The organism is Streptomyces vastus, from assembly GCF_039532825.1.
GTDB classification, from domain to species: Bacteria; Actinomycetota; Actinomycetes; order Streptomycetales; family Streptomycetaceae; genus Streptomyces; species Streptomyces vastus.
In genome coordinates, this window is sequence record NZ_BAAASJ010000026.1 from 54,004 (window position 1) to 108,652 (window position 54,649).

The 54,649-nt window shown below is 69.3% G+C and carries 58 protein-coding genes and 2 pseudogenes (2 of these 60 running past the window's edge); 34 read left to right on the plus strand and 26 right to left on the minus strand.

The window, feature by feature from the left end:
* The 10 genes from ABD357_RS11920 to ABD357_RS11965 all read left to right on the plus strand — a co-directional run.
* On the plus strand, positions 1-320 hold the 3' portion of the coding sequence (locus ABD357_RS11920; RefSeq protein WP_344389660.1) for a gas vesicle protein GvpO. 67 nt of this gene lie to the left of the window's left edge; 320 of the gene's 387 nt are visible here — the last part of the coding sequence; the start codon falls outside the window, past its left edge; it ends in the stop codon at positions 318-320.
* Between the two features lie 145 nt (positions 321-465).
* Positions 466-864 carry a gas vesicle protein GvpJ gene (gene gvpJ / locus ABD357_RS11925; RefSeq protein WP_344389662.1) on the plus strand — a complete coding sequence of 133 codons (399 nt, stop codon included), beginning with the start codon at positions 466-468 and terminating at the stop codon, positions 862-864.
* 25 nt (positions 865-889) lie between these two features.
* Entirely contained in the window at positions 890-1,666 is a 777-nt protein-coding gene (locus ABD357_RS11930) for a GvpL/GvpF family gas vesicle protein (protein ID WP_344389664.1), read from the plus strand.
* Between the two features lie 3 nt (positions 1,667-1,669).
* Entirely contained in the window at positions 1,670-1,921 is a 252-nt protein-coding gene (locus tag ABD357_RS11935) for a gas vesicle protein GvpG (protein WP_344389666.1), read from the plus strand.
* 10 nt (positions 1,922-1,931) lie between these two features.
* On the plus strand, positions 1,932-2,399 hold the full coding sequence (locus ABD357_RS11940; protein WP_344389668.1) for a gas vesicle protein: 468 nt from the start codon (positions 1,932-1,934) through the stop codon (positions 2,397-2,399).
* Complete coding sequence (locus ABD357_RS11945; RefSeq protein WP_344389670.1) at positions 2,396-3,424, plus strand: GvpL/GvpF family gas vesicle protein; 1,029 nt, start codon at positions 2,396-2,398, stop codon at positions 3,422-3,424. The genes ABD357_RS11940 and ABD357_RS11945 overlap by 4 nt, the downstream gene beginning before the upstream one ends.
* The gene (locus ABD357_RS11950; protein WP_344389672.1) at positions 3,421-3,618 is read left to right on the plus strand and encodes a gas vesicle protein; all 198 of its coding nucleotides are present in this window, start codon (positions 3,421-3,423) and stop codon (positions 3,616-3,618) included. Before ABD357_RS11945 ends, ABD357_RS11950 begins: the two co-directional genes overlap by 4 nt.
* Positions 3,578-3,937: a gas vesicle protein K gene (locus tag ABD357_RS11955; RefSeq protein WP_425584829.1), complete on the plus strand. Its 360-nt coding sequence runs from the start codon at positions 3,578-3,580 to the stop codon at positions 3,935-3,937. Before ABD357_RS11950 ends, ABD357_RS11955 begins: the two co-directional genes overlap by 41 nt.
* Before the next feature lie 139 nt (positions 3,938-4,076).
* Positions 4,077-4,586 (plus strand): GNAT family N-acetyltransferase, encoded by a 510-nt coding sequence (locus ABD357_RS11960; protein ID WP_344389674.1) that lies wholly within the window; start codon positions 4,077-4,079, stop codon positions 4,584-4,586.
* Between the two features lie 9 nt (positions 4,587-4,595).
* The gene (locus tag ABD357_RS11965; RefSeq protein ID WP_344389676.1) at positions 4,596-5,306 is read left to right on the plus strand and encodes a maleylpyruvate isomerase family mycothiol-dependent enzyme; all 711 of its coding nucleotides are present in this window, start codon (positions 4,596-4,598) and stop codon (positions 5,304-5,306) included.
* A 442-nt stretch (positions 5,307-5,748) separates the two neighbouring features.
* Here ABD357_RS11965 and sodN read toward each other — a convergent pair whose 3' ends face one another.
* Positions 5,749-6,144, minus strand: coding sequence for a superoxide dismutase, Ni (sodN, locus tag ABD357_RS11970; protein ID WP_189320739.1), 396 nt, complete (start codon positions 6,142-6,144; stop codon positions 5,749-5,751).
* A gap of 144 nt (positions 6,145-6,288) precedes the next feature.
* On the opposite strand from sodN, the gene sodX reads away from it, so the two are divergent.
* Complete coding sequence (gene sodX / locus ABD357_RS11975; protein WP_344389678.1) at positions 6,289-6,723, plus strand: nickel-type superoxide dismutase maturation protease; 435 nt, start codon at positions 6,289-6,291, stop codon at positions 6,721-6,723.
* On the opposite strand, the gene ABD357_RS11980 is transcribed toward sodX, so the two are convergent.
* Positions 6,627-7,256, minus strand: a complete 630-nt coding sequence (locus ABD357_RS11980; RefSeq protein WP_344389680.1) for a CGNR zinc finger domain-containing protein — start codon at positions 7,254-7,256, stop codon at positions 6,627-6,629. The two genes, sodX and ABD357_RS11980, sit on opposite strands and share 97 nt — an antisense overlap.
* Before the next feature lie 95 nt (positions 7,257-7,351).
* Here ABD357_RS11980 and ABD357_RS11985 point away from each other — a divergent pair.
* A pseudogene (locus tag ABD357_RS11985) lies at positions 7,352-8,001 on the plus strand (class I SAM-dependent methyltransferase).
* 59 nt (positions 8,002-8,060) lie between these two features.
* Here ABD357_RS11985 and ABD357_RS11990 read toward each other — a convergent pair.
* Genes ABD357_RS11990 through ABD357_RS12000 form a run of 3 tightly spaced genes read right to left on the minus strand, consistent with a single transcriptional unit; the run spans position 8,061 to position 10,760 of the window.
* Positions 8,061-8,822, minus strand: a complete 762-nt coding sequence (locus ABD357_RS11990; RefSeq protein WP_344389681.1) for an amino acid ABC transporter ATP-binding protein — start codon at positions 8,820-8,822, stop codon at positions 8,061-8,063.
* The gene (locus ABD357_RS11995) at positions 8,819-9,763 is read right to left on the minus strand and encodes an amino acid ABC transporter permease (RefSeq protein ID WP_344389682.1); all 945 of its coding nucleotides are present in this window, start codon (positions 9,761-9,763) and stop codon (positions 8,819-8,821) included. The genes ABD357_RS11990 and ABD357_RS11995 overlap by 4 nt, the downstream gene beginning before the upstream one ends.
* A gap of 34 nt (positions 9,764-9,797) precedes the next feature.
* Positions 9,798-10,760, minus strand: a complete 963-nt coding sequence (locus ABD357_RS12000; RefSeq protein ID WP_344389683.1) for an ABC transporter substrate-binding protein — start codon at positions 10,758-10,760, stop codon at positions 9,798-9,800.
* 551 nt (positions 10,761-11,311) lie between these two features.
* On the opposite strand from ABD357_RS12000, the gene ABD357_RS12005 reads away from it, so the two are divergent.
* The 4 genes from ABD357_RS12005 to ABD357_RS12020 all read left to right on the plus strand — a co-directional run bounded on the left by ABD357_RS12005 (position 11,312) and on the right by ABD357_RS12020 (position 14,748).
* Positions 11,312-12,535, plus strand: a complete 1,224-nt coding sequence (locus ABD357_RS12005) for an NAD(P)-dependent malic enzyme (protein WP_344389684.1) — start codon at positions 11,312-11,314, stop codon at positions 12,533-12,535.
* A 387-nt stretch (positions 12,536-12,922) separates the two neighbouring features.
* Complete coding sequence (locus ABD357_RS12010) at positions 12,923-13,888, plus strand: zinc-binding dehydrogenase (RefSeq protein ID WP_344389686.1); 966 nt, start codon at positions 12,923-12,925, stop codon at positions 13,886-13,888.
* 84 nt (positions 13,889-13,972) lie between these two features.
* Entirely contained in the window at positions 13,973-14,182 is a 210-nt protein-coding gene (locus ABD357_RS12015; protein WP_010984411.1) for a helix-turn-helix domain-containing protein, read from the plus strand.
* A complete protein-coding gene (locus ABD357_RS12020; protein WP_344389688.1) occupies positions 14,182-14,748 on the plus strand; it encodes a Clp protease N-terminal domain-containing protein in 567 nt (188 codons plus the stop codon). The genes ABD357_RS12015 and ABD357_RS12020 overlap by 1 nt, the downstream gene beginning before the upstream one ends.
* A 52-nt stretch (positions 14,749-14,800) precedes the next feature.
* Here the strand turns inward: ABD357_RS12020 and ABD357_RS12025 are convergent, their stop codons facing one another.
* The 9 genes from ABD357_RS12025 to ABD357_RS12065 form a co-directional block, all read right to left on the minus strand.
* Positions 14,801-15,862 (minus strand): PadR family transcriptional regulator, encoded by a 1,062-nt coding sequence (locus ABD357_RS12025; RefSeq protein ID WP_344389689.1) that lies wholly within the window; start codon positions 15,860-15,862, stop codon positions 14,801-14,803.
* Between the two features lies 1 nt (position 15,863).
* The gene (locus ABD357_RS12030; protein ID WP_344389691.1) at positions 15,864-16,796 is read right to left on the minus strand and encodes a DUF4097 family beta strand repeat-containing protein; all 933 of its coding nucleotides are present in this window, start codon (positions 16,794-16,796) and stop codon (positions 15,864-15,866) included.
* A 180-nt stretch (positions 16,797-16,976) separates the two neighbouring features.
* The gene (locus ABD357_RS12035) at positions 16,977-17,156 is read right to left on the minus strand and encodes a DUF6104 family protein (protein WP_236239996.1); all 180 of its coding nucleotides are present in this window, start codon (positions 17,154-17,156) and stop codon (positions 16,977-16,979) included.
* Positions 17,157-17,311: 155 nt separating this feature from the next.
* Positions 17,312-21,145, minus strand: coding sequence for a multifunctional oxoglutarate decarboxylase/oxoglutarate dehydrogenase thiamine pyrophosphate-binding subunit/dihydrolipoyllysine-residue succinyltransferase subunit (locus ABD357_RS12040; RefSeq protein WP_425584821.1), 3,834 nt, complete (start codon positions 21,143-21,145; stop codon positions 17,312-17,314).
* Positions 21,146-21,361: 216 nt separating this feature from the next.
* Positions 21,362-22,483: a HAMP domain-containing sensor histidine kinase gene (locus tag ABD357_RS12045; protein ID WP_344389692.1), complete on the minus strand. Its 1,122-nt coding sequence runs from the start codon at positions 22,481-22,483 to the stop codon at positions 21,362-21,364.
* Between the two features lie 95 nt (positions 22,484-22,578).
* Positions 22,579-23,316: a response regulator transcription factor gene (locus ABD357_RS12050; RefSeq protein WP_054236710.1), complete on the minus strand. Its 738-nt coding sequence runs from the start codon at positions 23,314-23,316 to the stop codon at positions 22,579-22,581.
* Between the two features lie 113 nt (positions 23,317-23,429).
* Entirely contained in the window at positions 23,430-24,107 is a 678-nt protein-coding gene (locus ABD357_RS12055; RefSeq protein WP_344389693.1) for a spermidine synthase family protein, read from the minus strand.
* A gap of 46 nt (positions 24,108-24,153) precedes the next feature.
* Positions 24,154-24,351, minus strand: a complete 198-nt coding sequence (locus ABD357_RS12060) for a DUF397 domain-containing protein (RefSeq protein WP_344389694.1) — start codon at positions 24,349-24,351, stop codon at positions 24,154-24,156.
* Between the two features lie 10 nt (positions 24,352-24,361).
* The gene (locus ABD357_RS12065; protein ID WP_344389695.1) at positions 24,362-25,213 is read right to left on the minus strand and encodes a helix-turn-helix domain-containing protein; all 852 of its coding nucleotides are present in this window, start codon (positions 25,211-25,213) and stop codon (positions 24,362-24,364) included.
* 166 nt (positions 25,214-25,379) lie between these two features.
* Between ABD357_RS12065 and ABD357_RS12070 the strand changes: the two genes are divergently transcribed.
* Positions 25,380-25,823, plus strand: a complete 444-nt coding sequence (locus ABD357_RS12070) for an ATP-binding protein (RefSeq protein WP_344389696.1) — start codon at positions 25,380-25,382, stop codon at positions 25,821-25,823.
* A 39-nt stretch (positions 25,824-25,862) separates the two neighbouring features.
* On the opposite strand, the gene ABD357_RS12075 is transcribed toward ABD357_RS12070, so the two are convergent.
* Complete coding sequence (locus tag ABD357_RS12075; RefSeq protein ID WP_344389698.1) at positions 25,863-26,318, minus strand: ASCH domain-containing protein; 456 nt, start codon at positions 26,316-26,318, stop codon at positions 25,863-25,865.
* A gap of 13 nt (positions 26,319-26,331) precedes the next feature.
* Positions 26,332-27,154 (minus strand): annotated as a pseudogene (locus tag ABD357_RS12080) (nucleotidyltransferase).
* 160 nt (positions 27,155-27,314) lie between these two features.
* Here ABD357_RS12080 and lon point away from each other — a divergent pair.
* Positions 27,315-29,732, plus strand: coding sequence for an endopeptidase La (lon, locus tag ABD357_RS12085; protein ID WP_344389699.1), 2,418 nt, complete (start codon positions 27,315-27,317; stop codon positions 29,730-29,732).
* Between the two features lie 325 nt (positions 29,733-30,057).
* Positions 30,058-30,594: a MarR family winged helix-turn-helix transcriptional regulator gene (locus tag ABD357_RS12090; RefSeq protein WP_344389701.1), complete on the plus strand. Its 537-nt coding sequence runs from the start codon at positions 30,058-30,060 to the stop codon at positions 30,592-30,594.
* A gap of 30 nt (positions 30,595-30,624) precedes the next feature.
* On the opposite strand, the gene ABD357_RS12095 is transcribed toward ABD357_RS12090, so the two are convergent.
* Complete coding sequence (locus ABD357_RS12095; protein WP_344389703.1) at positions 30,625-31,410, minus strand: protein phosphatase 2C domain-containing protein; 786 nt, start codon at positions 31,408-31,410, stop codon at positions 30,625-30,627.
* 432 nt (positions 31,411-31,842) lie between these two features.
* Between ABD357_RS12095 and ABD357_RS12100 the strand changes: the two genes are divergently transcribed.
* Genes ABD357_RS12100 through ABD357_RS12120 form a run of 5 tightly spaced genes read left to right on the plus strand, consistent with a single transcriptional unit; the run spans position 31,843 to position 37,577 of the window.
* Positions 31,843-34,701, plus strand: coding sequence for a sensor histidine kinase (locus ABD357_RS12100; protein ID WP_425584823.1), 2,859 nt, complete (start codon positions 31,843-31,845; stop codon positions 34,699-34,701).
* Positions 34,698-35,204 carry a roadblock/LC7 domain-containing protein gene (locus tag ABD357_RS12105; protein WP_344389707.1) on the plus strand — a complete coding sequence of 169 codons (507 nt, stop codon included), beginning with the start codon at positions 34,698-34,700 and terminating at the stop codon, positions 35,202-35,204. Before ABD357_RS12100 ends, ABD357_RS12105 begins: the two co-directional genes overlap by 4 nt.
* Positions 35,201-35,614, plus strand: coding sequence for a DUF742 domain-containing protein (locus ABD357_RS12110; RefSeq protein WP_344389708.1), 414 nt, complete (start codon positions 35,201-35,203; stop codon positions 35,612-35,614). The genes ABD357_RS12105 and ABD357_RS12110 overlap by 4 nt, the downstream gene beginning before the upstream one ends.
* Entirely contained in the window at positions 35,595-36,233 is a 639-nt protein-coding gene (locus ABD357_RS12115) for a GTP-binding protein (protein ID WP_344389709.1), read from the plus strand. The genes ABD357_RS12110 and ABD357_RS12115 overlap by 20 nt, the downstream gene beginning before the upstream one ends.
* A gap of 24 nt (positions 36,234-36,257) precedes the next feature.
* Positions 36,258-37,577 (plus strand): styrene monooxygenase/indole monooxygenase family protein, encoded by a 1,320-nt coding sequence (locus ABD357_RS12120; RefSeq protein WP_344389710.1) that lies wholly within the window; start codon positions 36,258-36,260, stop codon positions 37,575-37,577.
* On the opposite strand, the gene ABD357_RS12125 is transcribed toward ABD357_RS12120, so the two are convergent.
* The 4 genes from ABD357_RS12125 to ABD357_RS12140 all read right to left on the minus strand — a co-directional run bounded on the left by ABD357_RS12125 (position 37,526) and on the right by ABD357_RS12140 (position 40,925).
* Positions 37,526-38,725: a C40 family peptidase gene (locus ABD357_RS12125; protein WP_344389711.1), complete on the minus strand. Its 1,200-nt coding sequence runs from the start codon at positions 38,723-38,725 to the stop codon at positions 37,526-37,528. The two genes, ABD357_RS12120 and ABD357_RS12125, sit on opposite strands and share 52 nt — an antisense overlap.
* A gap of 101 nt (positions 38,726-38,826) precedes the next feature.
* Positions 38,827-39,153, minus strand: a complete 327-nt coding sequence (locus ABD357_RS12130) for a hypothetical protein (RefSeq protein WP_344389712.1) — start codon at positions 39,151-39,153, stop codon at positions 38,827-38,829.
* On the minus strand, positions 39,150-39,884 hold the full coding sequence (locus ABD357_RS12135) for a TetR/AcrR family transcriptional regulator (protein ID WP_344389714.1): 735 nt from the start codon (positions 39,882-39,884) through the stop codon (positions 39,150-39,152). The genes ABD357_RS12130 and ABD357_RS12135 overlap by 4 nt, the downstream gene beginning before the upstream one ends.
* 102 nt (positions 39,885-39,986) lie before the next feature.
* Entirely contained in the window at positions 39,987-40,925 is a 939-nt protein-coding gene (locus ABD357_RS12140; protein ID WP_344389715.1) for an AurF N-oxygenase family protein, read from the minus strand.
* Positions 40,926-41,068: 143 nt separating this feature from the next.
* Between ABD357_RS12140 and ABD357_RS12145 the strand changes: the two genes are divergently transcribed.
* Positions 41,069-42,175: a ferritin-like domain-containing protein gene (locus ABD357_RS12145; protein WP_344389716.1), complete on the plus strand. Its 1,107-nt coding sequence runs from the start codon at positions 41,069-41,071 to the stop codon at positions 42,173-42,175.
* A 106-nt stretch (positions 42,176-42,281) separates the two neighbouring features.
* On the plus strand, positions 42,282-42,881 hold the full coding sequence (locus tag ABD357_RS12150; RefSeq protein WP_344389717.1) for a Uma2 family endonuclease: 600 nt from the start codon (positions 42,282-42,284) through the stop codon (positions 42,879-42,881).
* Here ABD357_RS12150 and ABD357_RS12155 read toward each other — a convergent pair.
* Positions 42,878-43,384, minus strand: a complete 507-nt coding sequence (locus tag ABD357_RS12155) for a DUF3291 domain-containing protein (RefSeq protein ID WP_344389718.1) — start codon at positions 43,382-43,384, stop codon at positions 42,878-42,880. The two genes, ABD357_RS12150 and ABD357_RS12155, sit on opposite strands and share 4 nt — an antisense overlap.
* Positions 43,385-43,619: 235 nt before the next feature.
* On the opposite strand from ABD357_RS12155, the gene ABD357_RS12160 reads away from it, so the two are divergent.
* The gene (locus ABD357_RS12160) at positions 43,620-45,581 is read left to right on the plus strand and encodes a sensor histidine kinase (RefSeq protein ID WP_344389719.1); all 1,962 of its coding nucleotides are present in this window, start codon (positions 43,620-43,622) and stop codon (positions 45,579-45,581) included.
* Between the two features lie 71 nt (positions 45,582-45,652).
* Here the strand turns inward: ABD357_RS12160 and ABD357_RS12165 are convergent, their stop codons facing one another.
* Positions 45,653-46,198, minus strand: coding sequence for an SH3 domain-containing protein (locus ABD357_RS12165; protein WP_344389720.1), 546 nt, complete (start codon positions 46,196-46,198; stop codon positions 45,653-45,655).
* A 41-nt stretch (positions 46,199-46,239) separates the two neighbouring features.
* Positions 46,240-46,671 (minus strand): protein-tyrosine phosphatase family protein, encoded by a 432-nt coding sequence (locus tag ABD357_RS12170; protein ID WP_425584830.1) that lies wholly within the window; start codon positions 46,669-46,671, stop codon positions 46,240-46,242.
* A gap of 164 nt (positions 46,672-46,835) precedes the next feature.
* Between ABD357_RS12170 and ABD357_RS12175 the strand changes: the two genes are divergently transcribed.
* The gene (locus ABD357_RS12175) at positions 46,836-47,636 is read left to right on the plus strand and encodes a nuclease-related domain-containing protein (RefSeq protein ID WP_344389722.1); all 801 of its coding nucleotides are present in this window, start codon (positions 46,836-46,838) and stop codon (positions 47,634-47,636) included.
* 510 nt (positions 47,637-48,146) lie between these two features.
* Here the strand turns inward: ABD357_RS12175 and ligD are convergent.
* Complete coding sequence (ligD, locus tag ABD357_RS12180) at positions 48,147-49,028, minus strand: non-homologous end-joining DNA ligase (RefSeq protein WP_344389724.1); 882 nt, start codon at positions 49,026-49,028, stop codon at positions 48,147-48,149.
* Positions 49,029-49,078: 50 nt separating this feature from the next.
* On the opposite strand from ligD, the gene ku reads away from it, so the two are divergent.
* Entirely contained in the window at positions 49,079-50,092 is a 1,014-nt protein-coding gene (gene ku / locus ABD357_RS12185; protein WP_425584824.1) for a non-homologous end joining protein Ku, read from the plus strand.
* Positions 50,093-50,126: 34 nt separating this feature from the next.
* Here the strand turns inward: ku and ABD357_RS12190 are convergent, their stop codons facing one another.
* A complete protein-coding gene (locus ABD357_RS12190; RefSeq protein ID WP_344389726.1) occupies positions 50,127-51,065 on the minus strand; it encodes an AraC family transcriptional regulator in 939 nt (312 codons plus the stop codon).
* 278 nt (positions 51,066-51,343) lie between these two features.
* Here ABD357_RS12190 and ABD357_RS12195 point away from each other — a divergent pair, with 278 nt between their 5' ends.
* The 5 genes in view from ABD357_RS12195 to ABD357_RS12215 are tightly spaced (at most 47 nt apart) and all read left to right on the plus strand, a layout consistent with a single transcriptional unit that may run on beyond the window.
* Positions 51,344-52,840: an ATP-binding protein gene (locus tag ABD357_RS12195; RefSeq protein WP_344389727.1), complete on the plus strand. Its 1,497-nt coding sequence runs from the start codon at positions 51,344-51,346 to the stop codon at positions 52,838-52,840.
* Positions 52,837-53,250 carry a roadblock/LC7 domain-containing protein gene (locus tag ABD357_RS12200; protein ID WP_344389728.1) on the plus strand — a complete coding sequence of 138 codons (414 nt, stop codon included), beginning with the start codon at positions 52,837-52,839 and terminating at the stop codon, positions 53,248-53,250. The genes ABD357_RS12195 and ABD357_RS12200 overlap by 4 nt, the downstream gene beginning before the upstream one ends.
* On the plus strand, positions 53,247-53,606 hold the full coding sequence (locus ABD357_RS12205; protein ID WP_165268595.1) for a DUF742 domain-containing protein: 360 nt from the start codon (positions 53,247-53,249) through the stop codon (positions 53,604-53,606). Before ABD357_RS12200 ends, ABD357_RS12205 begins: the two co-directional genes overlap by 4 nt.
* Complete coding sequence (locus ABD357_RS12210) at positions 53,584-54,255, plus strand: GTP-binding protein (protein WP_344389730.1); 672 nt, start codon at positions 53,584-53,586, stop codon at positions 54,253-54,255. The genes ABD357_RS12205 and ABD357_RS12210 overlap by 23 nt, the downstream gene beginning before the upstream one ends.
* Positions 54,256-54,302: 47 nt before the next feature.
* On the plus strand, positions 54,303-54,649 hold the beginning of the coding sequence (locus tag ABD357_RS12215; RefSeq protein ID WP_344389764.1) for a cytochrome P450. The gene runs 958 nt beyond the window's last position; 347 of the gene's 1,305 nt are visible here — the first part of the coding sequence; it begins with the start codon at positions 54,303-54,305; its stop codon lies beyond the right edge, outside the window.

Genomic DNA, 54,649 nt, shown 5'->3' on the forward strand with positions numbered 1-54,649 from the left:
GCGCTACGACCGGCGCCACGACAGGGGGCTCAGCAGACGACACGGCAGGGGGTTCCGGCCGCGTGACGGCCGCTCAGGCCATGCGTGGCGCGGCGGTTCAGCTCGCCGAACTGCTCGGCAACAACCCGGATTCCGTCTCCGCCCTCCGGCCGACACAGGACGGCTGGACGGCCGACGTGGAGGTCGCGGAGCTGATACGGGTCCCCGACACCATGACCGTCATGGCCACCTACCGGGTCACGCTGGACGTGCGGGGCCAACTCCTCGGCTACGAACGGGTGCGCCGCTACGCCCGCGGCCAACTCGACCGGGAACGTTGAGCCGAAGATCGGTCGCCGCTTCAACTTCCGCTTCCGACGGCGGTTTTCGGTCTCCCCCGTGAACACGGCCGCTGTGCTCCCCGTACGTACCAGTGGAACGGCCCCGTGCGGAGCACAGTGAAGGGAACCCGAACCCGTGACCGTCATGACCACAGCAAGCGGAACGCAACCCGTTGCCGCCTCCAGTTCCAGCGGTTCGGGGACCGCCGGGCTCTACGACATTCTCGAACTCATCCTGGACCGCGGGCTCGTCATCGACGTGTTCGTCCGTGTCTCGATCGTCGGCATCGAACTCATCAAGATCGACATACGCATCGTCATCGCCAGCGTGGACACGTATCTGCGCTTCGCCGAAGCCTGCAACCGGCTCGACCTGGAGGCGGGCCGCAAGGCGCCCGCCCGGCTCACCGACATCGTCGGCGACATGGTCGAGAGCGGGGCCAGGGGCACGACCGGCGGCGCGATCAGCGGAGCCGTCGACGGCGTCGTCGACGCGGTCGGCGACTTCTTCGGCGGCGACGACGACGAGGAGAAGAAGCGGTGAGCAAGGAGGAGAAGGAGGGAGAGCGGTGAGCGACGTCCCTACGAACCCGCCGCCGTCGGCCGCAGCCTCGGAGCCGGCGCCGGACTCACCCCTGTACATCTACGCCATCACCGGCTCCGACCATCCCCTGCGGCTCGACGGCTTACGCACCGTCGGCGGCGTCGGCGGCTCCCTGAGCGCGGTGGTGCGCGGCGGGCTCGCCGCCGTCGTCAGCCTCGCACCCCCCGAACTGCGCCCCAAGCGCCGTGACCTCACCGCCCACCAGGAGCTGCAGGAACGGCTGATGGCGGACGGGGCGGTCCTGCCCATGCGGTTCGGGATGCTCGCTCCCGACAGTGCGACCGTCGGAAGGGCCCTGGAGGAGAAGAGCGAGGAGTACGAGCGCAGACTCGCCGAACTGCACGGCACCACCGAGTTCAACCTCAAGGCCGCACGAGCCCAGGACGACCTGCTGCGCGAAGTGCTGAGCGAATCCGAGGAGGCCCGCCGTCTCAACGCGCTCACCCGGGACGGCAACGGCACCCACGAGGATCGCGTAGCCCTCGGCGAGCTGCTGGCCAGGCAGGTCGACGCGCGGCAGCGGCTGCTGGCCGAACAGGTCGTGCAGCAGCTGTCCTCGCTGGCCCGCGCCAGGGTCGAGGGCGCCCCGGCGAAGGACGACTTCCTCAACGTCTCGTTCCTCGTCGCACGCGCCCAGGCCCATGAGTTCACCGAAGCGGGACAGCGGCTGGCGCGCGACTTCGGCGAGGGCTACGACTTCCGGCTGCGCGGCCCCTTGCCCCCGTACAGTTTCGCGGCCTGACCGATGGGCCTGCTGACCGGCATCCTCACCCTCCCGCTTGCGCCCCTGCGCACCACCATCTGGGTCGCCGAGCAGATACAGGACGCCGCCGAAGCGGAGTACTACGACCCGGCCCCCGTTCAGCAGGCCCTCACCGAACTGGAACGGGCCCTGCTGGACGGGCGGATCGACGAGGACGAGTACGACCGCCGCGAGGACGAACTGCTGGACCGACTCGACGAGATCACCGCTTGGAGACGAGCCTCCCGACCATGACGCAACGACCATGACGCAACCGGTAGCAGGCGCACTCGGCGGATCGCCCCGCCTTCCGTCCCCGTACGACCAGGGGCCGGGCGGCCAGGGCGCCAACCTCGCCGACATCCTTGAACGGGTCCTCGACAAGGGCGTGGTGATCGCGGGCGACATCCGGATCAACCTGCTCGACATCGAGCTGCTCACCATCAAGCTGCGGCTCATCGTCGCCTCCGTCGACAAGGCGAAGGAGATGGGCATCGACTGGTGGGAACACGACCCCACCCTCTCCTCCCGGGCGAGTTCCAGCACCGCGGACCGGCCCGTCGCCGAGCAGCGGGACGCGTCGCTCGCGGAGCAGCCGGACCGGCGGTCACTTGTTGAGGCGGAGGGTGCGGCTGAGGCTGCGGATCCCGTCCGGTCGCTCGCCGAGGAGAACGAACGCCTGCGCGCGGAGATCGCCGCGCTGCGGTCCGCCGACAGGAGCCCCGCCTCATGACCCACACCGACATGGCCACCGACACCGACGTGAAGACCGACTTCGGCACCGACATCAAGACCGATGTCAGAGCCGACAGCGACACCGAGACCAACGTCGACGTGACGACTGGCCTCGACACCGACGTCAGGGACCTCGAGGACCTCAAGGACGTCAAGGCTGACGTCGACGAGGACGTCAAGACCGACATCGTCTACGCCTACGCCGTGCTGCGCCGCACCCCGGAGGCCGCCCGTGCGGTCGCGGACCTGCGCGGGGTCGCCGGCGAGCGCATCCGTCTGCTGGAGTTCGGGGACGACGCACCGGACGGCGCCTCGGGCGGCCCGCCGGGCGACGCACCGGACCGCCCCCCGGCGCTCGCCGCGGTCGTCGGCCCCGTCCCCGCCGCGGACTTCGACGAAGCGTCCCTCAAGGCCGGACTGGAGGACCTGGACTGGCTGGAAGCCACGGCCCGGGCCCACCACGCCGTGGTCGCCGCGCTCACCGGGCGCGGCATCGCCGTGCTGCCGCTGCGCCTGGTCACCGTCTACCGCGACGAGGACCGCGTACGGCAGACCCTGGAGGCACGCCGCGACGACTTCCTGCCCCTGCTGGACCGCGTCACGGGCCACGTGGAACTCGGCGTCAAGATCTACGCGGCTCCCGACACCGAGTCACCCGACCCCGAGCCGGCCAAGGGCAAGGGCCTGGGCGTAGGCCGCGCCTATCTGGCCGGGCGCCGCCGCCGAAAGCGCTCGACCGAGGACGCCTGGCAGGCGGCCACCGACACGGCCGCCCGCCTCAGGGAACTCGCCGGCACCCTCGCCGTCGACCGCGTGGCCTTCCGCCCACAACGCGGCGAACTCGCAGGGCAGGTGCCCGGCCCAAACGTCAGTAACGACGCCTACCTCGTCCCCGAAGACCACGTCGAGGACTTCCGCACCCGCGTCCTGGCAGCGGCCGAGGGCCTCCCCGGCGTCCATGTGGAAGTGACGGGACCCTGGGCCCCGTACTCCTTCTCCCTCCCGGCGGAGCCCGTCTCGTGACCGTCGCCGCCCCCCACGCCGACCGTCCGGTCGCCCTGATCGACCTCCTCGACCGCCTGCTCCAGGGCGGCGTCGTCATCACGGGCGACCTGGTCCTGTCCATCGCCGACGTCGACCTCGTACGCATCGACCTGCGTGCCGTCATCGCTCCGGTTGCCGCCGCTGCCGTCGACGCCGTCACCCAGCCCTTGTGAGGCCGCCATGCCCCCGCCCCCACCTCCGGACACCCGCGCCGCCGCCCACCGCCTGTCCACCGACCCGGACACCGTCGAACGCGACCTGGTCAAACTCGTCCTGACCGTCGTCGAACTCCTCCGCCAGCTCATGGAACGCCAGGCCCTCCACCGAGTCGACAAAAACGACCTCACGGAGGACCAGGAAGAGCGCGTCGGCCTGACCCTGATGCTCCTCCACGACCGCATGCAGGACCTCTGCGCCCGCTACGACCTGCGGCTGGAGGACCTCAACCTGGACTTGGGCCCACTGGGGACGTTGCTGCCACCGGCCGACTGAAGGCGCCGGCACCCGACAGAAACTGACATCGCTTCGGCGGGTCATTCCCCAAGACCAAGCCCGGTCAGTTCACTTCACGCCGTTGGAAGGCGCGGAATTGCATGGACACGGTTCGGCACAGTGACCGATGATCTCCGGCATGATCCGTGCCGCCACAGTGAACGACGTCGCGGAGATCCGCGCGATGATCCGCGAACTAGCCGAGTACGAACGGGCTGTTGAGCAGGCCCGTGCGACCGAGGAGCAGCTCCGCGAGGGACTGTTCGGAGAACTTCCGGCTGCGTTCGCACTGATCGCCGAGGACGACGAGACGGGCAAGGCAGTTGGCTATGCCCTGTGGTTCCCCCGTTTCTCGACCTGGACCGGCACGCGCGGCATGCACCTGGAGGACCTCTACGTACGTCCGCACGCCCGAGGTGGCGGACACGGCAAGGCTCTGCTCGCCTCCCTGGCCGCGATCTGCGAGCGACACGGCTACGAGCGCTTCGAGTGGTGGGTGCTGGCCTGGAACGAACCGACGATCGACTTCTACAAGTCGCTCGGCGTGGAGTTCCTGGACGAGTGGACCGTATGCCGACTGAGCGGTGAACCCCTCCAGGACCTCGCTGCCCAGGCCCCGGCTGTCCGCAACCAGCGCCCGGCCCTGTAGGGCGGGAGCATGCAACCTCCTGTCGCGGCAGTGATCGAAGCCCACGGGACGCTGGAAAGGCTCCTCGCTGGACTGGACGACCAGCAGGTCGCCGAGGCATCCGCCCTTCCTGGATGGTCACGCGGCCATGTCCTGGCGCATCTCACCGACAACGCGAAGATGTTCGCCCGTCTCGCGGAGCATGCCCTGCGCGGTGACCCCGTGGCGGGCTACGACGGCGGGGTGGACGAGCGCAACGCGATCATCGAGGCCACGGCGGGTCGCAGCGCCGCCGAGCACCGAGCGGAACTCGCCACGCACACGGCCGCGCTGGAGGCAGTCTGGGCACGCGCCGACGACGCGGACTGGAGCCGGCCCGTCACTTTCCGAAACGCGGACCTCGCCGCCACGGTATTCGCGCGCTGGCGCGAGACATGGATCCACATGGTCGACCTGGAACTCGGTGTGCGGTCCGACGACTGGCCCGAGGACCTGGCCGCACACGCCATCGACTTCCTCCGGGGCCGCCTTCCGGCAGGCACACGCCTCCGCGCCGAGGACGTGCGTCGACAATGGTCCGTCGGCGATGGGCAGACGGGCACGGTGGTCACCGGACGGGTGCGCGACCTGGCGGCCTGGCTGGCCGGACGTACGCCCGCGATCTCACCGGTGGCGGCGGAGGGGCTGCCCGCTCTCGGGCCCTGGCCGCCCCACCCGCCGCAGCGACTCGACCGTGTGTGACGTCTTCGGCAAATCCGTCGCCGCGTTCTCCGCGGTGCCCGGGCTCCGCTTCAAGATGTGGCTCTCCGATCCGGACACCAACCGGTGGGGAGCCGTTCTGTTGTGGGAGTCGGACGAGGCGTCCCGGCAGGCACTGCCAAGTCGGGCGCTCGAACTCATCGGCTACCCCCCCGGCGGTCGCGCACGGCTTCGACGTCCACGACCGAGAGATCGCGGGCGTAGTCCGTGTTGCCGAGCGGAGGCCACGACCGAGGGCCGATACGAAACAGAACAACTCGCCCTTCAAGGGCTGGCCTTCGCCGAGATCGCCGACGCCTGTGTCCGGACGCAAAAGACCGCACCCGATCCATCACGGCCGCCGTGCTGGGCGCCCCGAGGACCGGGTGCGGAAAGAGAGACGCTGCGACCAACGTAATCGCAGGTCAGAGAGCATGATCGAAGATCAGGCCTTCTTGGTCTCCCAGAAGATCTTGTCGACCTGGGCGATGTAGTCGAGGGCCTTCTGGCCGGTCGCCGGGTCCGTGGAACCCTTGGCGGCGGAGAGGGACTTCAGGGTGTCGTTGATCAGCTGGTGGAGCTCCGGGTACTTCTCGAAGTGCGGCGGCTTGAAGTAGTCGCTCCACAGCACCGAGACGTGGTGCTTGGCGAGCTCGGCGCGCTGCTCCTTGATGGTCGTCGCCCGGGCCTGGAAGTGAGGGTCGTCGTTGCCGGCCATCTTTTCCTGGATGGCCTTCACCGACTCCGCCTCGATGCGGGCCTGGGCCGGGTCGTACACACCGCAGGGCAGGTCGCAGTGTGCGCTGACCTTGACCTTGGGGGCAAACAGGCGGGAGAGCATTGAGCTGTCCTTCCTCGTGATCGTCTTCTCAGGTGGGACATTACTCCGTGCTGGACGGGATTTCGCGAGTGCCCCCATGGGCTTAGGACAAAAGTCCGGGGTCAGACTGAGACTGTGGAGGATCGGACCGGGGAGGTGCCGGGGATGCCGGAGCTGTCGCAGGAGACCGAGCGCGGGAGGGCTGTCCTGCCTTTCGGGGTGGCCGAAGTGACCGGGCCGTCCATGGTGCCCACGCTGTATCACGGGGACCAGCTCGTGGTGCAGTACGGGGCGCGCATCAGGCCCGGTGACGTGGTCGTTCTGCGTCACCCGTTCCAGCAGGACCTGCTGGTCGTCAAGCGTGCCGTGGAGCGGCGCGAGGGCGGCTGGTGGGTGCTCGGGGACAACACGTACGCGGGCGGGGACAGCACGGACTACGGGACCGTGCCCGAGGAATTCGTCCTCGGGAAGGCGTGGTTCCGGTACCGGCCCCTGAAGGAGGGTCAGCGTTCGCCGCTCGCGGTCGCGCGCTGGGCGCTCTCGGCCGCGCGGCCGGTGTTCCCCGACCGGTCGGCCTCCAGGCGCTTGCGGGCGCGGTAGGCGGCGACGTTGGCGCGGGTCGCGCAGCGGTCCGAGCAGTAGCGCCGGGAACGGTTCGTCGAGGTGTCGAGGTAGGCGTTGCGGCACGGGGCTGCCTCGCACAGGCCGAGGCGGTCCACGCCGTACTCGGTGAGGTGGAAGGCCAGACCCATCGCGGCGATCGCGGCATAGCCGGCGGTCGCGTTCGAGGGATGGTCCGCCAGGTGCATGTGCCAAAGCGGGCGGCCGTCGTCGTCCCGGAAGTCGTGCCCGGAGATCTGCGGGCTGACCGGGAACTCCAGGAGCAGTGAGTTCAGCAGGTCCACGGCGAGCGTCTCGTCGCCGGTGTCCGCCGCCTCGAAGACCGCCCGCAGCCGCGCCCGTACGCCCCGGAAGCGGGTGACGTCCGCGTCCGTGGCCCGGCGGGCCGCCGACGCATTGACCCCGAAGAGGTCGCGGACGGCCTTGACCGAGGTGAGCGAGTCCTTGCCCCGGGCCGGTTCCTCGGTGTTGACGAGACGTACGGCGTAGTCCGAGTAATAGGCCAGTTCCACTTGTAGTCCTTACGAGGGCGCTCTATGGTCGTGCTGCGAGCGAGTAATGGCTGACTGTGATTCCAGGGTATTACTCCTGGAGGGGAGGGGCGTCCATGACCACCGTGACCGGAGCCGACTGGAGCGCATGGCAAGCGAGCTGGGACCGGCAGCAGGAGTGGTACCTCCCGGATCGTGAGGAACGCTTCCGGGTCATGCTCGACATGGTCGGGGCCCTGGTGGGCCCCGCACCGCGCGTACTCGACCTGGCATGCGGTACGGGAAGTATCACGGCCCGGCTCTTCGAAAGGTTCCCGGAGGCCGTCAGCACCGGGGTCGACCTCGACCCCGCGCTCCTGGCCATCGCCGAGGGCACCTTCACTGGCTGCACCTGGAACCCCTCGCGGCCCTCTACGGTCAGGTCGCGGAACTCGTCCGCGACGGCGGTGTGTTCATGAACGCGGACCACATGATCGACGAGTCCACCCCGCAGATCAATGCGGCGGAGCGCGCGCAGCGGCACGACCGCATGAACCGCGCCAAGGAGGCCGGCGTACTCGGCTGGACCGAATGGTGGCAGCTCGCCGCCCAGGAGCCGGTCCTCGCCGAGCCGACCGCCCGCCGTTTCGAGATCTACGGCGAGCACGCTGACGGCGACACCCCGTCCGCCGAGTGGCACGCGCGCGTGCTGCGCGAGAAGGGCTTCGCCGAGGCCCGGGCCGTGTGGCGTTCACCGTCGGACGCGCTGGTCCTCGCGCTCAAGTGACGACGGCATGAGGAAGGGGTGGTACGGAAAACCCGTACCACCCCTTCTCGTTCGTACCCTCAGAGAACCTTGGACAGGAACGACTTCGTCCGCTCATGCTGCGGATCCGTCAGTACGTCGCGGGGGTGGCCCGACTCGACGACCACGCCGCCGTCCATGAACACCAGGCTGTCGCCGACCTCGCGGGCGAAGCCCATCTCGTGGGTGACGACGATCATGGTCATGCCGGACTCGGCGAGGTCACGCATGACGTCGAGGACGTCGCCGACCAGCTCCGGGTCGAGGGCCGAGGTCGGCTCGTCGAAGAGCATCAGCTTCGGCTCCATGGCCAGCGCACGGGCGATCGCCACGCGCTGCTGCTGGCCGCCGGAGAGCTGCGAGGGGTAGGACCCGGCCTTGTCGGCCAGGCCGACGCGGTCGAGCAACTCGCCGGCGCGCTCCCGCGCCTGGGCCTTGCTGACGCCCTTGACCTGGACCGGGGCCTCGATGATGTTCTCGAGGGCCGTCATGTGCGGGAACAGGTTGAAACGCTGGAAGACCATGCCGATGTCCCGGCGCTTCAGGGCGACCTCGTTGTCCCTGAGCTCGTACAGCTTGTCGCCCTTCTGGCGATAGCCGACGAGCTCTCCGTCGACGTACAGACGGCCGGCGTTGATCTTCTCGAGGTGGTTGATGCACCTGAGGAACGTCGACTTGCCGGAACCGGAGGGGCCGATGAGGCAGAAGACCTCGCCGGACTGCACTTCCAGGTCGATGCCCTTGAGGACCTCGACGAGCCCGAAGGACTTGTGAACGCCTTCGGCCTTCACCATGGCGGTCATGCGGCACCTCCTGCCGACGGACGGTTCGACAGGGACAGCATGTTCGCCTTGATCTTCTGGAACGGCGTGTCCGGGAGCGTGCGGCTGGAACCGCGGGAGTAGTACCGCTCCAGGTAGTACTGGCCGACGCTGAAGACCGAGGTCAGCACCAGATACCAGGCCGCGGCGAGGAACAGCATCTCGGCCGGGGCGCCGGAGGTCTGGCCGATGTCCTGGGCGACGCGGAGCAGCTCCGAGTACTGGACCACGGACACCAGCGAGGTCGTCTTCAGCATGTTGATGACCTCGTTGCCCGTGGGCGGCACGATCACGCGCATCGCCTGCGGCACGACGATCCGTCGCAGCGTCTTGCCGTGGCTCATGCCCAGCGCGTGCGAGGCCTCGGTCTGTCCCTCGTCGACCGAGAGCAGACCGGCACGGCAGATCTCCGCCATGTAGGCCGCCTCGTTGAGGCCGAGGCCCAGCAGCGCCGTCAGGAACGGGGTCATGAACTGCGACCACTCGTCCTTGTAGATCGGCCCGAGGTTAATGGTCTCGAAGACCAGGCCCAGGTTGAACCAGACGATGAGCTGGACCAGGACCGGGGTACCGCGGAAGAACCAGATGTAGAACCACGCGACGGACGAGGTGACCGGGTTCTTCGACAGGCGCATCACCGCCAGCAGGATGCCGCCGACGACGCCGATCAGCATGCACAGCACCGTGAGCAGGAGCGTGTTGCCCACGCCGCTGAGAATGCGGTCGTTGAAGAAGTAGTCCGGGATCGCGCCCCAGTTGATCCTGCCCTGGGAGAACGCGTAGACGACCCCGCCCAGCAGAGCGAGAGCGATGACGGCGGAGACGTACCGCCCATAGTGACGGACCGGGATGGCCTTGATGGCCTCCGGGCCGGCCGGCGGGGTGTCCGCCGGCCCGTCCGTCTTGTCGATGTCAACAGTCACGGGTGTTGCCTTTCAGTGCCCGCCGGCCGTGCGGTCACTTGCCGCCGTTGATGGTGGCTTCCTTGACAGCGCCGTCCTCGACGCCCCACTTCTTGATGATCTTGTCGTACTCGCCGTTCGCGATGACCGCGTCCAGAGCCGCCTTCAGCGCGTCCCGGAGCTGGGTCTGGTCCTTGGCGACCGCGATGCCGTACGGCGCCGCCTCGACCTGCTCGCCGACCAGCTGGAAGTCGTTGCCGCCGCCGGAGGTCTTCACCGCGTACGCGGCGACCGGGAAGTCGGAGGAGCCGGCGTCGGCGCCGCCCGCGCGCAGGCGGGTCTGGGCCTGCTGGTCGTTGTCGAAGGCCTCGATGGTGATCGTCTTGCCGCCGGTGCACTTCTTCGCCTCGGCCTTGGCGAGGTCCTCGGAGACCGTGCCGCGCTGCAGCACGATCTTCTTGCCGCACAGGTCGGACCAGGTCTTGATGCCCTGGTCGTCGCCTTTCTTGGTGTAGATCGAGACACCGGCGGTGAAGTAGTCGACGAAGTCGACGCCCTCGCCGACCTTCTTGCCGGTCTCGGAGTCGACGCCCTCCTGGCGGTCCTTGGTGTCGGTCATCGCGGACATGGCGATGTCGTACCGGTCGGAGCGCAGACCCGTGATCAGCGTGTCGAAGGTGCCGTTCTCGAACTCGAACTTCACGCCGAGCTGCTTGCCCATCGCGGCCGCGAGGTCGGGGTCGATGCCGACCGTCTTGCCGGAGCTGTCCTTGAACTCGACCGGCGCGTACGCGATGTCGGAACCGACCTTGACGACGCCCGCGTCACGGATCTCCTTCGGCAGCTTGTCGGCCAGCGGGGCCGCACTCGCCGAAGGAGTGTCGGTGCTGTCCGAGCTGCTGCTCTCGGTCTGGTCACCGCAGCCCGTGAGCAGCAGGGCGCCGGCGACCGCGATCGCACCGACCGCGGCTATCCGGGAGTGCGCGGCGGTCGTACGACGGGTGGAGCTTGCGGTCATGGTGTTCCTCCGGCGGAAGGGTGGAGTGCCGATGGGTCGACGAGAACACACACCTTTGTGGGTGTCGCGACCTCGTGTGATGACGGCAATCTTGCCATTCGGACGGATGCCCTCAGGGCGCCCGCCATGTCAAAATCGGATAACGGGTGACCCCCGAACCGTGCCGGACCGGTCTATCTCGGCCGGATCTTGTACGGATTTTTCGCCTTCCTGCCGGAAGATCTTCGGTGCTTCGCGCGATGCGAGCAGCCGCCTCTGCGCACTTGCGGCGCCCTGCTGACCTGTCAGGATATGTCCGTGCAATCGGGCACAAGTCATGTCAGCGTCATGTGACCTTCGTGTTATGGACTCGTCGGCGATGCCGTCCGTCCGGTAAGAAGGTTCTTTACACCCCTCATCCGGGGCTCAGGGCGCGTGTGCGGCGCGCCCGTCGCGTATGTGCCCGTACGTACCCGTACGTAGCCGTCACATCAGGGGCATACGCGGTGCCCGCCCACCCCTCACCCGGAGTGGACACCCTCAACCGTTCAAGACTTAAGGGGTAAAACAAAGTGGCAGCGGAGATCGTCAATCCTCGCAGCGACAGCAGTACGGAGCAGGAGGCCGGGGCCGAGCCCCTCGATTCCTTCGATCCGGCGTTCGCGCTGCACCGCGGCGGCAAGATGGCCGTGCAGGCCACCGTTCCGGTCCGCGACAAGGACGACCTGTCCCTGGCGTACACGCCCGGCGTCGCGAAGGTGTGCAGCGCCATCGCCGAGCAGCCGGAGCTCGTCCACGACTACACGTGGAAGTCGTCCGTGGTGGCCGTGGTGACGGACGGTACGGCCGTGCTCGGGCTCGGCGACATCGGCCCCGAGGCCTCCCTCCCCGTGATGGAGGGCAAGGCGATCCTGTTCAAGCAGTTCGGCGGGGTCGACGCGGTGCCGATCGCTCTGGGCACGACGGACGCCGACGAGATCATCGAGACCGTTGTGCGGCTCGCGCCGTCCTTCGGCGGGGTCAACCTGGAGGACATCTCGGCGCCTCGGTGCTTCGAGATCGAGCGGCGTTTGCAGGAGCGGCTGGACATCCCGGTCTTCCACGACGACCAGCACGGAACCGCTGTGGTCACCCTGGCGGCCCTCCGGAACGCGGCCCGTCTGACGGGGCGGTCGCTGGGGGAGCTGCGTGCGGTGATCTCGGGCGCGGGGGCGGCCGGTGTCGCCATCGCCAAGTTCCTGCTCGAGGCCGGGATCGGGGATGTCGCTGTCGCGGACCGCAAGGGTGTCGTGTCCGAGGACCGGGACGATCTGACTCCGGTCAAGCGCGAGCTTGCCTCGCTGACCAACAAGGCGGGCCTGTCGGGGTCGTTGGAGGCCGCGCTCGCCGGCGCGGACGTCTTCATCGGAGTGTCCGGCGGTACGGTTCCGGAGCCGGCCGTCGCTTCCATGGCCGAGGGCGCGTTCGTGTTCGCCATGGCCAACCCGAATCCCGAGGTGCATCCCGACGTCGCGCACAAGTACGCGGCCGTTGTGGCTACCGGGCGGTCCGACTACCCCAACCAGATCAACAACGTGCTGGCGTTTCCCGGGATCTTCGCGGGGGCGCTTCAGGTGCGGGCGTCTCGGATCACCGAGGGGATGAAGATCGCTGCGGCTGAGGCGTTGGCTGCGGTCGTCGGGGACGACCTTGCCGCGGATTATGTGATTCCGTCGCCGTTCGATGAGCGGGTTGCTCCGGCGGTCACTGCGGCGGTTGCGGCGGCGGCTCGGACGGAAGGCGTCGCCCGGCGTTGACGGTTCGTTGTCGACTGGCGGTCCGTCGTTCGCGCCCCGCGGCGGAGCCGCTGATGTCACAGCCCCGCGCCCCTTGGGTGGGTGGTGGGTGCGGGGCCGTGGCCGGTGCGTCAGCCCGTCGCCAACAGGGCGTACTGCCCTTTGCTGATACAGGGCGCAGGTGGGCCGAGACAGAACCTACGCGACGGGCATACGACGCACCGGCCCACATCCCCTCCCGCCGGTGGGAGGGTGCGAGTGCGTAGTGGCTGACTTGCTCCAGGAGCGCCCCTTTAGGGGCGCGGGGAACTGCGCGACCAGCCACGATGCACCCGCACCCGCCCAGGAAACCGAGCCCACCACCCCCGTAGGCAGCCCGCTCAACCGCTGACGGCTAGGGTCAGGGGCATGTTCGCTGCATACGCCGCACGTATTGATCGGGATCAGCCGTTGAACGGGCTGGAGTTGGGGGAGCGGCCCGCTCCCGAGGCTCGGGACGGCTGGACAATCGTGGACGTCAGGGCCGCGTCCCTGAACCACCATGACCTGTGGTCGCTGCGAGGCGTGGGCCTCGCGGAGGACCGGTTGCCGATGATTCTGGGGTGCGACGCCGCCGGGGTCGACGAGGACGGCAACGAGGTCGTGCTGCACTCCGTGATCGGGCAGACGGGACACGGCGTCGGACCCAAGGAGCCGCGTTCCATCCTCACCGAGCGGTACCAGGGGACATTCGCTGAACAGGTCTCCGTACCCGTTTGGAACGTACTGCCGAAGCCCAAGGAGCTCTCCTTCGAGGAGGCTGCCTGTCTGCCCACCGCCTGGCTGACGGCGTATCGCATGCTCTTCACCAACGCCGGTGTACGCCCCGGTGACTCGGTTCTCGTGCAGGGCGCCGGCGGGGGTGTGGCCACCGCCGCGATCGTGCTGGGGAAGGCCGCGGGGCTACGGGTCTTCGCCACCAGCCGTGACGAGGCGAAGCGCAAGCGGGCGATGGATCTGGGCGCCGTGGAGGCCGTGGAGTCCGGCGCCAGGCTGCCGCAGCGCGTGGATGCCGTTATCGAGACCGTGGGTGCCGCTACCTGGTCCCACTCCGTGAAGTCCCTCAAGCCCGGGGGCACCCTCGTCATCTCGGGTGCCACAAGCGGTGACCGTCCCTCGCACGCAGAACTGACCCGCATCTTCTTCCTCGAACTCAAGGTCGTCGGCTCCACGATGGGAACGAAGGACGAGTTGGAGGACCTGCTGTCCTTCTGCGCCGCCACAGGCGTACGTCCCGTCATCGACGAAGTCCTCCCGCTGGATCGTGCTCGTGAGGGGTTCGAGCGGATGGAGTCGGGTGAGCAGTTCGGGAAGATCGTCCTCACCGCATCCTGACGCGCATGCCTCGCACCCGTCTCTCGCACCCCCTTGATGTCAACCTCGGTTGACATCAAGGGGGTGTCAACGTACGTTGACGTCATGACCGAAGCAACAGATCTCGCCGAGCGCGCGGGTGACCGCGATCCGCGGATCGGGCTGCGGGCCGTCTCCGCCTTGCGGCGGCTGCTGGAGCAGCTCGAAGCGGTGCAGGTGCGCAGTGCGCGCAATCAGGGTTGGTCGTGGCAGGAGATCGCCGCGGAACTGGGTGTCAGCAGGCAGGCCGTCCACAAGAAGTACGGGAGGCAGTGATGTTCGAACGGTTCACCAAGGACGCTCGCGCGGTGGTGCGGGGCGCGGTTGAACACTCCGAGCGGTTGGGCGCCGAGACGGTCGAAGAAGGGCACCTGCTGCTTGCCCTGCTCGACCGAGAGGGCAGTCGTGGGTCGTTCGCGCTGATGTCGCTGGGACTGACCGGCCGCGCGAGGGAGTCGGTGGAACGGATGCTCGCCGAGGTGCGGCGCCGCGGGGGTCTGTCGCGCGCCGACGCCGACGCGCTGTCCGGTCTCGGCATCGACGTCGCGGAGATCGTCTCCCGGGTTGAGCAGGCTCATGGCGTGGGCGCGCTGGGCGGCGACAGCAAGGACAAGGGGTGGTGGTCCGGCCGCCGCACCTTCACCCGCGGCGCCAAGGAGACCCTGGAGAAGTCCCTGCGCATCGCCTTGGGCCTGCGCGACCGGCACATCGGGGACGAACACATCCTCCTTGCTCTCACTGCCCGCCCCGGAGTTGCCGCCGAGGCCCTTGAGGACCACGGCGTGACGTACGAGACCGTCACGCGCGTGCTCTACGGCGGCGGCGAGGCGAAGGCGGGCTGAGTAGGCTGGGGGCCTGTCCGGCCTGATCCGCCGGACAGGCTCTGGGGCGGGCTCAGCCCTTGGGCCGCAGTACCACCCCTATGTGTGCCGCCGCCGTCGACAAGTGGCGGCGGCACTCCCGCAGTTGGTCCTCCGTCACCCCGTTGTCGCGGGCCGCGTCGCGGATGTCGTCGCGGAAGCGGTCCAGGAGGCGGTCGAGGTCGCGGGCGGGTTCGCCGGTCGAGTCGTCGTGTGCCCAGGCGGGTTCGTAGCCGGCGGGGAAGTCCTCGGGGGTGACCGTGTAGTCGGGCTCCGGAGCCCCCGGCTTTTCCTGTCGGCCAAAGCCGGCGTCCTTCCCGAACCCCTTGCCGAAGTCCTTTCCGAACTCGCCGAATTCCTTGGCGAGTTCGGAAAGCCCCTCTCGTACCCCGGTCGGCCAGTCACCCCGTGCGAAGTGGTCCTGCACCTGGTCCTGGACGCGCTTGGCGACCCGCTGGAGCTCCTGGGCCTGGGCCCGTGCCCTCTCCTGCGCCTCCTTGGCCTGGCGGCGCGCCCGCTGGGCCTCCTCGCGGGCCCGTCGGCTCTCGTCCTTCGCGCGCCGGGCCTGTTCCTTCCACTCCTGCTTGACGCGGCGCATCTCCTCCTTCGCGGTACGCCACGCCTCCTTCTCCACGTACTCCGTGGAGTCCCCGTAGGCGGTCTCGTGTTCCCCCCGCCACCCCTTGGCGCCGCCCGATGCGGGTCCCCGGCGCGCCTCGCTCGCCGCCGCCCGCATCTCGCGGCGCAGGTCGCCTGCCGCGCCCCGCACATCGGCCCGGATCTCGGCGGCCAGCTCCGCCACCGACTCGCGGATCTCCAGCTCCAGGTCGGCCAGTTCACCGCTGCGATCGGCCAGTTCGGCACGGCCCGCGTCCGTGATCGCGTACACCTTGCGGCCGCCTTCGGTGGTGTGGGTGACCAGGCCCTCGGCCTCCAGCTTGGCCAGGCGGGGGTACACGGTGCCGGCCGAGGGCGCGTACAGGCCCTGGAAGCGCTCCTCGAGGAGCCGGATCACCTCGTACCCGTGGCGCGGCGCCTCGTCCAGCAGTTTCAGGAGGTAGAGCCGCAGTCGTCCGTGGGCAAAGACGGGAGGCATGTCAGAGCCCCTTCTTGTCGTTCGTGCTGTCGGTCGCGCCGTCGGACGGGTGGTCGGACGGGTGGTCGGGGCTCTCGTCGGATGGGAGGCCGGCGGTGTCCTTCGGCTCGGCGTCCCATGGCTCGTCCTCCGACGGGGGCCTCCGCAGCAACGCGATCGAGCCTGAGACCGTTGTCGCCTTCAGCTTTCCGGTGCCCGAGCCCAGGCGGCCGGTGATCTTGTGGGCGCCCCACTGGCCGCTGACTCGGAGGTCGTCGAAGGCGTTGGAGACCGTGCCGCTCGCGGTGTCGACCTCGACCTCTGCGTCCGCGGGGTGCGGCAGCCGGACTGCGATCTCCCCCGAGACGTTGTTCAGCCTGACGTCGGTGGGGCTGTCCGTGTCGAGGTCGACGATCATCGAGCCGCTCACCGAGTCCGCCCGCACGCTGGAGCCCGAGCCCTCGACGACGGTGAGGTCACCGGAGACGGAGTTGAAACGCAGGTCGCCGGTGACGGCCTGGGCTTCCAGATTCCCCGAAACCGTGTCGGCGCGCACGGGGCCGGAGAGGCCGACGAGTGTCGTGTCTCCCGTGACGCCCTTCACCACCGTCGGCCCGTCCACCCCGGAGACCACGGCTGCGGCGCCGACCACGCCGACCTCCACGCGCGCATGTGCCGGAATCGCCAGAGAGACCACCGCCCCGCGGTGCCAGCCCTTGCGGTCGAGCCACTTGAGGAAGCCCTTCCAGGGCAAGTCCTCGTACGCCACCGTGAGTGTGCCGTCCTTGTGGGTCACCACGAGAGGCGGTCCCTTTATCTCGGTCACCTCGAGGCGGGTGGAACCCTCGTCCACCCCCACGACGTTCACCGTTCCGTTGACGAGTCGCACATGGAGTGCTGTCACGGGGTCATCGAAGGTGAGCTTCTTCGGCTCGGCGACGGACCACTCGGACATGGTGCTGACCTCCTCGACGCGAACGGACGTTGCGCAATAACGCGACAGGGGCGGCGGTCATCCCGGTCACGCCATATCGCGTCTTCCGTTATTCACGATATATCGCGGTCACGGAAAGTCAAGACACCCGATCCGGTGATCTCAGGGGTGAAAGCGCGGGTACGACGGGCGTCGCGCGCCCTACTCGTCGTCCTCGTCGTCCAGCCGCGCCAGCCAGGTCGCCAGCCGCTCCACCGGCACCTCGAAGTCCGGATTGAGATCGACGAACGTACGAAACTGCTCGGCGAGCCACTCGAAGGTGACCTCTTCCTCGCCGCGCCGCTTCTCCAGCTCCTCGATGCCACGGTCGGTGAAGTACACGGGTGCTCTCCTGGGGGCGTAGGTCTGACGTCTCCAGGTTATGCGGAGTCGGACCTTCGACTGCACGCGCCCGGATACGCCCGAGGGCCCGGCCCGAGACGAACTCGGTGCCGGGCCCTTCAGACGGCGCCCTTCAGGCGATGTACGCCCGAGGCCTACGCCTCGAACACCTCCCGAACCAGCTGCTCCTGCTCCTGCTCGTGGCGCTTCTTCGAGCCGACCGCCGGGGACGAGCCGTGCGGGCGCGAGATGCGGCGCAGGCGCTCGCCGTGCGGGATGTCCGCGCCGACCGCCAGGTCCAGGTGGTCGATCAGGTTGAGGGCGATGAACGGCCAGGCGCCCTGGTTTGCCGGCTCCTCCTGGGCCCAAAGGTACTTCTCGGCGTTCGGGTACTTGGAGATTTCCGCCTGGAGCTCGGCACCCGGCAGCGGGTACAGGCGCTCGATGCGGATGATCGCCGTGTCCGTCGCGCCGCGCTTCTGCCGCTCGGCCTCCAGCTCGTAGTAGAGCTTGCCTGCGCAGAAGACGACCCTGCGGACCGCGGCCGGGTCGGCCGACGCGTCGCCGATGACCGGGCGGAAGCCGCCCGTCGTGAACTCCTCCGCCTTGGAGGCCGCGGCCTTGAGGCGCAGCATCCACTTCGGGGTGAAGACCACCAGCGGCTTGTGGTGCGGGTTGTGGACCTGCCAGCGCAGCAGGTGGAAGTAGTTCGACGGGAGGGTCGGCATGGCGACCGTCATGTTGTTCTGGGCGCAGAGCTGGAGGAAGCGCTCCGGGCGAGCCGAGGAGTGGTCCGGGCCCTGGCCCTCGTAGCCGTGCGGGAGGAGCAGCGTCACACCGGACGTCTGGGCCCACTTCTGCTCCGCCGACGAGATGAACTCGTCCACCACCGTCTGGGCGCCGTTGACGAAGTCGCCGAACTGCGCCTCCCACAGGACCAGCGCCTCGGGGCGGGCCAGTGAGTAGCCGTACTCGAAGCCCATGACCGCGTACTCGGAGAGCAGCGAGTCGTAGACGTTGTAGCGCGCCTGGTCTTCCGAGAGGTACTGGAGCGGGGTGTAGTCCTCGCCCGTGTTCTGGTCCACCAGGACCGCGTGGCGCTGGCCGAACGTGCCGCGGCGGGAGTCCTGGCCCGACAGACGGACCGGGGTGCCCTCCATCAGCAGCGAGCCGATGGCCAGGGTCTCGCCCATGCCCCAGTCGATCGTGCCGTCCTCGATCATCGCCGCGCGGCGCTGCAGCTGCGGCATCAGACGCGGGTGGACGGTGACGTGGTCGGGGATGTTGACCTGCGACTCGGCGATCCGCTTCACGACCTCCTGGGAGACCGCGGTGTCCACGTGGACCGGGAACTCCGCCTCCGGCTGCGGAACGTGCACCTCGGCGGGGGCCTGGGCGGCCTCGCGGACCTCGGTGAACACCTTCTCCAGCTGGCCCTGGAAGTCCTGCAGCGCCTGCTCGGCCTCTTCCAGCGTGATGTCGCCGCGACCGATGAGGGACTCGGTGTAGAGCTTGCGCACCGAGCGCTTCTTGTCGATCAGGCTGTACATCTGCGGGTTCGTGAACGACGGGTTGTCGGTCTCGTTGTGACCGCGGCGGCGGTAGCAGATGAGGTCGATGACGACGTCCTTGTTGAACGCCTGCCGGAACTCGAAGGCCAGGCGCCCGACCCGGACGACGGCCTCGGGGTCGTCACCGTTCACGTGGAAGATCGGCGCCTCGATCATCCGGGCCACGTCGGTGGAGTACATCGACGAGCGCGCGGACTCCGGCGGAGCGGTGAAGCCGACCTGGTTGTTGATGACGATGTGGACCGAGCCGCCGGTGCGGTAGCCGCGCAGCTGCGACATGTTCAGGGTCTCGGCCACGACGCCCTGGCCGGCGAAGGCCGCGTCGCCGTGCAGGGCGATCGGCAGGACCGTGAAGTCCGTGCCGCCCTTGCCGATGATGTCCTGCTTGGCGCGCGCGACGCCCTCCAGGACCGGGTCCACCGCCTCCAGGTGCGAGGGGTTCGCGGTGAGCGACACCTTGATCTGCTCGCCGTCCAGGCCCGTGAAGGTGCCCTCGGCGCCCAGGTGGTACTTCACGTCACCGGAGCCGTGCATCGACTTCGGGTCGAGGTTGCCCTCGAACTCGCGGAAGATCTGCGCGTACGACTTGCCGACGATGTTGGCGAGGACGTTCAGCCGGCCGCGGTGGGCCATGCCGATGACGACCTCGTCCAGGCGGGACTCGGCGGCGCTGTCGATGACCGCGTCGAGGAGCGGGATGACGGACTCGCCGCCCTCCAGCGAGAAGCGCTTCTGGCCGACGTACTTCGTCTGCAGGAAGGTTTCGAAGGCCTCTGCCGCGTTCAGCCGGCGCAGGATGCGCAGCTGCTCCTCGCGCTCCGGCTTGGTGTGGCCGCGCTCCACGCGGTCCTGGATCCACTTGCGCTGCTTCGGGTCCTGGATGTGCATGAACTCGACGCCGGTGGTGCGGCAGTACGAGTCGCGCAGGACGCCGAGGATGTCGCGCAGCTTCATCATCGACTTGCCGGCGAAGCCGCCGACCGCGAACTCGCGCTCCAGGTCCCACAGGGTGAGCCCGTGCTCGGTGATGTCCAGGTCGGGGTGCTTGCGCTGCTTGTACTCCAGGGGGTCGGTGTCGGCCATGACATGGCCGCGGACCCGGTAGGAGTGGATCAGCTCGAAGACGCGGGCGGCCTTCGTGACGTCGTCGTCGTGCGAGGCGTCGATGTCCTTGAGCCAGCGGACCGGCTCGTACGGAATGCGCAGGGACTCGAAGATCTCGTCGTAGAAGCCGTTCTCACCGAGGAGGAGGTTCGCGACGATCCGGAGGAACTCGCCGGAGGCGGCGCCCTGGATGACCCGGTGGTCGTACGTCGACGTCAGGGTCATGACCTTGGAGATGCCCAGCTTGTTGAGCGTGTCCTGGGACGTGCCCTGGAACTCCGCCGGGTAGTCCATCGAGCCGACGCCCATGATGACCGACTGACCGGGCATCAGGCGGGGCACGGAGTGGACGGTGCCGAGGCCGCCGGGGTTCGTCAGGGAGACCGTGACACCGGAGAAGTCGTCCATCGTCAGCTTGCCGTCGCGGGCGCGGCGGACGATGTCCTCGTAGGCCTGCCAGAACTCGAAGAAGTTCAGCGTCTCGGCCTTCTTGATGCCGGCCACGACGAGTTGACGGTCGCCGTTCGGCTTCACCAGGTCGATCGCGAGGCCGAAGTTGACGTGCTCCGGCTTGACCAGGGTCGGCTTGCCGTCCTTCTCGGCGTAGTGGTAGTTCATCGACGGCATGGCCTTGAGGGCCTGCACCATCGCGTAGCCGATGAGGTGGGTGAAGGAGATCTTCCCGCCCCGGGCGCGCTTCAGATGGTTGTTGATGACGATGCGGTTGTCGAAGAGCAGCTTCACCGGGACCGCGCGCACGGACGTGGCCGTGGGCAGCTCCAGAGAGGCGTTCATGTTCTTCGCCACGGCCGCGGCGGGGCCGCGCAGCGGTACGTACTCCGGGCCGGCCGGTGCCTCGGTCGCGGGCGCGGCCTTGGTGGGCGCGGCCTTCGAGGCGGCCGGCTTGGCGGCGGCAGCGGGCTTGGCCGGAGCCGGGGCCGGAGCGGCGGCTGCGGGCTTCGGCGCCGCGGGGGCGGCCTGAGCCGGAGCGGCCTGAGCCTGGGCCTGACCATCGGAGGAGACCGGGGCGGCGGGAGCAGCCGGGGCGGTCGCGGCCTGAGCCGTCGTGGGGGTCCCTGCGGCCCCCGCGGCCGCAGTACGCGACGTGGCCGAGGCGGCGACGCCGCCCGGCTTGTAGTCGGCGAAGAAGTCCCACCAGGCGCGGTCTACCGAATTCGGGTCCTGGAGGTACTGCTGATAGATCTCGTCGACGAGCCACTCGTTCGGACCGAACGCGGCGGCAGGGTTCTTCCCGGCCTTCCCGGCTTGGTCGTCGGTGGAGATGCTCGAGTTACTGGGGGACTGTGGCGACACGGCGGCAACCGCCCTCTTCCGCTTCACAAGGTGATGGACAGCGGGAATTAAGGCTACGCCTCCATGGCCGATGGATGCAGGCCGGGCAGGTTGATCGTCGTGTAAGTCACATCGAATCGCGTGTTTCGACGCTGGAAATGGCGGGAAACAAGCGCGGTTGCCCTCGGGACGCCTCGCGGAATCCGTGGTTCTTGCGACTGTGGCTCGAACCTTAGGTCAACCTGCGAGCGGAGGCAGCCCCGGAAGAGTGACCTGGATTCGGCAGCCGCGCCGGGATTCGGCCACACCGATCCGGCCGCCGTGCAGATCGACCGCCCAGCGCGCGATCGCCAGCCCCAGACCCGTACCGCCGTCGCTGCCCGGACCGTGCGGTGCGACGACTCCGCCCCGGTTGAAACGCTCGAAGACCCGGTGCCACTCCGACTGCGGAATCCCGGGGCCCTCGTCCAGCACCTCCAGATCGAGCGACTCCGGATAGTCCCCGCGCCGCGCCCGCACCGTCACACGGCCGTGCGGCGGGCTGTGCTTGACCGCGTTGTCGATGAGGTTGGCGACGACCTGGTGGATCCGCTCCGGATCGGCGTGCGCGGTCAGCTCGGGCGGCGACACGTCCAGGTGCAGATGTACGTCCGTACGCGTGTGGGTGCCGGACCCCGAGGAGATGCCCCCGCGCGCGGAGACCACCATGTTGGCCTCCTTCAGTACGCCCGACAGGTACGGCCACACCTCGAAGCGGCGCTTGCGCAGCGGTACGACGCCGTTGTCCAGCCGGGACAGGTCGAGCAGCGTCTCCACCAGGCGCCCGAGGCGCTCGGTCTGCTTCAGGGCCGTACGCATCGTCTCGGGATCGGCGGCCGAGACGCCGTCCACGACGTTCTCCAGAACCGCGCGCAGGCCGGCGATCGGCGTACGCAGCTCGTGCGAGACGTTCGCGATCAGCTCCCTGCGCTGGCGGTCCTGTGCCTCGAGGTCGTCGGCCATGCGGTTGATCGTCTGGGCCAGGTCGCCCAGTTCGTCGCGGCGGTCGGCGCCCTTGACCCGGCTCGTGTAGTCGCCGTGCGCGATGTTCCGGGCCACCGTGTTCATCTCGTCCAGGGGAGCCGTCAGCGAGTGCGCCACGAACTGCGTGATCAGCAGCGTCGCGATCATCGAGAAGACGGTGATGAAGCGCAGCTCGGTCTCCGTGCGCACCGCGATCATCATCAGCACGGTGGTGATGAAGACCGAGACGACGACCAGCATGCCGAGCTTCGTCTTGATCGAGAAGGGGCGTACGCCCTCCCAGAGGCTCGCGCTCCAGCCGCCCGCGTTCTTGCGCGTCCCGTCGGCCTCGCTCATGACACGACACCGCGTATGGCATTGCGCATGCCGACACCGCTCATGAAACTGCTCATGACACCGCTCATGGCATCAGCCCCCTCGGGAGGTCGGGCTCAAGGAGTGGGGGTCTCCAGCGCGTAGCCGACGCCGTGCACCGTACGGATCCGTTCGGCGCCGATCTTCCGGCGCAGCGCCTTGATGTGGCTGTCCACGGTCCGGGTGCCGGAGGCGTCCGCCCAGTCCCACACCTCGGCGAGCAGCTGCTCGCGGGAGAGCACCGCACGCGGCGTATTGGCCAGGCAGACCAGCAGATCGAACTCGGTGGGCGTCAGATGGACGTCCTCGCTGCGCACCCGCACCCGCCGCTGGGCGTGGTCGATCTCCAGCTCGCCCAGGCGCAGGATGCCGGAGCGAGGAGTCGACGCGGCGACCACGGCGCGCTCCACGCGGCGCAGCAGTACGTGTACGCGCGCGGCCAGCTCGCGCATGGAGAAAGGCTTCGTCATGTAGTCGTCGGCGCCCACGCCGAGCCCGACGAGCATGTCTGTCTCGTCGTCGCGTGCGGTCAGCATCAGCACCGGCACCGGTCGCTGTGCCTGCACGCGGCGGCAGACCTCCAGGCCGTCGAAGCCCGGCAGCATGATGTCGAGGATCAGCAGATCGGGCTGCCAGGCCTCGGCCGTGTCGACGGCGGCCGGTCCGTCACCGGCGGTTTGCACGAGAAATCCCTCGGCCCGCAACCGGGCGGCGATGGCGTCCACGATCGTCGGATCGTCCTCGACCACCAGCACCCGGCGCTGTGCGCCCGGCGTGGCCGCCGTGCCGTTGTGGGAGGTGTGTGTCTGCTCCATCGCCCGCCCCTGAGGTGTGCTTTCCGGAATCGTGGGGGTGATTCCATGACTGCGCTTGACGCTTGAATGATCTGCGTCAGGTCAGCAGAGTACGGGCAGTTACCACCGCTCGGCTATCCAGGCCTGACAGCGAGATGCACGACGTCCGGAACGCCCCGGGCAACCGGGATCTCTTCGGTACGCACCTGCCGGAACCCGGCATTCCCCAAACTTCCCTCGAAATCAGACGAGGGCTGAGCGGACCACACGGCCAGCACCCCGCCCGGCCTCAACACCCGTGCGCACGCGGCGAGTCCGGCCGCCGAATAGAGGGTTTCGTTGCCGTCCGTCACGGTCCATCCGGGCCCGTTGTCGATGTCGAGGCACAGTGCGTCGTACGTGTCGGACGTCTCATTGACGTAAGCGACCAAATCGTCTTCGACAATCTCGGTACGCGGATCCGCGAGCGCCGCCGCCGAGATGTCCGACAGCGGCCCCTCCAGATGCCAGTCGATGACCGCCCGCTCCCGCTCGACCACCGCGATACGCCCCCATCGCGGATCGGCGGCCGCATGAGCAAGCGAGAACCCGACGCCCAGCCCGCCGATCAGCACGCTCGGCTCGCGGCGCCCGTCCAGGGCATCGCGAGCGGCATCGACGAGCAGCCGCTCCGAGCGCCCGTCCGACGTGTCCATCAGGAAGCACCCGTTGGCGATGATCTGCAGCAGCCCGCCGTGGCGACGCAGTACGACTTCGCCGTACGGGCCGTTGCGGCGGTCTATGACTACGGGGGTGTCGTACGCGGTGGTCATGGGGCCATTCTGGCCCGTTGCTCCGGGGAGCGGCGGCGGCCGGTGCTCAGGGGTGCGTGGCGGGGGCGTACGACTTGATGTGCTGGAGGAGAGCGGCGAGTTGGGGGCGGTGGGTGTGGAGTACGACGGTGGGGATGTCGCTTTCGCGGAGGGACAAGGTGTCTTGGGTGTCGGCGAGTTCGACGCAGTTCGTTCCGTCGCCCGATCCCGAGTACGACGACTTCTGCCAGACGATCTCGGACATGTCCCCACTTTCAGGTGCTCTGCGTCACGGAGTGGATGAACTGACGTGATTCCTTCACGGGAAGCGCGGCCTTCGTGATGCGCTCCATCAGCACACGGTAGTTCGAGAGCTGGGTTTGCGCATCGAGGAATTCCGAGTTGATGGCCGTATCGACCTGCACAGTGTCGAGTTGAGGGACGGGCCCGGATGCGTACATCACAGTGAGGCCCGGCAGAGGGAAACCGCCGGCGTTGAAGGGGATGACGCGTACGGTGACGTTCCGGCGGCGCGACGCCTCGATCAGCTCCGCCAGTTGCTTGCGCATCACCTCTGGGCCGCCGAACTGGAGCCGTAGTGCGGCCTCGTGGATGATGAAGGTGCAGGCTGGCGGATCATCCCGATCCATGATGTCGCGGCGCTTCATGCGGTGTGAGAGTCGCCGTCGTAGCTCCGGCGGGGGCCAAGCGGGCACTGTCTCGGCGATGACAGCACGGGCGTACTCCTCGGTCTGGAGCAGCCCAGGTACATGCATCGCTACGAAGACGCGCAGGCTGGTCGCGTGGTACTCCAGCTCGGCGAGATCGAGTCCGCCGGTCGCGATGAGGCCTCGGTACTCCTCCCACCAGCCGCGGTGGCGTTCGGCGCCCATATCCGCGAGCGCCTCGACGTACGGCGTGTCGGGGCAGGAGTAAATCGAGGCGAGTGTGCGCACGCGCTCGGCGCTCACGCCGAAGCGGGCCAGCTCCATGTTGGTGACGTGTGAGCGGTTCGTGCCGAGGCGGTCGGCGGCCTCCTGGATGGTGAGCCCGGCGTTCTCGCGCATGCGCCGCAGCTCGGTGCCGAGCCGTCGCTGTCGCTCGGTGATGAAAGTACGAGAGGCCATGGCTGCCCTTCTGTGGGTCTACGTACGGTTGCCTGCTCACTCAATCGGGTCAAGCACCCGCCAATGTCGGCAATCTAGTGGCACTTGTTAGGTGAGTAATCCTACGGTGGGTAGCGGGCCGATCACAGGGTATCGGTCAACATCCATGTGACCTGGGAGAGTTGCTATGGACGAACGCATGCCCGAACCGCCCACCGAGTGGGAGTACACCCTCCAGGTCCCCCACGACCCCTTGGCCCCCGCCATCGCCCGAGCCACCGTCAAGCTCGTACTCGATCGCCACGGTCTCCCCGAACTCGCCGACACCGCCGTCCTGTTGACTTCCGAACTCCTCACCAACTCCTGCCGCTACGCCCCAGGCCCCGCCTCCGTACGCCTCAAGTGGGCGGACAAACGGCTGCGCGGCAGCGTCTGGGACACCGGGCCTCTCCTGCCGCGCCCCGCGACGTACCCCGCTCCGGAGGCGGACGGAGGCCGAGGGCTCGTCCTCGTGGAGCTGTGCTCCAGCGCATGGGGGAGCTTCGCCCTGGGCCGCGAAACCGGCGGAGCCCACGGCAAGGTGGTGTGGTTCGAGTTGCTGGCGGACGTGCCCGCCGGCATGGCGGCGTGAGAGTGGCGTCGACCGGGTTCCGGCTCTTGACGCGGCAGGTCAGCCGACGGGGCGGAGGTCGGCGACGAGGCGGAAGCGTTCCAGGACCGTGGGCGTCGCATCGTCCACGGTGAACCCGGGGTCCTCCAGCGCCGCGCGCATCTCCTCGCTGTGCCAGAACCGTTCGTGGCCCGCCCGCCACTCGGCCACGCTGGTGTAGCCCTCACCCTCGTCCACCGCATGGGTGAGGGCCACCTGCGCCAGCGGAACGACGTGGACGCCGGTCATCTCGATGACCCCCACCGGCCGGTCGTCGGAGTCGACGACCACCGAACGGCTCCCCACCTCCGGCAAGGGCTCCCCCTCGTGCTCGTACTCGACGAGAAGCTCCGTCGTGGACGTCTTGGAGCCGTCCAGAATCGCCGCTACGAGCCGGTCACGCAGCGGTCCGGGAAAGGCGAACTCGGCTTTGGGTAACGATGCGAGGTCTGCGGGCGAGGCTGAGTCGGTCGTCATGCGGTCACCGTAATCACTTGTCCGTATTGCTTGTCCGTGGTGCTTTCTCGCCGTGCATGGCTGTGTATTCGGCTGCGAGCCAAGGCCCCAGGTCGTCGATGAGCATCCCGAGTACGGCCGGATCGGGCGAGGGCGCGCGGCCGATGGATGCGGCTGTGCGCATCTGATCGACGCGCTCGGGGTAGTAGCGGCCGAAGAGTTCGGCGGACTCGTAGAGGTCGCTGGTCCAGCCTTCCCAGCGGGGCATGATCAGGGTGAATCCTGTGCGGACGAGGCGGCGGGCGACGCCTCGGCTGAGGGTTTTGCGATCGGCGTCTGTGACGGCTTCGGCGGCTCGGGTGCGCCAGCGCGGGAGCAGGAGGGCGAGGTCGCCGTTCGTCTCGCGGGCGAGCAGGGCAGTGGGGCGATATCGGGGGAGCTGCTCCGCGAGATCGTTGCCGAGCAGCGGTGTGGCAGAGGCAGGCGACGAAGAATCCGGCATCGTGGCGTTCGAGGTCGCTGAGCAGCGTGCGCGTGCTGGTCAGCAGGATGCCTGCGCCATGGATCTGGGGAAACGTGTGGTCGAGCGCGGCCTCGATCGCTTCGGCGTCGGCGCGGTCGGCTTCGGTCGGCTCGTCGTGGAGTGCGAGCTGGAGGTCGAGGTCGGAGACTCCGGGCGAGGCGGTGCCGCGGGGGATGCTGCCGTAGAGGTAGGCGCTGTGCAGCCGCGCGCTGCCGAAAGTCTCGGCGATGTGAGTGCGGGCGGCGTCGACGACGGGGACGAACGCTGCCTGCACCCGGTCCAGGGCGCCTTCGCGTGCGATCGTCCCGTCGGGGTTTAGCCCAGTTCCGTTCATGGCGGCACTGTGCCTTGTGCCGAGGCGGGCTGCCCATGGATTTCCGAGGTGTCTCTCACCAAGTGATCGCTGACAGCGAACGGCCATCGGATACGGGAACATTCCCCAACCCCCGTGCATTGAGTCTGCATAACTCAACTTGACTGCCATAGGGGAGACCATGACTTCGACGTCCACACCGCTCACCCTGCCCGTGCTGCCGCTCGACGACGAGGTCGTGCTGCCCGGGATGGTGGTGCCCCTGGACCTGAACGATGCCGACGTACGAGCCGCGGTGGAGGCCGCGCAGGCCGCCGCGCGTTCCAGTGGGAGCAGCAAGCCGAAGGTGCTGCTTGTTCCACGGATCGACGGGACGTACGCGAGTACGGGTGTGCTCGGGACCGTCGAGCAGGTCGGCCGGCTGGCCGACGGTGACCCTGGTGCGCTGATCCGCGGGCGTGGGCGGGTGAAGATCGGGGCCGGGACCACCGGGCCCGGAGCCGCGCTGTGGGTCGAGGGGACCCGGGTGGACGAGAGCGTGCCCGACCCGCTGCCGGGTCAGGCCGTCGACCTCGTCAAGGAGTACAAGGCCCTCGCCACCAGCTGGCTGCGCAAGCGCGGTGCCTGGCAGGTGGTCGACCGGGTGCAGGCGATCGACGACGTGTCCGCCCTGGCCGACAACTCCGGGTACTCGCCCTTCCTGACCACCGCGCAGAAGGTCGAGCTCCTCGAGACCGCCGACCCCGTCGCCCGGCTGAAGCTCGCCACCGAGCAGCTCCGCGAGCACCTCGCCGAGCAGGACGTCGCCGAGTCCATCGCCAAGGACGTACAGGAAGGCGTCGACAAGCAGCAGCGCGAGTTCCTGCTGCGGCGCCAACTCGAGGCCGTACGCAAGGAATTGCGCGAGCTGAACGGCGAGCAGGACGGCGAGGAGTCCGACGACTACCGCGCCCGCGTCGAGGCCGCCGACCTTCCCGAGAAGGTCCGCGAGGCAGCCCTCAAGGAGGTCGACAAGCTGGAGCGGTCGAGCGACCAGTCGCCGGAAGGATCGTGGATCCGGACCTGGCTCGACACGGTGCTCGAACTCCCGTGGAGCGAGCGCACGGAGGACTCGTACGACATCCAGGGCGCCCAGGCCATCCTCGACGCCGAGCACGCCGGACTGGAAGACGTGAAGGAGCGCATCACCGAGTACCTGGCCGTGCGCAAGCGGCGCCTGGAGCGAGGGCTGGGAGTCGTCGGCGGGCGCCGTGGCGGTGCCGTGCTCGCGCTCGTCGGGCCGCCCGGTGTCGGCAAGACCAGCCTCGGCGAGTCCGTCGCGCACGCGATGGGGCGCAAGTTCGTACGGGTCGCCCTCGGCGGCGTACGCGACGAGGCCGAGATCCGCGGTCACCGGCGTACGTACGTGGGCGCGCTGCCCGGTCGTATCGTCCGCGCCATCAAGGAAGCCGGGTCCATGAACCCGGTCGTGCTCCTGGACGAGATCGACAAGGTCGGCTCCGACTTCCGGGGCGACCCCGCCGCCGCCCTGCTCGAAGTCCTGGACCCCGCCCAGAACCACACCTTCCGCGACCACTACCTGGAGGTCGAACTCGACCTGAGCGACGTGGTGTTCCTGGCCACGGCCAACGTCCTGGAAGCCATTCCGGAGGCGCTGCTCGACCGCATGGAGCTCGTACGGCTCGACGGCTACACCGAGGACGAGAAGGTCGTCATCGCCCGCGACCACCTGCTGCCGCGGCAGTTGGAGCGTGCCGGTCTTGAGAAGGCCGAAGTCACCCTCGACGAGAGCGCGTTGCGCAAGCTCGCCGGTGAGTACACGCGGGAAGCGGGCGTACGGAACCTGGAGCGGGCCATCGCACGGCTGCTCCGCAAGGTCGCCGCTCAGCACGAACTCGGCGAGCGGAAGCTGCCGTTCACGGTCGGCGAGGGCGATCTGCGCGAACTGATCGGCCGACCGCACCACGTGCCCGAGTCCGCCCAGGACCCGGCCGAGCGCCGCACGGCCGTCCCCGGTGTCGCCACCGGGCTCGCGGTCACTGGCGCGGGTGGCGATGTGCTCTACGTGGAGGCGTCGCTGGCCGATCCGGAGACGGGAGCCTCCGGTCTGACCCTCACGGGCCAGCTCGGCGACGTGATGAAGGAGTCCGCACAGATCGCGCTCTCCTTCCTCCGCTCGCGCGGCGCCGAACTCGAGCTGCCCGTGGGCGACTTGAAGGACCGGGGCGTGCACATCCACTTCCCGGCGGGCGCGGTCCCCAAGGACGGACCGAGCGCGGGCGTCACGATGACGACGGCTCTGGCCTCGCTGCTCAGTGGGCGGCTCGTGCGTACGGATGTGGCGATGACCGGTGAAGTCTCGCTGACCGGGCGGGTGTTGCCCATCGGTGGCGTCAAGCAGAAGCTGCTGGCCGCGCATCGGGCCGGTGTCACCACCGTCGTCATCCCCAAGCGGAACGAGGCCGACCTGGACGATGTGCCCGCCGAGGTTCTGGAGAAGCTCGACGTTCACGCCGTCACGGACGTTCGGCAGGTGCTGGAGCTGGCGTTGTCGCCGGCGACGAACGGGGCGGCGCCGGAGGTTCCGGTGGCGGCGTGACGGACGCCATCGGGGATGAAGACCCGGGCCCCCTCGCGGGGTCCGGGTCTTCGGCATACGGCCGGGCGGGGTGTGGGTGGGTTTTGGGCTCGTTGCCGGGTGCGGGTTCGTTGTGGCTGGTCGCGCCCACGCGGCGGAGCCGCAAATTGACACAGCCCCGCGCCCCTGAAATGCCTGCGGCTCCCCGCGCCCCGAAAAGCTGCGCCTCACCGCTCCCCTGAAAAGACTGCGGCTCCCCGCGCGCCAAAAGCCTGGGCCTCACCGCGCCGTGACGGAGCGCACCTGCCCTGGCCCACGCCCCGGAAATACCCCCGGAGCTGCGGGAATGACTAAGCTTCGGCAAGACTTTCAGGATCGCGGAGCTGAGTCAGGGGCCGATGTGGGCGAGGGCGGAAACGGTGAGGGGCAGCCGTTGCGGTCGGGGCAGGGTGTGGATCAGGAATTCCTGGCTCTGGAGCGGGAGTTGACCGTTCTTCTGCGGCGCGCGCGGGCCTCCTCCGGGGAGATGGCCCGGGAGGTTCATCCCGATCTGGAGTCCGCCGCGTACGGACTGCTCGTACGCCTCGACGAGCGAGGTGGTCAGCGTGCCACCGACCTCGCCGCCTATATCGGCGTCGGCAAGGCCACCATGTCCCGGCAGCTGAGGGCACTCGAAGAGCTGGGGCTCATCGCCCGCGAGCCCGACCCCGCCGACGGCCGCGCCTGGCTCGTCCACCTCACGGAGGAAGGCCGGGCCCGGTTCCGTACGGTGCGGGATGCGCGGCGGGCGCGGTACGTACGGCAGCTCGCGAACTGGGATCGCAAGGAAGTTGCCGAACTGGCCCGGCTGCTGCATCAGTTGAACCGGCGGAGCGAGGGCTGAGCTCTGGGGAATGCGGGCGGAAGGGCGCCGTCAAAACTCCACGTACACCACCGTCGCGTCATCATGCATCTTGCTCCGCCCCAAGAACTCCCGCTCCGAATCCGCCCGTTCCAGCCCCCGCACCCGCTCGACCAGCGCCTGAGCCCCCTCCTTCCGCACCAGCGCAACCAGATCGGCCCAGTCGCCCCGGCGGAACTTGTCCACCCAGCGCGTGGCGCCGTCCGTCAGGGCGGTGAGCGTGCGGACCTCGGTGCGCGGGAGCGTGCCGGTCACCGCGCGGGCGGCCACCGACGGGTCCGCGGCGGCTGTGAAGAAGCCGCCCTCCTTGTTGCGGATCGTCGCGTCGGTGATCGAGTGTGTGGCCAGGGAGGCGCGGGGGACGCAGGAGAGGCGGTCGTCGAGGAGGGGGGTGACCGTGCCGGATGGGGACTCGGCCAGGAGGGCGGAGTCGGAGAGGACCAGGTACTCGACCTCGTGTGCGGACCAGCGGGCGAGGACCACGGTTGCCTGTGGGGTTCGTGGGTGAGAAAGGTCACATGTGGTGCGATGGGCATCCGCGGTTCGTGAGATGGCCTGGCCCAGTACCTCGGTGAGGGGCAGATCTCGGCGTGAAGCGGACAGTTCACCCAGCGCTCCGCCGAGCCGCGCCGTGAACCAGGGGACCGAATGCCGACAGCCCACCTCCGTCGCCGGTGGAGTCACTCCGTCAAGCACGACAAGCGAACCGCCCTGACCGGAAGCCGGGAGTCCGGCTGCTGCGTAGTCCTCGTTCGGGCGGGCGGGATCACCGGGGACCGAGATCAGTTCCGTGCGCATTCGGCCAGTCTGCACGAGCTCTTCACAAGCTTCGTCAAAGGCTGCCAATCGTCGCCGAATTGGCGCGAAGTGGCAGGTCACCCGCCTGAAATGCGGCAGAATAATCGGCTCCGCCGGAGCATGGCGGCGCATCCTGCCACCGGATGCCGCGGGAGTCCAACAGGCCCACCGCGCAAGGTGGCTGCACCGGCCAGGGGAACTTGCCCACCTCTGCCCCACCGATGTTCACTCCTTTGGGTGGCGGGTCAGGCGATGCGCTGCCACTGTCCGCCGGCACTGGGAGGGTCGGGAACCGTAACAGTGGCGACACGTTTGATGACGGATCGTCACCCGGGCCCATGGGTACACGAGTCAAGAATGCGAGCATCGGTGCAGAAGATGCGGCCTCGGCGCAAAGGCAGTCAGACGGCCTCGGACGAGGCCTCCGGGCGCATGCCGAGCTCTCAGATCTCTCCGGCAGGACAGCCGAGTTACCCGGATCCCGCCGGAAAGAGCCGCCCCGCTCGCGTACGCACCCGGCTGATCGTCGCCGTCGCCGTCGTGGCCGCCGCGATCGCCGCAGCCGGTGCCCCCTCCGTGGTCGCCGCCTCGAGCGACCTGAACGACTCCCAGAACCTGGTCACGCTCGCCGACCAGACCAAGGACGCGCTGACCCTCGCCCATGCGCTCGCCGACGAACGCGACGAGGTCACCTCCTACATCGCGGCCGGCCGCCCCGACGGCGAAGGCCCCTCCGAGCGGCACAGCGCCCGCGTCGACCGGCAGGTCGACGAGCTGAGCACCGAGGAGGCGCCCGCCGAACTGCGCAAGGACCTCGACGAGATCTCTTCCGTACGCAGAGCGGCGCTCACCGGCAAGAGCACCGCTCTCGAAGCGCATCGGGCGTACTCCACCGCCATAGCCGGACTCCACGGCCTCGCCGAGGACCTGGCCGAGCGGCTGCCGCCCCGCGCGGGCGCCGGTGCGCACGCACTCGCCGACCTCGACACCGCCGTCCAGCAGGCCGCCGCCACCCGCGGACTGCTCCTCGCCGCGCTGAACGTGCCCACCAGGACCGAGACCGTCACCGACCCGGTCACCGGCGAGACCAGCAGGGAGACCACGTCTTCCGCGGCCGACACCAGGACGCGCAACGCCCTCAGCGCCGCCGCCCAGCAGGCGAACGTCCGCGAGCAGGCCGCGCTCGCCGAGTTCCACGACGCCGCGCCCACCACCGACAGCGCGTCGTACTACTCCACGGTGACCGGCCCCGACGTCACCTCCGCCGAGAGGTACCTCGCGACCCTCGTCGACCGGGCGACCCTCTCCGCGTCCGAACTCGGCACCAACACGGAGAAACTGGACGCCGCGCTCTCCGCCCGCGTCGAACAGATGCGTGGCATCGAGGCGTCCCTCAACAGCCGACGGGCCAAGGATCTCGCCCAGTTGCGCGACGACGACGTCACCGCGCTGGAGATCCGTATCGCACTCCTCGGTTTCCTGATGCTGGTCGCCGTCGGCGTCTCCACCGCCATGGCCCGTACGCTGACCCGCCCGCTGGCCGTGCTCCGCCTCGGCTCGGCCCGGCTCGCCGCCGACCCGGCAGCCCAGGAGCCGGTGAAGTTCACCGGCCGCAACGACGAGTTCGCCCAGGTCGTACGCTCCGTCAACACGCTGCACGCGCACGCCGTCGCGCTCCACGAGCGGCTGACGAGCCTGGAGAGCGACCGCAGACACCTCATCGGCCAGCGCCAGCTCATGGCCGACGAGGGCGACAAGCTGCGCAGTGAACTCGCCGAGGCCGCCGCCCACTTGGCGCAGGTACGGCAGAGCATCCACGGCACCTTCGTCAACCTCTCGCTGCGCACCCTCGGTCTCGTCGAGCGGCAGCTCTCCGTCATCGAGCAACTCGAGGAACGCGAGCAGGACCCCGACCGGCTCGGCACGCTCTTCCGCCTTGACCACTTCGCCACCGTCATGCGCCGCCACAGCGAGAATCTGCTGGTCCTCGCCGGCGCAGAACACGGCCACCAGCACCCCGAGCCGGTCCCGCTCATCGATGTCGTACGCGCCGCCGTCAGCGAGATCGAGCGCTACGAGCGGGTACGGATCGCCGCATTGCCGCCGCACGCGCACCTCGCCGGGTTCGCTGCGGACGACATCAGCCACCTGATGGCCGAACTCATGGAGAACGCCACGTCGTTCTCGCCACCCGACATCCCCGTCGAGGTCTCCGGCTGGCTCCTGGAAAGCGGCGAGGTCATGCTCTCCGTACACGACGAGGGCATCGGCATGACGACCGACCGCCTCGACCAACTCAACGCCCGCCTCTCGGACTTCGACCCCGAGGATGCGTACGACCAGGAGAGCGGCGAGGGTCTCGGGCTCGGCCTGTACGTGGTCGCGCGGCTCGCGCACCGGCACGGCGTACGGGTACGGCTGCGCGAGCAGAAGCAGGGCGGCATCGCGGCCGTCGTGGTCCTGCCCAAGTCGCTGCTCGCCGCCGCACCCGCCGTGGCGGTCCCCTCGTCGACCCACCAGGCACTCGGCAGCGCCGGCTCACTGTCGTTCCCCGGCGCCGACTCCGAGGTCAACTCCAATGTGCTGCCCGGCCGTCCGAGCCGGGATCCGCTGATCGCGGCGGCGGAAGAGGCGGTACGGGAGGAGACCGGCGCCGAAACCGACACCGGCGCCGAGGAAGTCGTACGGGATGAAGTGGCGTCCTCCGCGCCCGCCGCACCGGAAGCCGAGCCCGCGCCCGCAGAATCCGCTCAGCCCGCTCAGCCCGCTCAGCCCGCTCAGCCCGCCGAGGCTCCAGAGCCCGACGAGCCCCCGAAGCCACCCGAGCCGTCCGCGCCCGAGACCACCATGGCGCTCATCACCATCCCCGCTCAGGCCGGCAACCCCGACCCGTACGCCATCGGCCCCGACTCCCACGAGCGGGCCCACGACGACCGTTTCGTAGACGAACAGGCTGCAGACGATCGGGTTGCAGACGAGCAGGTCACGGACGAGCAGGTCGCAGACGAACCCGAGCGGGTCACCGACAAGGGCCTGCCCAAGCGGACGCCCAAGATCAACGCGCCCGCACCGGCCGCCAGGCCGCGCGCGGCGTCCGTGGACGCCGAGGCGCTGCGCCGCAGGCTGGGCGGGTTCCACCGAGGCGCGATCGAGGGCCGCCGCGACGTCGAGGCGGAACTCGCCGAGCGGACGCCCGAGCAGAATGCGCCCACAGCGGAACGCGCAACAGAAGTCGTGGAAAACGAGGGGGACACAGTCCAGGGGGACACAGTCGAGGAGGCAAGCAGTTGACCGCGCCGAGTACCTTCGGGCTGAGCAATGAGGCCCGCAATCTGCACTGGCTGCTGACGAACCTCGTCGAGGAGGTGCCGGGCATCCTGTCGGTCGCGGTGGTCTCCTCCGACGGTCTGCTGCTGCTCTCCTCCGACGCCGGGAGGAACGCGGAGGCCGTCGAGGCGGCGGGCACCGCCAGGCCCACCGGCCCCAGGGGCTCCTCCGCCGACCTCGCCACCGTCGTCTCCGGCATCGGCAGCCTCACCATCGGCGCCGCCAGACTGATGGACTCCGGCGGCGTCAAGCAGACCATGGTCGCGATGGAGGAGGGCAGCCTCTTCGTCATGTCGATCAGTGACGGCTCGCTGCTCGGCGTACACGGGGCGCCGGACTGCGACATGAGCGTCGTCGCGTACCACATGGCGCTCTTCGTGGGCCGCGCCGGGCACGTCCTGACCCCCGAACTCCGCAGCGAGCTGCGCCAGTCGATAGAGGACGCGTCGATAGGGAGCACCCAGTGAGCAGCCAGGCGCCCAAGCTGCCGATACGCGGCAGCGACCGCAAACCGGCCCGCGTACGCCCCTACTCGCTCACCGGCGGCCGTACGCGCTTCGGTCACGTACTGCTCGTCGAGACCTTCGTGGCGAGCACCGCCGCGCTCGAAGCCCCCGAGGAGCGGCGGGAGTTGACGAACGGCTCGCTGGGCACCCGTGTGATGCCCGAGATGCGGGCCATCGTCGAACTCTGCCGCCGGATGCGCACGGTGGCCGAGATCGCCGCGCTGCTGAAGATGCCGCTCGGCGTGGTCCGCGTACTCATCAGCGATCTGGCGGACCAGGGAAAGATCCGCGTGTACGGAACCGGTCACGGCACCGGACAGCCGGACCGCGCACTGCTCGAAAGGGTGCTGAATGGACTCCGCCGTCTCTGAGGCCGTCGCAGGCCCCGTCTCCGTCCCGGACGCGGACGAGAACCTTCAGGCCTGGCAGACAGACCCGACGCGCGCCCCGATCGCCACGAAGATCGTGGTGGCCGGGGGCTTCGGCGTCGGCAAGACCACGCTCGTCGGCGCCGTCTCCGAGATCACGCCCCTTGAGACCGAGGCGCTGATGACCGAGGCGAGCGAGGACACCGACGACCTCACCGCCACCCCCGAGAAGCTGACCACGACCGTGGCCATGGACTTCGGCCGCATCACGCTCGACGACGACCTGGTTCTCTACCTCTTCGGCACACCGGGCCAGCAGCGGTTCTGGTTCATGTGGGACGACCTCGTACGCGGGGCGATCGGTGCGGTCGTCCTCGCCGACACCCGCCGCCTGAAGGACTGCTTCCCCGCGCTCGACTACTTCGAGAGCTGCGGACTGCCGTACGTCGTCGCCGTCAACCACTTCGACGGCACCGAGCGGTACGAACCCGAAGATGTGCGCGAGGCCCTCACCGTGCCCGCACACATACCTGTCATGATCATGGACGCGCGCGGCCGGATCTCGGTGATCGAGACCCTGCTGGCCCTCGTCGGCCACGCGCTCGCCGTCAGCCCCGAGTAGTTGCAGGTAGGAGACAGGACCCGCATGCGGAAGATACTCGTCGTCGGAGCCGGTCAGTCCGGACTCCAGCTCGCCCTCGGACTCCAGTCGCACGGGTACGAGGTCACCCTGATGTCCAACCGGACGGCGGACGAGATCCGTGCCGGCCGCGTCATGTCCACGCAGTGCATGTTCCACACGGCTCTGCAGCACGAGCGCGATCTCCAGCTGAACTTCTGGGAGTCCCAGGCCCCGAAGATCGAAGGACTCGGCGTCTCGGTCGCCGCCCCCGGCTCGCACGACCCGGGCCCCACCCAGCGGGCGATCGACTGGGTCGGCAGGCTCGAGGGGTACGCGCAGTCCGTGGACCAGCGCGTGAAGATGGCCGGCTGGATGGAGACGTTCGCACAGCGTGGCGGCCAGCTCGTCATCCACGGCGCGGCGGTCTCCGACCTCGACTACTTCTCCCGCACGTACGACCTGGTGCTGGTCTCGGCGGGCAAGGGCGAGCTGGTCTCCATGTTCGGCCGGGACGCCGCCCGCTCCCCGTACACCGAGCCGCAGCGTGCGCTGGCCGTCGCGTACGTCCACGGCCTGGGCCCGCGCCCGGAGCACCCGGACATGGAGGCGGTCCGCTGTAACCTGGTCCCCGGCGTCGGCGAACTCTTCGTCATGCCCTGCCTCACCAACTCCGGCCGCGCCGACATCCTCTTCTGGGAGGGCATACCCGGCGGCCCGCTCGACGTCTTCCAGGGCATCAAGGACCCCGCCGAACACCTCTCCCTGACCCTGGAACTCATGGAGAAGTTCACGCCCTGGGAGTACGCGCGGGCCACCAAGGTCGAGCTGACCGACGCCAACGGCACGCTGTCCGGTCGCTACGCCCCCACCGTCCGCAACCCCGTTGGCCGCCTCCCCGGCGGCGGCCTGGTCCTGGGCGTCGCGGACGTGGTCGTGGCGAACGACCCGATCACCGGCCAGGGCTCCAACTCCGCCTCGAAATGCGCCGCTTCGTACCTGGACTCGATCCTCTCCCACGGTGATCAGCCCTTCGACGAGACCTGGATGCGGGCCACCTTCGAGCGCTACTGGGACACCGCCCAGTACGTCACCAAGTGGACCAACGCGATGCTCGGCGCACCGCCGGAGCACGTCCTCAACCTGATCGGCGCGGCGGGCCAGCTCCCGCCGGTCGCCGACCGCTTCGCCAACGGCTTCAACGACCCGGCGGACTACGAGAACTTCTTCTACGAGCCGGAGAAGACCGAGGCGTATCTGGCGTCAGTGATGGGTGCGGCAGCCGCCGAAGGGGCTCAGCCCTCGGAGCCTTCGCCGTCGGAGGTCTCGCCGCCCTCGCCCTCGTAACCCTCGTCTGATCCGTCCGTCGCGCCCGGGGGGAGCTTCGGTGGTGTGTACTGCCGCAGGGGCTTCCCGGCCGGGTCCGGGCGGACCGCGCCCAGGACGGGGTTGGCCGCGAGGGGTGAGACCTTGACCGTCGCGCCGGGCCGGGGGGCGTGGATGACCTTGCCGTTGCCCAGATAGAGAGCGACGTGGGTGGCCTCGGGGAAGTAGACGACGAGGTCGCCGGGACGCAGCTCGCTCAGCGGCACCCTGTCGAGCTGGTCCCACTGCTCCTGGCTGGTACGCGGGACGGTCTGCCCCGCGTATGCCCAGGCCTCGGACGTCAGCCCCGAGCAGTCGTACGTGTCCGGTCCCTCGGCGCCCCACTCGTACGGCTTGCCGATCTGCTCCACGGCGTACCGCAGCGCCGCCTCGCCCTTCCGCGAGGGAGGGCGCGCGCTGCTGCCGAGTGCGCCGGAGGCCACGAGTTCCTCCTGCGCCTCGGCCTCCGAGGCCTTCTCCAGCTCGGCCAGTTCGGCGAGCTGGTCCGCACTGAGGGAGGCGAGCAGTTCCTCGACGTCCTCGAGGCGCTTCCGTACGGCGTCACGGGCCTTCTTCTGCCGTTCGGCGAGGGCGAGTTGGCCGTCGAGGGCCTTGCGGGCGGCGCGGGCGAGTTCGTCGGTCTTCTTCTCGCTCCCGGTCAGCCGGTGCACCGTCTCGGCCCGCCGCTTGGAGAGCTGCCGGATCACATGCGCCTGGTCGAGGGCGTGCTGCGGGTCGCGGGCGAGGAGCAGGCGTACGTACGGGGAGATCTCGGTGCTGCTCTGGTACTGCTGCCGGGCGAGCCGTGCGGCGGCGCTGCGGCTGTCGTGCAGGGAGAGGCGGGCCCTGGCGAGCCGCCGGTTCAGCTTCGCTACCTCGGCGCGTTGGTTGTTCAGCTTCTCCTCGGTGGCGTTGTAGGTCTCGGTGGCCTTCTCGGCTTCCCGGTAGAGGCGCTGAAGGCCTGTCAGCAGCTCGGCGACGGGCCTCTCGGCGACGGGCCGTTCGCCGGATTCGCGGGACTCGCCGGGCGGCGCCGTTGCTGCCGCGGGTGCCGGTCCCGGTGGTGGTGAGATGACTGCGCCGGTCGCGATCGCCGCCGTACACACCAGACGGAGAAGCCTTCCTGACACGTCACCACCTCCGGTACGGGGTGGCCTCTCCACCCCGTACCGCGAGCATCAGACGGCTGCGTCGCGCTCGCGCGGGCAGTGGTCGGTTCGGCTCAAGGGGGTCACTCGTCGGCGTCGTCGGGCCTGCCGTGCGGCGTGGCGTCTGGCTTGGTGTCCGGTGTGGTCTCCGGTTTGGACCACGGCCATTTGAGCTTGCCGCCCTTGTCGCCACCGGGGTCGAACTCGTACTTCCAACCCGGGTGAAGGGCGAGCTTTCTGCCCTGCGCCGCCGGTACGCGCCGGTAGACGAGAACCGTCGGCGGACCGCCCGCCGCGTCCGGGACCGGAACCCGGTACACCTTCGGCGGGTGCCCGGTCATGCCGAGCAGCACCGGCAGTACGCGGCCGTCGAGAGGGCCGCCCACGAAGGGAGTGTCTTCGCTCTTCACGGGGCCAGTCTGACAAACGGGGCGTCGCCCACCACGGGGAGCACCCGGCGGATCAGCGAGCCGAGCGGTCCCTCGGCGCTCTCCAGCGCGAGCGCGGCCCGTACGACACCGGCGGTCTGCGGGTCGCGTCCCGCGGTCGCCACGAGACAGGCCACGAACTGCTCGACCAGCCAGTCGCGCAACTCGTCCAGCGGCGGTTCCTTCTCCTCGTCCAGCCAGATGAGCGAGGCGGCCTCGACGGCGGTGATCCACATCCGCACGGTCATCCGGAGCCGTGGCCCCGGCTCCTTCACGTCCAGGTGACTCAGGATGTGGTCGGCGGCGGCTCGTCGTACGCCGTCCACGATGGCCGTGGTCCGGGACGTTTCGATGACGCTGCCGCCCTGGAGGAGCGCGCTGAATCCCGCGTCGTGCTCGTCCACGAAGGCGAGATACCGGTCGAGCGCGCGAGCGAGCCGCTTCGTCAGCGCGCCCTCCGGGGGCTCGGCGAAGCAGTGTTCCAGCTCTTCGGCGGCGGACCGCAGAGCGGCCTCGTACAGTTGCTGCTTCCCACCGGGGAAATACCGGTACACGAGCGGCCGCGACACCCCGGCGGCCTCGGCCACATCATCCAGGGACACGTCCTCCGGGACCCGCCGGGCGAAGAGCTCCAACGCCGCGTTGAGTAGCTGGCCGCGTCGTTCTTCTACTGTGAGGCGCCGGTATGCGGGGGTGGGGGCCTCGGAGGTCATGTCCGTCAGCGTAGCCCTCCGGGGGTTGAGCAGGGGGTTCGTTCTCGGGTGCGGGTGGTTGGTCGCGGGGAGTCGCACACCTGCCCCAACCCATCCGCAGGGTCAGGCGAGCAGGCCCGACGACCGCCACAGGCGCCGCCCGGCACCCCGCAGCACCCCGATGTCGTCGAGGAAGTCCGTCAAACGCTTGGCTCCGGTTTGCATGACCTCGCGCCGATGCGCGCTGGCCCGGACCTGGGCCAGCGCCTCGCGCCGGTCGAGCCCGACGTTCGCGTAGACGTCAGGGTTGATGAAGGCGACGGAGAAGACGCGAGCGAACTCCCCGGAGGAGATGCGGGTGAACTCCTGGGACCAGCGCGGAGCGGTCACCATCTGCCGGCGGAGTTCCTCACGGGCGTACCGGACATGACGGGACTCCTCGACGACGTGGATCCGCGTCACGCCACGGATCAGCGGCTGGACGCGCTCGTCCGGAAACGTGAGGCGCTGCATCCAGTCGAGGACCTCCTCACCGAGCAGCGTCGCCGTGAAGGAACCAGGGGTCGTGGAGATCGTCTTGAAGAGGCGCCCGAGGTTCTGGTGGAGGCGGCTCACCGGGTAGTACGGGGTGTCGCCCCGGCTGATGAGACGGGCGAACATCTTCGAGTGCCGGCACTCGTCCTCGATCTCGGTCAGCGCATAGCGCACGTGCGCACTCGTCGCCGCCTTGTCGTAGATGTGCCGCACGAGCAACTGCATCAGGATGATCTCGAACCAGATTCCCAGCGAGGCCAGCGCCGCGGCCTCGTGCCGGGAGAGCAGGATGCGCTGTTCCTCGGACATCCGCCGCCACAGAGGCGTGCCGTACAGCGACACCAGCTCCGGCGGCCAGAACCACTTGCCCTCCTCGAAGGGCGCGTCCCAGTCCAGCTCCTTGTCGGGGTCGAAGGAGTGCTTCGCGGACGCGTCGAGCAGCCGTGCGGCCACCTGTTCCCGGTCCTTGAGCAGGCCGAGCGCATCGCGGGCACCCGCGAGCGCTTCGGCTTCCGTCACGGTCGTCATGGCCGAGCCACCTCTTCGAAGGTCCTGACAGGTCAAGGGAGTTACCGGTGGTCAACGCTTATGAGACCGCCTGTCAGCAAGCTCGTCAATCCCTTGCGTGAGACTTGTTGACACTTCGTCTAGCACGCGAGAGCCTGCGCACCATGCCGACCTATGAGCTCTACGCCCAGGACCCCGGGGACCCCCTCTGGCAGGTGCCCGCGAGCGGTGCGGCACGGTTCAGCTGGGAGTACGACGACGGACGCGACCGGCTGCTGGCCCTGTACCAGAAGGGCAAGGACAAGCAGTGGGACGGACAGCGACGTATCGACTGGGACCTGGAGGTTGACCCGTACGATCCGCTCGGCATCCCCGACGAGTCGCTCACCCTCTACGGCACCCGGCACTGGGCGAGGATGACGGAGCGGGACAAGGGCGAGCTGCGCAAGCACTACGCCTCCTGGCAGTTCAGCCAGTTTCTGCACGGCGAGCAGGGCGCGATGGTCTGCGCGGCCCGGATCGTCGAGTCCGTTCCAGACCTGGACGCCAAGTTCTACTCCGCGACCCAGACGATGGACGAGGCCCGGCACGCGGAGATCTACGGACGCTTCCTGCACGAGAAGATCGGGATGCTCTACCCGGTCAACGACAACCTCCAGTCGCTGCTCGGTGACACACTGCGCGACTCGCGCTGGGACATGCCGTACCTCGGAATGCAGGTCCTGATCGAGGGCCTCGCCCTTGCTGCCTTCGGCATGATCAGGGACACGACCATCAAGCCGCTGCCGCGGCAGATCCTCGCGTACGTCATGCAGGACGAGGCCCGTCACGTGGCCTTCGGCCGCATGGCGTTGCGCGACTACTACAAGCAGCTCTCCGACGCCGAACTGCGCGAACGCGAGGAATTCGTCATCGAGGGCTGCTATTTGATGCGCGACCGGCTGCGCGGCGTCGAAGTCCTGGAGAACTTCGGCATCCCCAGGGCGGAGGCCGAGGAGTACAGCGAGCAGTCCGAATTCCTGGCTCTCTTCCGCCAGTTGCTCTTCAGCCGCATCGTCCCCTGCGTCAAGGACATCGGCCTGTGGGGCAAGCGCCTCCAGCAGGCGTACGTCGACATGGGCGTCTTCGAGATGGGCAACTCCAACCTGGACCTCCTCATGGCCCAGGACGAGGAGATCGCGGAGAAACTGGACGCGGAGCGCTTCGCGGCGGAGGAGCGGGAGCGGGTGGCGGAGGTGGAGGAGGCGATCGAGGCGGGGGTGGAGGGCTGAGGCGGGTCAACGCCGCGACGGCTGATCACTCGGTCGTCGGGCGATTCGGCATATTCCCCTGGGTACGCTGACTGTGCCAGGCAGACTCCGTCACATGGGAGCAACCATGAGCGCCGCACGCGACTACGGACTGGACGACGACTACGAGTGGGCTCGTCCGCCGCAGGGTGGCTGGACGGCGGACGACCTCGACGAGCTTCCCAACCTTCCTCCGCACACGGAGCTGATCGACGGGAGCCTGGTCTTCGTGAGTCCGCAGACTCGTTTCCACTCGCTTGCCATGCGCTTGCTGGAGAACAGCCTGCTGGATCAGGTGCCGGACGAGCTGGACGTCATGCGGGAGATGACCATCAAGCTCAACAAGCGCAATCGTCCGGAGCCCGATGTCCTGGTCATCCGCACGGACGCCGACGCCGGTCCGAAGCAGACGTGGTTCCGGCCCGAAGACGTCATCGTCGCCGTCGAGGTCGTCTCGGAGGACTCTGAAGACCGAGATCGGGAGGTGAAACCACAGAAGTACGCGCGGGCGGGCATTCAGCACTACTGGCGCGTCGAGGAGAACGAGGGTCTTCCGGTGGTTTACGTCTACGAACTCGACCCTGCGACCAAGGTCTACGGTCTGACCGGCATCTTCCACGACAAGCTGGAGCTGACCGTCCCCTTTCCCATCGACATCGACCTCACCGCCATCAACCGTCGCCGCTAGACCGAGCAGCCGAGCCCCTCCGGCACCTCGCCAAGCACCGGCTCCGCCCCCTGAGGCGGGAACGATGTCCGCAGGCTGAAGGCGTACGGCGTCGGGCCGTGGGCGCGCAGATGCAGCAGCCGCTCCTCCGCCTCCGCCACAGTCGGCCGGTGTCCCGCCGGGACCCACCACAGGGCCGTCACCGCCTCCTGGAGCTTCTCGAACCACTCGCGGCGGCGGGACAGCAACTCACGGTGCCGGCCCTGGTACATGAAGGCCGTGAGGGCGTTGGTGTCGCGCCATACCGTCATGTTGACGATGAGCCAGTCGTCGCCGAAGACGGGGACGTCCGTCGCGTTGCCCGAGTCGCTCTGCAGGCGCCAGACGAAGCCGTCCGAGGCGTCGGCGACCGCGTTCACCGGGTCGAGGGCGTCGACGAAGTCCTTCAACTGAGGGGAATCCAGTGGGGCCTTGAGGCGGGCGATGTTGATCTGGGCGAGTTCGTACGCGGTGGGTTGCGTCATGAACCGAACGATAGGTCGGTTCCGCGGCATGCCCAAGGGCTTTCTCAATCCTTGAGCACGGACCCGACTCGCCGGTCGGGGTATGCGATGTGGTCGCCGACGCGCTCTCCGTCCCTGTACTTCCCCTTCCCTCCCCTTCTCACAACTGCCTCTGCCGCAGGGTGAGTTCCTGTGCATCGACGTCTTACGGGCGGGAAACCGCCGCCTCACCGGCCCGCCCGTAGCCTCGCGGGGCATGACGGGGAACGTGCTGACCAAACTTCCCACCCTTCCTGCCCTTCCCGGCTGGAACTCCATCCGTGGGCGCATGGCCATCGTGCTGGCCGTGCCGACCTGCCTTCTGCTCGTGCTGACGGGGCTGGGCGTCGCCGACCGTGCCGCCGACTGGTCCGCCGCGCGGGGGACCGAGGCTCAGGTGGGCGTGCTGCTGCAGGTGCAGGGTCTCGTACGGGAACTGCAACGCGAACGCGGGCTCACCAACGGACTGTTGGGCGGTGCCGAGGAGTACCGGGACGACGTGCGGAAGCAGCGGGACCGTACCGACGACGCCCGCTCCGCATTGAGAGCGGTGCTCTCGGAGGAGAGCGGTGATCTGCCGGACGCCTCCGCTTCCGCCCTCGACGATGCCCAGATCCCCCTCGCCGACCTTCCCGTCACCCGTGCCGAGGTCGACACCGGCACCGCCGACCGGGCCGGCACACTGGCCTACTACACGAAGGCCGTCACCGCCCTCGTCGACGCCGAGTCCGCGGGCGCGGCCCATGGCGAGCGCCGTATCACCGAGGGCGTCCAGGCCCTGCAGGCCCTGGCCCGCGCCACCGAGGCCGTGGCCCTCGAACGCGGCTCGCTCAACGGGGTGTTCGCGGCCGGACGCTTCCGCGGCGGCGAGTACCTCGACTTCACCGGGATCCGCGCCACCCGCCTCGCCGCGCTCGGCCAGTTCCGCCAACTCGCCACCCCCGCCCAGCAGTCCGACCTCGACGCCGCCTTCAAGACGGCTGCCGCCCGGCGCGTCGGCGGCTACGAGACGCAGGCCGAGCGCGGTGCCGACGGTTCATCTCTGAACGTCGCCCCGGCCCGCTGGTGGCGGGACATGACGACCCTCGTCGACGACCTGCACGACGTACAGCGCACCGTCGGCGACGATGTACGCGCCGTCGCGGAGGACAGCGGCTCCGCAGCCACCCGTGAGCTCGCCGGCTTCCTCGGGCTCGGCGCGCTGATCGTCGCCGTGGCCACCGCGCTCGCCGTCATCTCCGCGCGCTCCATCACCCGACCGCTCGGCGCCCTCGCCGACGAGGCCGACGCGGTCGCGGGCACCCGACTGCCGACCGCCGTCAAACGCATCCAGGAAGCCAACCCGGACACGCCCCACCCGAGCGGCCCGAACGATCCAGATGGGCCCCAACTCCCGGGCACCGCACGGGAGATCACCCGGCTGGCAGCCGCCCTGCGCAACGTCGAGCACACCGCCGTGGGCCTTGCCGCCGAACAGGCCGTCCTGCGCCGTAACAGCACCGAGTCACTGGCCAGCCTCGGCCGCCGCAACCAGACGCTGCTCAGGCGCCAGCTCGGCCTGATCACCACCCTGGAGAACCAGGAACTCGACCCGAACGCCCTCGCCGAGCTCTTCGAGCTCGACCATCTGGCCACGCGCATGCGCCGCAACGCCGAGTCCCTTCTCGTCCTCGCCGGCGAGGAGGCTCCCGCCCGCTCCTGGCCGGGCATGGTCACCGTCACCGAGGTGGTGCAGTCGGCCGTCGCGGAGGTCGAGCAGTACCGCCGGGTCGCGGCCGTCGACGTCGAGGCCTGCCGCATCCGCGGCCATGCCGTCGCCGAGCTGTCCCATCTGCTGGCCGAACTCGTCGAGAACGCCCTGATGTTCAGCCCGCCGCAACAGCAGGTCGAGGTCTACGGCTGGCGGGACGGCGCCGAGTACTGCCTGGCGGTCGTCGACCGCGGCATCGGCATGACCTTGGAACGCATGGCCGAAGCCAACGCCCTGCTGTCCGGCAGCGGCTCCTTCCTCACGGCCCCCACACGCTTCCTCGGCCACCACGTCGTGGGCGCGCTCGCCTCCCGCCTCGGCGCCCATGTGGAGCTGCGCCCCACCGCCGGTTCGGGCGTCACGGCGTACGTGGCCCTGCCTGCCGCACTCGTCCGGGAGCCGTCGTCACCGGCCGTGGTGAGCGGGTGAGCCGAGCGCCGCGAGTTCGCCGGGACCCGGCGCTGTGACCGGCGGCGCCGGGGACCTCGTCAGTACTGGCTTCAGCACCAGCGGGGCTCGTGGCCGAAGATGTCGATGTAGCGGGCCGAGCCCCAGGCCCAGACGCCGTCCGCGAGGAGGTACCAGAGATGGTTGCCGTCGACGGTGGCGCCCGGCGTCCGGCAGAAGATGCGGACGGTCGAGCCCTGGGGTGCGAGGCCGATCGCTCTGCTGTCGGGGGTGGGCCTGTCGCGGAGGGTGAGTCCGCCGACGGCGGTTACACGGCCCTCGGTGAACTCTTGGTTGTTGTCCTGGCGGCTGTGCTGGCCGCCCCAGTCGTTGCCGTCGTCGTCGCCGTTCGCGAGGGCGGGGCTGGGGGGGCGGCGAGCGCGAGAGTGACGGCGGCGGTGGCTATACCGAGGCGGGTGACAGCGGAACGCAGGGACATGAGTGGGCCTCCTGAAGGGTGTGCAGGGATGACTGCCAGTGACTGATCGCCACGCTAGGAGTCGACCTTGGGGGTCGCCTCTCCTGCTGCGCCATCGGGGTGCGTTCCGGTTCTGAGCCTCCCAGTACGGAGCCCAGTCAGTGATCCGGCGGAAGCCCATTCCGCTACGTGGCTGGAGTTCACACTCCGTGACTCAGCTGATCACTCGGCCAGTTCCTCGAGGAGCCGGACCGTGTCGAGGCCGGTTTCCAGGTACTCCACGAAGAGATCGTTGTGCAGGGCCCACCGGGAGCGGCGGCCACGGATCAGGCGGATCGCCTCGTCGGCGGTGCGGCCCGCGCTGATCAGGGCGTGGGCGACGACCAGACCCGAGCGGTTGTAGCCGTGGTAGCAGCGGACCAGGACCCGGCGGCCCTGTGTCAGCCCTTCGCCCGCGGTCCGCGCGAGCCGCAGGACGCCGGCGAGCTGCGTACCGTCCAGAGGGCCGTCCGGGATCGGCCACACATGGTGTTCCACGTGGTCGTCGGGGCCGTGACCGGGTAGTCGGAGCAACGTCAGGACCAGGTCGAACTCGTCGCGTACGACGGCGAACTCCAGCCCGCCGGACCGGCCCGTGTACTCGTGCCCGCCCATCCACAGGCCGGGCACGATCTCGCTCCACGGGGTGTCCGGAGCCGGCGCACCGGGTCGCTTGCTACTGGGCTGCAACGGCGCCTCCCGCTCACGTCGTGACAAAGGTAACTGGGTTCTTGCCCCTGGAGTACCCCGCCTGTTCCCATGGTCTGGGGTGATGGTGCATGAGCGGACTGCGCGTTGTACCGACCTGGCGGCACGGTCAGGAACGGCTGTACGTCTGTCTCACCGACGGCAGGAACGTCGCCTGGTACGACAGGGAGGCCGGCCGGGTCAACCTGCTCAGCGAAGACCGGCGCGAGGATGTTCTCGACGCGCTCGGCCCGTTTCTGACCGGTCCTGTGACCGTCGGGCCGCCGCCGGTCCCGACCCCCGCGGAGCTCGCCCGGCTCACCCTGCACCCGGACGACGACCTTGCCCCCAACCGCCCCGGTGAGGCCCTCCAGATCGCCCTGGACCGTGATCCGTCGTCTCCGCACCGGCTACGGCCCGATCCTCGGCGGCGGGCGCTTGCGGCGGAGCTGACGGTGGGGGCGGCGCTTGATGAGCTGGAGGGAGCGGGGTGGCATGCGCTGCATTCCATTCCGCTTCCTGGTGGCGACCGTCTTCATCACCTGGTGATCGGGCCGGGTGGGCTTTTCGCCGTCCATTCGCTGTACGCCCGTAAGCAGCGGGTGCTGGTCGCTGATCCCATGGTGAGGGTGGGGCGTCGGGAGCCGTCGCCGTTGCTGCGGAGGGTCCGGTCTGCTGCGGACCGGGCGTCGTACGCGCTGACGGCTGAGGTGCATCCGGTGCTGGCGCTTTTCGCACCGTCTCACGTCTCGGTGGTGACGCCGTTGCGTGAGGTCCGCGTTCTTTCGGACGATGTCGCTGCGCTGGCTCGTGCTGGGGGTGTGCTTAAGCCGGCGGATGTCGAGGCGCTGCATGCGATGGCTCGGGACCGGGGGACTTGGGTTCGGGTCTGAGTGCCGGCTGCGGGTGCCTCCGGCGGTTGTGCGGGTGGGTTCGTTTTCGGGTGCGGCGCCGTCGTGGCTTGTCGCGCAGTTCCTCGCGCCCCTTGGGTGGGTGGTGGGTGCGGGGCCGTGGGCCGGTGCGTCAGCCCGTCGCAGGCCGGGCGTACGACCCGGTACTGGTACAGGGTGCGGGTGGCCTGAGACAGAACCTGAGCGACGGGCATACGACGCACCGGCCCACGTCCCCTTCCGCCGGTGGGAGAGCTGCGGGTGGTCGGGGGTACAGGCTTTCCCGGGGCGCGTGCCTTCTCCGGGCGCGGGGGGTCGCAGGCTTTGGTTTTTCAGGGCCGCGGGGCTGTGACATCAGCGGCTCCGCCGCGGGGCGCGACCAGCCACAACGCACCCGCAGCCGCGACACGCAGTGTCACTCCCACCCCCTGGCGGGGGGCCTGGGGGCGCAGCCCCCAGTTTCGGGAAGGGGCGGGCTTGGGGAAGAGACCCCCGCGCCCCACCCGCCGGTCGCTACGGAAGCGACGCAGCCCGCGCCGTGTCGAACAGCGGGGACAACAGGTCGCCGTGGGCGCGCAGGCGCGCGGCGACGTCCGGGGCGTGGAACGTCAGGTCGCCGGGGCGGCCGCAGCTCGTGATCTCCGGCCACGTCACCGGCATGGAGACCGTAGGGGCTGGACGAGCCCGGAGGGTGTAGGGCGTCGCCGTGGTCTTGCGGGCGGCGTTCTGGCTGAAGTCGACGAAGACTTTCGTGGGCCGAAGGCTCCTGGTCATGCGATGCGTGACCAGGGAGGGAAGCTCCGCCTCGGCCTCCATCGCCAGCGACTTGGCGTATGACGTGACCTCGGAGGACGGCGTCGGCTCCAGCGCGGCGAGGAGATGCAGCCCTTTGGAGCCGGAGGTCTTCGCGTAGGCCTGCAAGCCGTCCGCGGCCAGGCGGTCCCGGAGCCACAACGCCACCCGGCAGCACTCGACGATCGTGGCGGGCGCGCCGGGGTCCAGGTCGAAGACCAGACGGTCGGCGAGGTGGGGGGTGTCCGCACGCCACTGGGGGGTGTGGAATTCCGTGACCAGGTTCGCCGCCCACATCAGCGAGGCGAGGTCCTGGATCAGGACCATACGGGCCGCCCCCTCCGACCGCGGAACCTCCGTCGTGCTGACCCACTCGGGCGTACCCGGCGGAACGTTCTTGGCGAAGAAGACCTGGCCTTCGGGCCCGTCGGGGTAGCGCAGGAAGGAGAGCGGGCGGTCGCGGAGGTGGGCGAGCAGCGGGTCCGCCACCGTCGCGTAGTAGTGCAGCACCTCGCCCTTGGTGAAACCGGTCTCCGGATAGAGGACCTTCCCCAGGTTGCTCAGCGCGAGCTTTCGCCCCTCCACCTCCGTGATCGGCGTCATACGATGAGAATCCCATGGAATCGGGAGAAAACACCTGAAAGGTGTCGAACGTGAGATCCATCTGGAACGGCGCCATCTCTTTCGGCCTGGTCAGCATCCCGATCAAGCTCGTGAACGCCACGGAGCACCACTCGGTCTCCTTCCGGCAGATCCACACCGAGGACGGCGGCCGTATCCGCTACCGCAAGGTGTGCGAGCTGGAGGAACGGGAGGTCACGTCCGACGAGATCGGCAAGGGGTACGAGGAGCCGGACGGCACGATCATCCCGATCACCGACGACGATCTGGCCGAGCTGCCCCTGCCGACCGCGAAGACGATCGACATCGTGGGGTTCATCCCGGCCGAGCGCATCGATCCGCTCCAGATGGACGCCGCGTACTACCTGATGGCGAACGGAGTTCCCGCCGCCAAGCCGTACACCCTGCTGCGCGAGGCGCTGAAGCGGAGCGGGCGGGTCGCCATCGCCAAGTTCGCGCTGCGGGGGAGGGAGCGGCTCGGGATGCTACGGGTCGTCGAGGACGTCATCGCCATGCACGGCCTGCTGTGGCCTGACGAGGTCCGCGCCCCCGAGTCCGCGACCCCGGACGCGAGCGTCACCGTCCGCGACAAGGAACTCGACCTCGCGGACGCCCTGATGGACACCCTCGGCGAGGTCGACCTCGAGGACCTCCACGACGACTATCGCGAGGCCGTCGAGGAACTCATCGCCGCGAAGGCCTCCGGCGAGAAGGTCCCCGCCCCTCCCGCCGCCGACCGCGGCGGCAAGGTCATCGACCTCATGTCCGCCCTGGAGTCCAGCGTCCGCCAGGCCCGCGCCTCCCGCGGCGAGGAGGAAGAGGGGGGCGAGGTCGAGCGTGTTCCCGCCCGCAAGAGGGCTGCCGGCAAGACGTCCCGCGCGGCGCCCAAGGAGGCCACCGGCAAGAAGTCGACTTCCACGGCCAAGAAGACGGCGGGGAAGAAAACAGCGGCCAAGAAGTCCACCGCAGACAAGACCAAGACCGAGTCCACGACCAAGAAGCAGGCGGCGAAGAAAACCTCGCCCCGCAAGCGGGCCTCGGCTTGATCGCGCTCAGCCGCGCATCCGCCGGAGGCAACCGTCAGCGAGCGGAGCGCATCGCGCGAGGGCTCACCCCGAACCGCTGCCGGAACGCCGTACTGAGCGCGCTCGCAGACGAGAATCCCGACGAATGCGCCAGGTCCGTGATCGTCAGGTGGTCGCATTCGCGGCAGCGGAGGCGGTCGCGGACCAGGCGGAGGCGTTCCTCGCGTATGAGTTCGCGGGGCGTCGTGCCGACGCGCTGGAGGGCCAGCTGGATCTGGCGTAACGACCAGCCGAGGGCTCGGGCCATGGAGGTGCCGGTCAGTCCGGGATCGGCGGCGTGCTCACGTACGTAGCGGCGGACCATCGCCTCGACCTCCGGCAGATGCCCCGAGGCGTCCGGACGGTCGTCGTCGACGGTGAGCATGCACAGCAGCTCGACGACGCGGTCGGAGACGGCGTCGAACTCCGTCGCCGTGAGGTGGTCGCGCTCCTCGGACAGGCTCCGCAGCATGGTGTGGACGACGCGCCCGAGCCCCGTGGTCAGATCGAGGCCGGTGGCCAGCGGCGACTTCCGGTTCAGCGGGCCCTCGATCTCCCGCGCGGGGATGGAGAAGATGATCCCCCGCAGGGACGCGTCGTGCAGCAACTGAAAGGGCTCGCCCAAGGTCATCAGGCTGCCCATGCCCGGCGTCAGCCGCGCCTCCTTCTCGCCCTGGCGCAGCACCGCCTCCCCGGACAGCGGCAGCAGGAAGCGGTAGTCCGGGTCGGGCTCCTGGCGCACCAGGCGCGGCGTACGGCTGTACTCGATCTGGTCGCACTGCCACTGAACGAGCTGGTAGGCGTCGGTGCGCTGCCGGGTGGAGCGGCCGCGGAAGGCCGCCGGGTCGGGGTCGGCGTATCTGAAGTCCATCGAGGTCTGGAGCGACATGATGTGCTCGCTCCAGAAGTCGGTCCGCTCTCGCGGATCGACCTCACCGGTGGTCTGTGAGTCCACGATGTAGCTTCCCGCGGGCAATGCTCTCCTCCGCCACAGAGTGTGTCCCGGCCGTGACCGCCGGCCAGTCGGCACCTGCCTTCAACTGGCTTGTCGGCAACGGCAGTTACAGGCAGTGAATCTAGTGCATGAGTTCCGCTTGTGTGGTCGAGGGGTCGAACATCGGGTGCGCTTGTGGGCAACTTCCCTGCGCGCCCGGAAAAGTGTGTGCGCCCCCGCTGGGCTAGCGTCGTGCGCTCCGCCAACTCACGCCCGCCTTTGAGGATTTCTGAGGATCCATGAAAGAACTGGTACCGGAGGCGGTGTTCGGATGCGTGGCCGTCGGGCTGCTCGCCGTCACCGTGCTGCTGGTGCGCCAGCGCGGGATCACCGCGCGGCTGCGCCGGCGCAACGACGAGCTGTCGGAGGACCTGCGCTCCCGCGAGGACGAGGTCCGCCACCTCGTCGCCGTACGCCTTCCGGCACTCGAGGACGCGCCCCAGCAGCCCGGCCTGCACCCCGTCCCCGGTCTCGGCCTGCTCGACGGACGGCTGTCCGGCACCGGCTTCGCGAAGGCCCTCGACCATGTCCTGGAGCGGTTCTCCACCGCGGTCGAGCACGCACAGGCCCGCGCCGACCAGTCCGCGAAGGCCGCGCTGAAGTCGTCGATGCGCTCCATCCAGGCCCTCGCGAACGAGCAGCAGGTCGCCATCTCCGAGATGCAGGACCGGCACGACCGCCCCGACGTACTGCACGACCTGCTCGAAATCGACCACGCCAACGCCCAGTTCGGCCGCCGGGCCCAGGCCATCGCCGTACTGTGCGGATCCTGGCCCGGCCGGCAGCGCACCACCTCCGCGCTGATCGACGTCGTACGCGGCGCCACGTCCCGTATCCGCGACTACCGGCGCATCCAGATCCACGGCCAGGCGGACATCGCGGTGGTGAGCAGGGCCGTGGAGCCGGTCGTGCTCGCGGTCGCCGAGCTGCTCGACAACGCAGCCCGCCACTCGCAGCCCAACACCACGGTCGAGGTCAACGTCCGGACCGTGCACAACGGCGCCTGCGTGGTGATCGACGACGCGGGTGTCGGGATGGACGCCACTGCGACGGAACGCGCCGCCGAACTGCTCTCCGGCCGTCACTCGGTGGACGTCACCCGGCTCGACGATCCGCCCCAGTTCGGCTTCGCCGTCATCGGCGTGCTCGCCGCGCGCTACGGGTTCAGCGTCTCCGCGGACACGCGCTCCCCGTACGGCGGCGTACGCACCGTGCTGTTCCTGCCGTCCGCCCTGCTCACGCACCGGGACCCCGCGGAGGAGCTGCCGCCCGTGACCGTTCCCCCGGACCGCCGTACTCCGGCGCGTACGCCCGGACCCGGACCCGCGCCCGCACCCACCCCCACGCACGAGCCCGTGTCCGAAGCACCGGAGCCCGTGCCGGCGCGGTCGACGGGCCGACGCCGAACCGCCGAGACAACGGCGGACACGACGGCGACGGCCGGGACGAACGCCCAGCCGGCCCCCGTGGCGACCGGCGAGACCACGTCGGCCGAGGCGACCACGGCCGGCGGACTGCCCAAGCGCCGCCGTCGGGCCCCGCAACCGCAGCAGCCGCCCGCCGAGGAACAGCCCGCGCCCGCCCCGTTCGACGACGCCGAGGCCCGCTCGGCCGAGGAGACCGCCCGCCGCCTCGGCGCATTCGCGCGCGGCACCCGCCACGGCCGCGCCGCCCAGGACGACGTACCGGGCCAGCCCGGCGTCCCGCACGAAGACGAAGGGAACACCCAGCGATGATCGAGCCCACGAACAACGAGTTGGGCTGGATGCTCGATGAGGTTCTGAAGGTTCCCGAGGCGCGCCACGCGATCCTGCTCTCGGCCGACGGCATGCTGCGGGCGCACTCCGCGGACATCGGCAGGGACGACGCCGAGCGGCTCGCCGCGGGACTCTCCGGCGTCCAGTCGATCAGCCGCAGCACGGCCGAGTTCTGCGGCAGTCCGCACACTCCGTGGCGGCAGACCCTGATCGAGTTCGCGCACGGTTACGTCTTCCTCGTCGCCGCCGGAGAAGGCGCCTACCTCGCGGTGTCCACCACCGAGCGGGTGGACATGGAGGCCGTCTCGTACCGCATGCACAAACTGGTCGACCGGCTCGGTCAGGTGCTGACCAGCCCGGCCCGGTGGGACACCGGCAGCACGGCATGACAGCGGCCAGGCGCCCCGGAGACCGGCTGGTACGGCCGTACGTCGTCACGGACGGCCGCTCCCAGCCCACCCGCAACACCCTGGACCTGGTCACCCTGCTGATCGCCGCCGACGATCTGCCGCTGACCGGACTGAGCCCGGAGAAGCGGGCGCTGATGGAGCTGTGCCGGCCCGGCGCGCTGTCGGTCGCCGAGGTGGCCGGGCATCTGCAGCTGCCCGTCAGCGTCACCAAGGTGCTGATCGCCGACCTCATGGACAGCGGGCACATCGTCACCCGCGCCCCCATCCCGTCCGCTCGGCCGACCGAGGCCCGCATCCTCCAGGAGGTCCTCGATGGGCTCCGCGCCCGCCTCTGAACACGATGCCTCTGAACACGACGCCGCCTCCGACGACGTATGCGCCGTGTCCCAGAACGTCTATCTCCCGCGCAGTGTGCAGACCGCCGCCAAGCTCCTCGTCGTCGGCCACTTCGCGGTCGGCAAGACCACCTTCGTCGGCGCGCTGTCCGAGATCCGGCCGCTGCGCACGGAGGAGGTGATGACGCAGGCCGGCGCGCTCGTCGACGACCTGGCGGGCACGAAGGACAAGACGACCACCACGGTCGCCCTCGACTTCGGCCGGCTCACCCTCAACGACAGCCTGGTGCTCTACCTCTTCGGCACCCCCGGCCAGCAGCGCTTCACCCAGCTGTGGCAGGACATGACGCGCGGCGCGCTCGGCGCGCTCGTCCTCGCCGACACCCGGCGCCTGGGCCAGTCCTTCGACGTCATGGGCGTACTGGAGGAACTGGGCCTGCCGTACGCGGTGGCCCTCAACGAGTTCGACGACGCCCCCGAGCACGACCTGGCCGAGATCCGCGAGGCGCTCGACCTGCTCCCCGAGACTCCCCTCGTACGCTGCGACGCCCGCGACCGGATCTCCTCCACCCGGGCCCTCATCGCCCTCGTCGAGCACCTCCTGAACCGCACCAGCGACACCAGCGACAGCGAACTGGAGCATGCGTGACCTCCGAAGCCCCCGTCCCACCCAAGGGCTGCCCCTTCCACGAGCCGATGTACGGGCCCGGTTTCGCCGCCGATCCGTCCGCCGTCTACCGCAAGCTGCGTCAGCACGGACCCACCGCCCCGGTCGAGCTGGCCCCCGGCGTCCGGGCCACGCTCATCACCGGTTACGAGGCCGCCCTGCACGTCCTGCGCAGCCCGGAGATCTTCTCCAAGGACCCCCGCCGCTGGCGCGATCTCGCCGAGGGCACCGTGCCCATGGACAGCCCGGTCGTGCCGATGATGATGTACCGGCCGAACGCCCTGTTCACCGACGGCGAGGAGCACCGCCGGCTGCGCGGCGCGATCACCGACAGCCTGGCCCGCGTCGAGCCGAACACGCTGCGCGGATACGTCGA

Excerpts from the sequence above, each read along its gene's own strand:
- ABD357_RS12165 (WP_344389720.1), bottom strand. The coding sequence starts at position 46,198 with ATGGGCTTCCGCCGGATCACTGACTGGGCTCCGTACTGGGAGGCTCAG.
- ABD357_RS12060 (WP_344389694.1), bottom strand. The coding sequence starts at position 24,351 with ATGTCCGAGATCGTCTGGCAGAAGTCGTCGTACTCGGGATCGGGCGAC.
- ABD357_RS12195 (WP_344389727.1), top strand. The coding sequence starts at position 51,344 with ATGAAAGAACTGGTACCGGAGGCGGTGTTCGGATGCGTGGCCGTCGGG.
- ABD357_RS12070 (WP_344389696.1), top strand. The coding sequence starts at position 25,380 with ATGGACGAACGCATGCCCGAACCGCCCACCGAGTGGGAGTACACCCTC.
- ABD357_RS12200 (WP_344389728.1), top strand. The coding sequence starts at position 52,837 with ATGATCGAGCCCACGAACAACGAGTTGGGCTGGATGCTCGATGAGGTT.
- gvpJ (WP_344389662.1), top strand. The coding sequence starts at position 466 with ATGACCACAGCAAGCGGAACGCAACCCGTTGCCGCCTCCAGTTCCAGC.
- ABD357_RS12205 (WP_165268595.1), top strand. The coding sequence starts at position 53,247 with ATGACAGCGGCCAGGCGCCCCGGAGACCGGCTGGTACGGCCGTACGTC.
- ABD357_RS12055 (WP_344389693.1), bottom strand. The coding sequence starts at position 24,107 with ATGACCACCGCGTACGACACCCCCGTAGTCATAGACCGCCGCAACGGC.
- ABD357_RS11935 (WP_344389666.1), top strand. The coding sequence starts at position 1,670 with ATGGGCCTGCTGACCGGCATCCTCACCCTCCCGCTTGCGCCCCTGCGC.
- ABD357_RS12120 (WP_344389710.1), top strand. The coding sequence starts at position 36,258 with ATGCGGAAGATACTCGTCGTCGGAGCCGGTCAGTCCGGACTCCAGCTC.
- ABD357_RS12020 (WP_344389688.1), top strand. The coding sequence starts at position 14,182 with ATGTTCGAACGGTTCACCAAGGACGCTCGCGCGGTGGTGCGGGGCGCG.
- ABD357_RS12115 (WP_344389709.1), top strand. The coding sequence starts at position 35,595 with ATGGACTCCGCCGTCTCTGAGGCCGTCGCAGGCCCCGTCTCCGTCCCG.
- ABD357_RS12000 (WP_344389683.1), bottom strand. The coding sequence starts at position 10,760 with ATGACCGCAAGCTCCACCCGTCGTACGACCGCCGCGCACTCCCGGATA.
- ABD357_RS12145 (WP_344389716.1), top strand. The coding sequence starts at position 41,069 with ATGCCGACCTATGAGCTCTACGCCCAGGACCCCGGGGACCCCCTCTGG.
- ABD357_RS11990 (WP_344389681.1), bottom strand. The coding sequence starts at position 8,822 with ATGACCGCCATGGTGAAGGCCGAAGGCGTTCACAAGTCCTTCGGGCTC.
- ABD357_RS12045 (WP_344389692.1), bottom strand. The coding sequence starts at position 22,483 with ATGAGCGAGGCCGACGGGACGCGCAAGAACGCGGGCGGCTGGAGCGCG.
- ABD357_RS12095 (WP_344389703.1), bottom strand. The coding sequence starts at position 31,410 with ATGCGCACGGAACTGATCTCGGTCCCCGGTGATCCCGCCCGCCCGAAC.
- ABD357_RS12025 (WP_344389689.1), bottom strand. The coding sequence starts at position 15,862 with ATGCCTCCCGTCTTTGCCCACGGACGACTGCGGCTCTACCTCCTGAAA.
- ABD357_RS12030 (WP_344389691.1), bottom strand. The coding sequence starts at position 16,796 with ATGTCCGAGTGGTCCGTCGCCGAGCCGAAGAAGCTCACCTTCGATGAC.
- lon (WP_344389699.1), top strand. The coding sequence starts at position 27,315 with ATGACTTCGACGTCCACACCGCTCACCCTGCCCGTGCTGCCGCTCGAC.
- ABD357_RS12140 (WP_344389715.1), bottom strand. The coding sequence starts at position 40,925 with ATGACGACCGTGACGGAAGCCGAAGCGCTCGCGGGTGCCCGCGATGCG.
- ABD357_RS12155 (WP_344389718.1), bottom strand. The coding sequence starts at position 43,384 with ATGACGCAACCCACCGCGTACGAACTCGCCCAGATCAACATCGCCCGC.
- ABD357_RS12090 (WP_344389701.1), top strand. The coding sequence starts at position 30,058 with ATGACTAAGCTTCGGCAAGACTTTCAGGATCGCGGAGCTGAGTCAGGG.
- ABD357_RS12010 (WP_344389686.1), top strand. The coding sequence starts at position 12,923 with ATGTTCGCTGCATACGCCGCACGTATTGATCGGGATCAGCCGTTGAAC.
- ABD357_RS12170 (WP_425584830.1), bottom strand. The coding sequence starts at position 46,671 with ATGGGCGGGCACGAGTACACGGGCCGGTCCGGCGGGCTGGAGTTCGCC.
- sodN (WP_189320739.1), bottom strand. The coding sequence starts at position 6,144 with ATGCTCTCCCGCCTGTTTGCCCCCAAGGTCAAGGTCAGCGCACACTGC.
- ABD357_RS11945 (WP_344389670.1), top strand. The coding sequence starts at position 2,396 with ATGACCCACACCGACATGGCCACCGACACCGACGTGAAGACCGACTTC.
- ABD357_RS11940 (WP_344389668.1), top strand. The coding sequence starts at position 1,932 with ATGACGCAACCGGTAGCAGGCGCACTCGGCGGATCGCCCCGCCTTCCG.
- ABD357_RS12050 (WP_054236710.1), bottom strand. The coding sequence starts at position 23,316 with ATGGAGCAGACACACACCTCCCACAACGGCACGGCGGCCACGCCGGGC.
- ABD357_RS11960 (WP_344389674.1), top strand. The coding sequence starts at position 4,077 with ATGATCCGTGCCGCCACAGTGAACGACGTCGCGGAGATCCGCGCGATG.
- ABD357_RS12015 (WP_010984411.1), top strand. The coding sequence starts at position 13,973 with ATGACCGAAGCAACAGATCTCGCCGAGCGCGCGGGTGACCGCGATCCG.
- ABD357_RS12065 (WP_344389695.1), bottom strand. The coding sequence starts at position 25,213 with ATGGCCTCTCGTACTTTCATCACCGAGCGACAGCGACGGCTCGGCACC.
- ABD357_RS12150 (WP_344389717.1), top strand. The coding sequence starts at position 42,282 with ATGAGCGCCGCACGCGACTACGGACTGGACGACGACTACGAGTGGGCT.
- sodX (WP_344389678.1), top strand. The coding sequence starts at position 6,289 with ATGCCGGAGCTGTCGCAGGAGACCGAGCGCGGGAGGGCTGTCCTGCCT.
- ligD (WP_344389724.1), bottom strand. The coding sequence starts at position 49,028 with ATGACGCCGATCACGGAGGTGGAGGGGCGAAAGCTCGCGCTGAGCAAC.
- ABD357_RS12160 (WP_344389719.1), top strand. The coding sequence starts at position 43,620 with ATGACGGGGAACGTGCTGACCAAACTTCCCACCCTTCCTGCCCTTCCC.
- ABD357_RS12100 (WP_425584823.1), top strand. The coding sequence starts at position 31,843 with ATGCCGAGCTCTCAGATCTCTCCGGCAGGACAGCCGAGTTACCCGGAT.
- ABD357_RS12175 (WP_344389722.1), top strand. The coding sequence starts at position 46,836 with ATGAGCGGACTGCGCGTTGTACCGACCTGGCGGCACGGTCAGGAACGG.
- ABD357_RS12075 (WP_344389698.1), bottom strand. The coding sequence starts at position 26,318 with ATGACGACCGACTCAGCCTCGCCCGCAGACCTCGCATCGTTACCCAAA.
- ABD357_RS12135 (WP_344389714.1), bottom strand. The coding sequence starts at position 39,884 with ATGACCTCCGAGGCCCCCACCCCCGCATACCGGCGCCTCACAGTAGAA.
- ABD357_RS12210 (WP_344389730.1), top strand. The coding sequence starts at position 53,584 with ATGGGCTCCGCGCCCGCCTCTGAACACGATGCCTCTGAACACGACGCC.
- ABD357_RS11965 (WP_344389676.1), top strand. The coding sequence starts at position 4,596 with ATGCAACCTCCTGTCGCGGCAGTGATCGAAGCCCACGGGACGCTGGAA.